Genomic DNA, 57535 nt, shown 5'->3' on the forward strand with positions numbered 1-57535 from the left:
CGCGATCAACAACCTGTTTGACTGCTTCGATTTTAAACTCTTCGGGATAACGCTTACCGCTCATGGGCACCTCTCTTTAAGCCATCTTAAATGACTCCGAGGTGTCTGTTAAAGCCGTGGCGATTCACTTTGGCTTTATAAGTATAAAATCAACAGGGTGTGATCGGTGAATATCAAACTTACTTTAGCAGTCTTGACCTCAACATTCTTGCTCTCAGGGTGTTCTGCATTGCTGCCGTTAAATTACAAATCGTATAACGGTAAAGATGCCGCAACTGTGGTGATACAACAGAGGGAAGAGCAAAGTGGGATGCTTTATATCTTGTTCTACGAGAAAAAAGGCGAATGCTATGATCGCATAGAGCGCTTCCAACTAAGCCCTAATATGTGGGATATGAGTAAGAAACTCATAGTGCAAAAAGTACCACCGGGCAAACTAATTGCTATACAGCAGATTTACAATGCCAAAGATCCTGTAGTGACTATGACCACGTCTACAACCTACACTGGTGTGCAGTGGATCCCTATCATTTCTCAGCCGGGTAAGCGTTACTACTTTGCGGTGAACTATGGTGTTCGTGAAGTTCCAGCAGTTTACCCCATTAGCGTGAATACCGCCCCAGCACAGGTGTTCAGCGAATTCAAACAAGTTCCCCAACCTAACTGGGATGCACACAAGATTTGTCAGCATCTTATTGGCGGAAGCTAATACCAGCCTGATGTCAGAAGCGGACATACAGAAATCCGTCGGATGATGCTTAACATAAGTCGTTAACGTTCGGATATGGCAATGTAAGAACTTTCGAGAAGATTTATCGACGTGAAAGCGGAGGGCGATAAGTTTTCCCGCTGGATGCGGTAACTTACCGTCCGGCCGTGGAAAACAGGTTTACTCCGCTTCAGGTCAGGCGCTTAATCGCCAGAGCTTAAAGGGTTTATTTCTTATCCAGCGACCAGGTCGCGCTGCGCACATCAACCTTCACCGGTAGCAGGCCGACGCGGGTGAAGGTGTCTGCCAGCGCCTGCTGTTCCGCAAACACCTGCGGTGACATGCGTGACGCGCCATAAGGCAAGCGTTGCAGCGTGGTCTGCCAGATGGATTTATCCAGACCGGTGGATTTCGCCAGAATCGCGGCGGCTTCATCCTTATGCTGATTGGCCCAGTCGCTCAGCTTGCTCAACTCGTCAACCACCTGCTTAGCCGTTTGCGGGTGGTTTTCGGCAAACGGGCGGCTGGCAAGATAGAAGGTGTAGTGCGGCACCAGACCTTCGGCGTTGCGCACTTCACGCGCGCCGGCGTTGGCTTCGACCTCAGCCAGGTAGGGATCCCAGATCACCCAGGCATCAATTGCGCCTTTCTGGAAGGCGGCGCGCGCATCGGCCGGCGGCAGGTAAACCGGCGTGACATCTTTATAGTTCAGCCCGGCATCTTCCAGCGCTTTCACCAAAAGATAATTGACGTCTGAACCCTTGTTCAGGCCAACGCGTTTGCCTTTGAGATCGGCCACGCTTTTGATGGGTGAGTCTTTCGGTACTACGATAGCTTCGGTTTTAGGGTTGGCGGGGGAATGTCCGAGATAAATCAGATCGGCTTTTGCCGCCTGCGCGAAGGCGGGTGGCGCATCGCCGGTGGCGGCCAGATCGATACTGCCCACGTTGAGCCCCTCCAGCATTTGCGGGCCGGCGGGGAATTCCACCCAGCGCACCGCAATACCCTCTTTTTTGAAGGTCTCATCCAGCGTGCCGCGATATTTCAGCAGCGCAAAAATGTTGGCTTTCTGATAGCCGATGGTGACGGTTTCCGGGTTGGCGGCGAAGGCGTGCGTGGCGAGCAGGCCGAAGCTGAGTGCCAGTGCGCTCAGGGCAAAACGTTGTGCTTTCATGGGACGTCTCTCGTGGTTTTTCCTCCATCCTGGCAAAGTTGCTATATAACCAATAAATAACTTTTTAATATCGCTTATAACTCTAATTCCAGCCTGCATCAGCATTCACTGTAATGGGCAAGTTGCATAGAGAACCGGATAATTAGCACGGTAATAATTTGTATAACAAATCAAAATGTCAACGCCGCAGGCTTCTGTCAGGATAAGCGATAACGTTGCCTGCTATAGGTTGCTCCCGTTCTATGAAGTGGTTTTCCCGAAGCGCCGTACTGTTCTCTGCCAAAACCTGTCTGGCCGCCTTTCTGGCTTTTTATCTTGCGCTGGAACTCAACCTCGACAAACCCGCCTGGTCACTGACCACCGTGTATGTTGCCTCGCAGCTTTATTCCGCTTCGACGGTGTCCAAATCGGTGTTTCGCTTTTTTGGCACCGTGCTGGGCGGGCTGTTTACTCTGTTGATCTATCCGGCTACGGTCCAGTCGCCGATGCTGTTCAGCCTGTGTATTTCACTCTGGGTTGCCGTCTGCCTGTATCTCTCGCTGCACGACCGCACGCCAAAAAGTTACGTCTTCATGCTGGCCGGCTACAGCGCCGCCATTATGGGCTTTCCCGATGTGACCTCGCCAGGCGCCATTACCTATACAGTGATTTCCCGCATTGAGGAAATCACCGTGGCGATTGTCTGCAGCAGCCTGGTGCATCGGCTGATCTTCCCGGTTTCGATGCGCCATCTGCTCGAACAGAGCGTCGGGCTGTGGTATCAGAACGCGCGTAAATTGTGTAGCGAGCTGATGACGGCGATGCCCGCGGCAAAATCGCTGGAGCGCGAGGATATTCTGGTGCAGATGGCCAACTATCCGCTTAACGTCGAAACGCTGATCACCCACTGCGTCTATGAAGGGGATGCCGCGCGGCGGCTGGTGCGGCTGGTCAGCGTGCAGTATCAGCATTTGTCGTACCTGATCCCGACGCTCACCGCCATTGAATCGCGTCTGAATCTGCTGGCACAGCAGCAGATCCGCTTTCCCGATTATGTCGCGACGGCCTTTCAGCAATTTTTACAATGGCTGAACGGTGATGTGCAGCAGCCGGTGCGCGATCGCCTCACCGACGCTCAGGAACAGCTGCAGCAGGCCTGGCGCGCAGGACGGCTTAACAGTGAAGAGAGCATTTTGCTCATCGGCCTGCTGGAACGGTTACTCAACTTTGTCCGTATTGCTGATGCTTACCACAGCGTTAGCGAGCGCGTCAGTGACTGGACGCCAGCGGTGAAACCGGGCAAGGCGTCACGCGCGCACAAGCATGTCGATAAAGGTCTGCTGCTGCTGTCGTGCTTTACTGCCTTTATCGCCACCTTTGCCAACTGCCTGTTCTGGATTGGCAGCGGCTGGCGTGATGGTTCAACCGCGCCGATGATGGCGGCGGTGCTATGTTCGTTCTTCGCCGGGCTGGATAGCCCCATCGCGCCAATGAAGCTGTTTCTGAAGGGCGTACTGATCTCCATGGCGATCAGCCTGATTTACGTCACGCTGCTGATCCCGCAGGCGGTGACGTTTGAAGCGCTGGTGATTTGCCTTGCGCCGGGATTGTTTGCTTTAGGGCTGGTGATCGCCAATCCGTCAACCAACCTGATCGGTCTCATCGTCGCCACGCAGATCCCCGGTTTGATCGGCATGAGCCACCATTTCAAACCCGATTTGCAGCTTATAGTGAATGCCATGATCTCCACGCTGGTGGGCATTGCCGTTGCACTGGTGCTGACGCTGCTGATTCGCAACAAACGCCCGGCGTGGACGGCCACGCGTGCGCTGCGTAAAGGCATTCGCGATCTGCTGCAGTTTATTACCGCGCTGCGCATGAACACCGCCACGCTGACGGCGCGGCAGCAATTTGTCGCACGCACGCTGGACAGGGTAAACGTGATTCTGCCGCGTAAACGTGTCGATCCGGCACCGGAACTGGTGGCGGGCGGTAACCTGATTGCGGAAGCCTGGCTCGGGGCTAACTGCTATGACTATTACACCCGTCATCGGCACCTGCTGCTGGCGAACCAGATAGAAAGCGCGGCCATGTTTCACGAGCTGAGCCAGTTTCTTAAGCAGCGGCTAAAAACTCTGGACAGCACGCCATCGCCGGCGCTGCTGCATGAGCTTGATGTGTTACTGCTACGGCTGGAGGCGGCGGCGCAGCAGGAAAATGCGCTGTTTGCGCCGCTGTTTCATCTGTTCAATATCCGTCTGTCGCTCTTTCCTGGCGCGCGCTGGCCGCAGCCGCTGGCAGAGCAAAACCTCACATAGTGTGATTAAGATCGCACTTTTTGTTAGGTCGGTAATAATAACAATGGTTACTATAACTCCCATGCAGAGCATTCAGCTCTGACCCAAACATTGAAGGAATATGACCATGAAAAACGTAAAAACTCTGACCATCGCTGCTGTTGCTGCTCTTTCTATGATCTCTTTCGGTAGCTTCGCCGCTGAAAGCATCTCCGTTCACGGCAGCACGCTGGATAGCGCTGAAGCCCAGGTTGCCGCTCAGGCTAAAGCGAGTGGTGCGGACAGCTACAAAATCACCAGCGCCCGCGCAGACAACGGCGTGGACATGACTGCTGAGCTGTACAAATAATAACAATCCTTTTCTCCGTTAACGTGCTTAGCCCGGGTTATCCCGGGCTTTTTTGTGCCTGCGATGCGGTTCAGCGCCGCGATGCTTTCAAGCCTTCATTGAATACCGTACAGTGCCAGACGAGCTAATTTCCGTGGGGAACGGTAACTAATGAAAATGATTGGCCTGATTGGCGGCATGAGCTGGGAATCCACCGCGCTCTATTACCGCATCATCAATGAACAGGTAAAGCAACAGCTGGGCGGACTACACTCGGCGCGCAGCCTGATGTACAGCGTCGATTTTCAGCAGATTGAGAAATTGCAGGTCGCCGGTGAATGGCAGCAGGCCGGTGAAATCCTGGCCGAAGCCGCCCGTAGCCTGGAGAAGGGCGGCGCGGATTTCATTGTGCTGTGCACCAACACCATGCACAAAGTCGCCGATCAGATCACCACGGCCACCCGCATTCCGCTGCTGCATATCGCTGACGCCACGGCACAACGCATTCGTCAGGCCGGCGTGAAACGCGTCGGTCTGCTGGCGACCGCGTTTACCATGGAGCAGGAGTTCTATAAAGGCCGCCTTGAGCAGCAATATGACATCGAGGTGCTGGTACCGGACGCTACCGGACGTAAAACGGTGCACGACATTATTTATCAGGAGCTGTGCCTCGGCGTGATCCGTGAAGAATCACGCGCGCGGTACCGTGACATCATCGCTCAGCTGGTGGCACAAGGGGCTGAAGCCATTATCCTTGGCTGTACCGAAATCACGCTGCTGGTTAAAGCGGAGGATGCGGCGGTGCCGCTGTACGATACCACATTAATCCATGCGCAGGACGCGGTGAAGCTGGCGCTGGCAACAAATAACTAGCCTGCTAATTATAATCTGTGTTATTATGTGTTCATTGAAGGCACAACGCCGACCCGCATGGTCGCACAGGGATGTGCCAGAACTGGCTGCCAGCACTGGCAGCCTTTTTTGTGGCTGAAAAAGCGTCAGAACGCTGTTTCCAGTGAATCGGTGACGCAATAGTCATCATCCACCAACGGTAGATAACGCCACTTGTCAAATGCGGTACAGGGATGGGAAATGCCGCAGCCAATCCAGTCGCCCGGTTGCAGCGGATCGTCCGCCGGTAACTGCAAATAAGCGTGCTGATCGTTGACGTCGGTGATGCGCAAATGCGTAGCCGCGCGCGGTGCGCTGCCGTCCGCCTGACGAATCCACAGCGGATTGGGCAGATCCTGATCGAACGGCACATCGCGCCGGCCGAAATCGACAAAGGCCAGCCCCGGCTCCGGACGCGATAACACGCGGCCCCAGATCTCCAGTGCGGCGCTGAAATGGTGCGTTGCACCCGGCTGCGCAAAGGGGGCAATGCGTGCATACAAGCCGCTGTCATGTGCCATGTACGCACCGGATCGAATCAGCGGCGTGACCGGCAGCGGCAACTGTGCCGCGCTGAAGCAGGCCGCGACCACATCAAACCACGCGCCACCGCCGGCGCTGAGAATAATCTCCCCGCTGGCAAACAGCTGGTGTTCAGCCAGCAGCGCGGCGGTCGCGATCATCATCTCGCAGTAATCTTTCACGCGCTGCACGCCTGCGGCATCGCGTCCGGCACCCAGCGCACCTTCATAACCGGCCACACCCACCAGCTGCAGTGAGCGGCTATCATGGATTGCCTGGGCGATTTCCAGCGCAGCCTGCGGCGAGCGACAGCCGGTGCGGCCGCCGCTGACCGACATCTCCAGCAGTACGGCGATCTGCGCGCCACCGAGATGCTGCTCAAGCAGTTTTACGCCCTGCAGCGAATCCACATAACAGAGAAAGCCGTGGTCGGGATGCTGCTGTTGCCACTGGCCAATCCAGCGGATCCCGGCGGGATCGACCAGTTCATTGGCGAGAAACACGTTGCGGATGCCAAACTGGCGCAGCGCGCGCACCTGGGCCGGCGTCGCTGCGCTCAGGCCCCAGGCGCCGCCTTCACTGACGGCACGGCGCAGAATCGCCGGCGACATCGAGGTTTTGCCGTGCGCAGCCAGCATCACGCCGTTTTCCTGGCAGAACGCCGCCAGTTGCCGCAGGTTATTCTCCAGCGCCGATTGTTTCATCAGCATCAGCGGTGAGAAAACGTCAGGGCTGTTAAACACAGGCGTACCGTTAGCCAGCGGCTGATTGCCCGTTCCGGCCACCGATTTAAACCGCGGCGCAGGCTGCAGCGCATCCAGCGCGCCGTCGGCCTGCAAAGGGAAGTGAATCGACATCCTGCCTCCTGTTAGTGCTCAAGCACGCGCGACAAAAACTGCTGGGTGCGCGGATTCTGCGGATTGACAAAAATCTGCTCCGGCGAACCCTGTTCGGCGATCACCCCCTGGTCCATAAACACCACGCGATCGGCGGTTTTACGCGCAAAGCCCATCTCATGCGTCACCACCACCATGGTCATGCCTTCCCGTGCCAGACTGCGCATCACTTCCATCACTTCACCGACCAGTTCGGGATCGAGCGCGGAGGTGGCTTCATCGAAGAACATGATTTTCGGCTCGACCGCCAGCGCGCGGGCAATCGCCACACGCTGTTGCTGCCCGCCGGACAGCTGAGCCGGATAGTGATGCGCGCGCTCCGCCAGGCCAACGCGCGTCAGCGCCGCCATGCCGCGTTTGTTCGCTTCCGCTTCGGACAGCTTCTGCGCTTTGATCAGCGCCAGCGTCACGTTGCCGAGTGCGGTTTTATGCGGGAACAGGTTGAACTGCTGAAACACCATGCCGACGTGGCCGCAAATTTCACTGCTGCGTTTACGGTCATGCAGCGGTACTTCATTGACCCAGATTTCACCGCCGTCGGCGGTTTCCAGACCACTCATAATGCGCAGCACGGTACTTTTTCCCGAGCCGGAGGCGCCAATCAGCACCAGCACTTCGCCCGGCGACACGTCCAGGCTGATCTCTTTCAGTACCTGGGTTGCGCCAAAGGATTTGGTAATACGGCTCAGCGTAATGGCGGATTTGCTCATGATAACTGGCTCCTGGTTTGATGATGTTGAACCCAACGGGAAAGCGGAAAGCAGACAGCGAAGTAGAGCAGGGCGACCAGGCCGTAAACCACCACCGGCTGGCCAATGCGATCGACAATCGCCTGTCCCTGGTGCATCAGCTCCGACATGCCGATCATGCTGACAATCGACGTATCTTTGATCAGCGAAAGATACTGGCCCACCAGCGGCGGCAGCACGATGCCGCGCGTTTGCGGCAGCACTACGCTGAGAAACGTCTGGCGTTTTGATAATCCGAGGATCCACGACACTTCCCACTGCCCTTTCGGCACGGCTTCAATGCCGGCCCGGAACACTTCAGCAATGTAAGCGCCCTGATAAATGCTCAGGCCCAGAATGCCGGCGGCGAACAAATTGATTTCATAGCCAAAATAGGCCACGCCGAAGTAAATGAACATCAGGGTGATCAGTACCGGCGTGCCGCGAAACAGCTCGGTGTACAGCACGGCAATCTCTCTGGCGATCGGCAGACGGCTGGTGCGAAGCACCGCGGCCAGTAAACCGAGCAGGGTGCTGCCGGCGATAGCGGCGATGGACAGCAGTAAGGTGATGACCAGCCCTTTCAGCAGGATTGGCAGCGAGCTGATGATAAGTTCGCTCATAACGCATTCTCCCGTTTCACTGGATTAATCAGCCATTTTTTTGCCCACCGCCAGCCGGACTTTTTTACCGGCGTCACCAGCGGCGGGTGGAACAGCCGGCGTCCGGCCACGGTGCCAAGCCATGAAAACAGGTTGCTCAGCACCAGATACACCAGGGCAACCACGCTGAAGGTCTGGATATAAAGCAGGGTGCGCGCGTTGATCACTGTGGCGGTGCCGGTCAGCTCCGGCAGGGCGATCGCCGAGAGTAGCGACGTACCGAGCAGCAGCTGAATCAGGTTATTGATGATCGCCGGCCAGACGGCGCGAGCCGCCTGCGGCATCACCACGCTGAGGAAAATCTGGTGGCGCGGAATGCCGAGGATATACGCCGCTTCCAGCTGGCCCTTCGCCACGGACTGAATACCGGCGCGGAAGGTTTCCGACAAATAGGCACCGACGTTAATCCCCAGTGCCAGCACGCCGGCGGTAAAGGCGCTCATGGTGATACCGAGCGACGGCAGGCCAAAAAAGATGATAAAAATTTGCAGCAGCACCGGCGTATTGCGGATGAACTCAACATAACAGTGGCTGATCCAGCGCAGCGGCGCCAGCGGTGAAGATTTCGCCAGTGCGGCCAGCAGACCGAGCGCCACCGCCAGCGCGAACGCCAGCAGGGTAACCTGCAGCGTGAGCCACGCGGCCTCCAGAAAGGTGTCGGCGTAACGCCACAGGGTTAGCCATTGATAACTCATGGTATGACTCCTTCAGGCGGCGCAGCCTGTGCGACTGCGCCGTGGGCGGACAATCAGTATTGCGGATTCAGCGGATAACGCGGTTTGCTGCCGAACCATTTCTCATACAGCTGGGCGTTCTCACCGGATGCGTTGATTTCAAACAGGAATTCGTTGAGGTAATTGGTCCATACCTGGTCGCCCTGTTTCACCCCAAAGGCGTTGTACTCCAGTGGTACCAGCGCTTCGTTGGTCACGGCCAGTGACGGATCGAGCTTCGCCTGGTAAGCGAGGAAGTTGTTATCCTCGATCATCGCATCGGCCTGGCCCTGTTTGACGGCCAGAATCGCCGCCTGGGATGAGTCGTACTCCTGAATTTTCACGTCGATGCCGAGGTTGCGCACTTCGTCGCCATTGGTCGAGCCTTTCACCGTGGCAATGGTTTTGCCGGCCATGTCATGCGCAGACTGAATGCCGCTGTTTTTGCGCACCAGCATTGCCTCACTGGCTACTACGTACGGATGGGTGAAGCCAATCTCTTTGGCACGTTCCAGATTGCGGGTGAAGTTACAAAACACCACATCGACTTTGTTGGTTTGCAGATTAGGGATGCGGTTGGCGCTGGTGGTGTTGACCATTTCCAGCTTCACGCCCATCTCTTTGGCCAGCGCTTTCGCCAGGTCAACGTCGTAACCATCCGGGTTGCCGTCTTTGTCATAAAAACCGAACGGTGCGAAGCTCAGGCAGTCACCGACGCGCAATGTGCCGCGCTGCAGCACGGTTTGCAGCGCCGACTGTGGCGCTGCGCCAGTCTCTTTTTTCTCTTCGGTGGGCGTACAGCCTGCTATCGCCAGCAAGACCAGCGCACCGGCCACGGTTTTGGCACTTAATTTCAGCGATGTTGCATTCATCTTTATGCTCTCTTTAAATGTTTGACGAGACGGCGTTATTCCGCATCACCCGTTTAATAGACGATAGCCAGCGCAGCGGCGCACCGCGTATTTCGGGTTATTTTTTTGAAAAAGCAAATGCACTAATTAATATCAGGCTGGCCTGGTGTTGGCGAAGAAAATGAACATCGCAGCCTGGTTGAACGGTATTACTTATTTACGATCGGCGCGGAAACATTTCATGTCCACTTCGACTTTGCAGTCGACCACTAAATCCTGCACGCTACAAATACGCGCCGGTGGATGACCACTGAATATCTCACTGAATACTTTGTTGAAAGAACTGAAATAACGCGCGTCGGTCAACACCGCCGTCACATGGACCACATCCTCCACGCGATAACCCGCTTCGCGCATGATGGTGAGGCAGTTGTCAAACGCTAACTGTGTCTGTTCGATGATGCCGCCCTCTACCACTTCGCCGTCGCGCATCGGCGTCTGGCCTGAGATATACAGCCAGCCATCGGCCTCAACGGCGCGGGCGAACGGCAATTTTTGCCCGCCGGTACCGGTACCGCCCTCAATGCCATAACGTTTGATCGTCATGTCTTTCTGCTCCTTTGCACACTTCTGTTTCTGTCTGATATACCAGACTGCTATCTGCAATACCGGATAGGACGAGATTTGCACAGCTGTTGCTTTTTTGCAATATGGCAATCGGCAATTAATTTTTTGCCGTGCTGGTGCGATCGCAAAATAAAATCCAGTGCCTGATTTTTTTGAATGAAAATGTGACCGCTATCGAATTTGACGGCGAAGCTCATCCTTTTTATGCGCCATAATGGGGCCCGAAAATAGCGCATGATAAATAAAGTCGCCGGAAAGATTTTTATTATGGCGGGGATGGGTAATTTCTTTTTCCGGGTGTATCATGCAGCTCTTTTTAAACGCAGATGAGTAGCACCATAACGACAGGGGAGTGAGCGTATGCCGGATGAAAAAACGTCCCGGGCACGCGGTGTTGACCGGGTTATTGATATTTTTCGTCAGCTGCATATCGCGCGTCAGCCTATGGCGATGCGGGATTTAATCGAAGCGACCGGTGCACCGCGCTCCAGTATTTATGAGCTGGTCAGTTTGCTGAGTGAAGCGGGTCTGGTTGAGCTTGATGCGGAAGGTGCCGTGTTTTTCGGTCGTGAAATGCACTATTACGGTGCGGATTACATGGCCCACAACGATCTAATCCGTCGTGCACATCAGCTTATGGTTGAGATCGTGGCGCGTCATGGCGAAACCGTCCAGCTGTGTATGCTGGAAGGTAACAAATACACCGTGGTGCTGTCGGAGAGCAACGCCCATCCGTTTAAAATCACCTCTGATATCGGTGTGCGCGTGCCGATCACCTGGACGGCGACCGGTCGTTTGCTGCTGAGTAACTGGTCGGACAGCGCCATCCTTGACCTGATTCCGGAGGAGGATTATCGGCTGGCCAGCGGTCAGATTCTCGACAAGCAGACCTTCCTCGAAGAGATTCACCGTGCCGGCCAGCTGGGCTACTGCATGACCGAAGGTCTGTCCGAAAGCTTTACCTGCTGTATGGCTGCACCGATTCGCTCGCGCAGCGGCCAGGCGGTCGCGGCGATCTGCTTTATGGTCAGCCGTGATACCCCGGCGGAACGCCGACAGATGCTGTTGCAGGAGCTGATCGCGTCCGGGCAAAAATTGTCTGATTTCACCTGAGCCGTTGCTTCGCTACAGCTTAATGCGGCGGGCTCCCGGCGCCGTATTATTCGCTTACAACCGCGTGCCGTCGGGTTTATTTTGCCGTGATTAAGGTTGTGTTAAGGTAATTGATAATAATAACTATTTCTTTTACCACGGAGTTTTGGCATGAAAACGCGCCTGTTACTGGCAATGGGGATTCTGGTCTCAACCGCAGCCTGCGCGACTGACTATCCGCTCACCGTCACCGACATGGATGGTCACACGCAAACCATCAGCAAAGAACCGCAGCACATCATTCTGCAGGATGGGCGCGATGTGTTGACGCTGGCGCTGCTCGATCGCGACAATCCGTTTAAACGTGTCGTGGCCTGGAACAATCTGCCGAAAAAGCAGGATACGCAAACCTGGGATATGCTGAAGCGCCGCTGGCCTGAAGCGACAAAAATTGTCGATATGGGCTTCAGCGATCAGGGCCAGGTTAATCTGGAAAGCGTGCTGGCGCAGAAACCGGATCTGATGATTGCACAGCTGCGCGCTAAGCCGGCGCTGGAACAATCCGGCGTGCTGAGCACGCTGAACAACCTGCACATCCCGGTGCTGTTCGTCGATTATGAACTGCATCCGGCACAAAACACCGCCCCGAGCGTCACGCTGCTGGGCAAAGTGCTGAACCGCGAAAGCGAAGCCAAAGCCTACACCGATTTTTACCAGCAGCGCTTCGACCGCATCACCCAAGCCGTTGCGAAGGTCAAAAACAAACCCACGGTATTTATCGAACCCATTGCCGGTAACAGCGATAACTGCTGCTTTACCCACAGCCATAATGGCTGGGGTGGGCTGGTAGAAGCGGTCGGCGGCAAAAATATTGGTTCGGCACTGCTGCCAGGCAATGCCGGCTTTGTCGCGCTGGAAAAAATCATCGCCATGAAACCGGACGTTTACATCATGACCGGTTCAAAGCGGCCAAACAGCAACGTGCTGCCGTTTGGTTACGGCGTGCAGCCGCAGGAAGTACGTGCCACGTTCCAGACGTTATTGCAGCGTACCGGCCTGGCGCAAATCGCGCCGGTGAAGCAGGGGCGCGTATACGGGGTGTATCATCACTTCTACAATCACCCGTACAACATTATCGGCATGGAAATCCTCGCGAAGGATCTCTATCCACAGCAGTTTGCCGATCTCAAACCGGTGGCGGATTTCCATACCCTCGTGAAAACCTTCACTCAACTGCCGGACGATGCCATCGAACTGAGCTATCCGGACAACCAGTAATTGCCCGCAGCGGGCGCCCGGCCCGCTGTTCGCTTTCCCTGAAAGACAAAATCCCCACAAAAAGTGCACGACGATCATGACACTGCATATTGTTATGTTATAACATATCAATATCAGCACCCCTTCAGGTGCGCGTGATGTCATTATTCAGGAGTGATTATGTCAGCTTTATCCACAAACGGCGGCTTCAGGCGGCTGCCGGTCACCGTACTCTCTGGCTTTCTCGGCGCCGGAAAAACTACTTTGCTTAACCATATTCTCAACAACCGCGAAGGCCGCCGCGTGGCGGTGATCGTCAACGATATGTCGGAAGTGAATATTGATGCCGCGCTGGTGCGCGAGGGCGGGGCGGCGTTGTCACGTACCGACGAGAAGCTGGTGGAAATGAGCAACGGCTGCATCTGCTGCACGCTGCGCGAAGATTTACTGCTGGAGGTCAACCGGCTGGCAAAAGAGGGGCGTTTTGATCATCTGGTGATTGAATCTACCGGCATCTCTGAGCCGTTGCCGGTGGCGGAAACCTTTACGTTTGCCGATGAAGAGGGGCAAAGCCTGTCCGCCGTGGCGGCGCTGGATACCATGGTGACCGTGGTGGATGGCTACAATTTCCTGCGTGACTATGATTCCAGCGAAAGCGTCCGCTCGCGCGGCGAATCGCTTGGCGAGGAGGATGAGCGCACGGTAGTCGATTTGCTGATCGATCAGATTGAATTCTGCGATGTGCTGATTCTCAACAAAACCGACCTGATTGATGCGGCGGAGCAGGCACGGTTGACCGCGATTCTGCACTCGCTCAATCCCCGTGCGCGGATTATTCGCGCGCAGTTTGGTCAGGTGGCGCTTGATCAGGTACTGAATACCGGCCTGTTTGACTTCGATGCTGCGGCACAGGCCCCCGGCTGGCTGAAAGAGTTGCGCGGTGAGCACACGCCTGAAACTGAAGAGTACGGCATCCGCAGCTTTGTTTTCCGCGCGCGTCGTCCCTTCCATCCGCAGCGTTTTTACCAGGTGATTACGCAGCACATGCAGGGCGTGGTGCGGTCGAAAGGGTATTTCTGGCTGGCAACCCGCCCGCGTCACGCCGGAACCTGGTCGCAGGCCGGCGGCGTCACACGGCAGGGGCTGGCCGGGATGTGGTGGGCCTGCGTGCCTGAAGATCGCTGGCCGCAGGACGCAGACACGCTGTATTACATCCGCGAAAACTGGCATGAAGGCACGGGGGATGCGCGGCAGGAGATGGTGATCATCGGTATCGATATGGATGAAACCGTGCTGCGTCAGCAGCTGCACCATGCGTTACTGACCGATGAGGAAATGGCGCTGGGGCCAGACGGCTGGGCACAGTTGCCTGATCCGTTTCAGCCATGGTTTGACTGATGCGTCGCCGCGCAGCGGGCTGTGCGGCGACGAACCTATCATCATAATCCGGTATTCATCAGCCGCATCTGGGTGCAGAACGGACACTGACAGCCGCTCACCGCCGTCGCCAGGCGCGCATGCGCTTCGGCAATCGCCAGCGGCTGCGCCTGATCGGTGCTGGCGAGCGCGTTAGCCGGATTCAGCGCCAGCTTTAACGGATCGATTTTCGCCTGAAATGCCCCCGCTTTCGCCGAAGCAAAAGCAATCACTAACAGTGGAACGGTAACCTTCATCGCAGCAACCTCAATCAGAGCACGGGATTGTAACGATATAACATAAACGTGACGCTGTTAAGCGCCTTTATGTGGCGATCCCAGCCACATTGAAACTTCGACGCCATCAGCAAACGGCAGCGAGGTATAGAGGCGGCTGCCGTGGACCATTTCCAGATATTCCGGGCTGAAATCGGCATCATCGGCCACAATCAGGGCACCCGGATGCAACCAGGGCTGCACCAGCTGCAAAATCTCCGGATAGATGGCCTTCGCGCCATCCAGCACCAGCATATCAACGCTGGCTGGCAGGTCCTGACTGAGCGTGTCCAGCGCATCGCCCACGCGAATTTCAATCAGGTCACTGACGCCAGCATCGGCAAAATGATTGCGCGCCAGCGCCACTTTGCCCGGTTCAAACTCGCTGGTGATGATGCGGCCGCCGCCGTTATCGCGCACCGCCGCCGCCAGGTGCAGGGTGGAGAGACCAAACGAAGTGCCAAACTCAACGATATGCTGCGCCCGGCTGCTGCGCGCCAGCATATACAGCAGTTTGCCGGTTTCCCGCGAGACCGCCAGCGGCACATCTTTTAAATGACCGTAGAGTTCGCGGTAATCGGTTTTGCTCTGTAGCAGACGCGTTTGCTCCTCATCGGACATCACGCGAAACGCTTCATTGGTGGGATGCGCCATGTTATCCGCCAGCTCAAACAGATAGTTAAGCAGCGGTGCCAGCGGCGCGGAAGTCAGGGTGTTCATCATCGGAGTTCCTGCATCAGAAGGTGGATTTTGCGTCAGGAACAGAATACGATGAATTACTCGCATTTCACTATTCGCGTTCAGGAGCAGACGATGGCCGCACAACGTAACGCTAAGATTTCTGAAAGAAAAAAGCCGCAGCAGGCGCGATCCAGTGAGCTGGTAGCAGCCATTTTGCAGGCGGCGACTCAGGTTCTGGAGCAGGAAGGTGCCACGCGCTTTACCACTGCCCGCGTGGCCGAACGGGCGGGCGTCAGTATTGGATCGCTGTACCAGTATTTTCCCAACAAGGCCGCTATCCTTTTCCGTCTGCAGCGCGAAGAATGGCAGCGAACCGGCAATCTGCTGGGTTCGATTCTGCGCGACAGCGAATCTACGCCGCGTCAGCGCTTGCATCAGCTGACCTGGGCGTTCCTGCACTCGGAGTGTGAAGAGGCGGCGATGCGCACCGCACTGAATGATGCCGCGCCACTTTACCGGGATGCGCCGGAAGTGCAGGCTGCGCGCGCCAATGGCGAGAATGTGATGTGCGAATTTCTGCAACAGCTGCTGCCGCAGCGGGACGCGGCTGAGGTGGCGCGGGCGGCGGATTTAATCAACAGTACGCTGGGTGACGTCGGCAAGCATTTTTCCGAATCGCCGCGCAGCGCAGCAGAAATTCAGGCTTACGCACGCGATATGGCAGACATGTTCTGTGCCTGGATCAGAGAAAAAGGGGCCGAATTGCAGTAAAAAATGGGCTGGAAATCTCTGAAAGCGGTTAACAAACTCATTATTCACATTCTCATTAATCCACACCGCGAGTAAGCTTGATAAAACCTTGGTAAAGCCGGATGGATTGACGGCACACACAGAGACGGGAGAGCATGATGGCAGTAAAAATGATTGCGGTGGATATGGATGGGACATTTCTCGATGACAATAAGCAGTACAACGCGCAGCGTTTTGCGCGCCAGTACGCGCTGCTGAAGGAGAAAGGCATCCGTTTCGTGGTCGCCAGCGGCAATCAGTATTATCAGTTGCAGCACTATTTTCCCGCTATCAAAGATGAGATCGCCTTCGTGGCTGAAAACGGTGCCTGGGTGTCCGACAGCAACGAAGAAATTTTCTGCGGCGAACTGGCGCCGGAACGTGTTCATCAGGTGCTGGATATTCTCGCCAAAGAGCCGGAGATCAGCACCGTGGTGTGCGGTCGCAACGGGGCTTATGTGCACAAGTCAATGCCGGATGAGGTGGTCGCTATGCTGGCCAATCACTATCGCCGGCTGGAGAAGCGCGACAGCCTGTACGATATCGACGATACCATTTTCAAGTTTTCGCTGAATCTGGCACACGAAGGTGTCGAGGCGCTGCTGGCGCGTCTGCATAGCGAACTGAACGCGATTGAAAACATCATGCATCCGGTCTCCAGCGGGTTTGGCTTTGTCGATTTAATCATTCCCGGCTGTCATAAGGCGCACGGCATCGCGCTGCTGCAGGAGAAGTGGGGCATTGATGATTGTGAAGTGCTGGCGATTGGCGACAGCGCCAACGACATCGAAATGCTACGTCAGGCCTGTTACAGCTTTGCCATGGCCAACGCCGCTGCACCAGTGGCAGCCGTGGCGCGTTATCGGACGGAAAGTAATAACGACGAAGGCGCTCTCAACGTCATCGCTCGCCTGCTGGCACGCGAAACGCCGTTTGGTTAACGGGCACCGGATCGATCCACGAACCGCGGCGCTATTTTGTGTGTGATAAATCGCGCCGCGACGGACAGTATGCGACCCGCGCGTGGTTATTCACGGGCGGATGACGCTGCAGGGCGGGCGTTTTCCGCCGGCGTGCCGCCTGCCACGCGAAGGTTAGCTTCCATTTCATCCAGTGCCGCCTGGTTTTCTAATCCCCACTGATACATCTGCTCAATCGGCCGGGCGAAGGTCATGCCCAGCGCGGTCAGCCGGTAATCCACTTTCGGTGGAATGACTTCGTAAACCTGACGCGCAATTAAGCCGCGCTGCTCCAGCTCTTTGAGTGTCTGAAACAGCATTTTTTTCGAAATCCCCTGCAGGCTACGCTGCAGTTCACCGGTACGGGCGCGCTGTCCCGGCCAGTGATACAACGCGTGCAGCACCATTGTGCTCCACTTCACCGAAAACAGATCCATCAGACGGCGCGGTGGCGAATCCGCATAGAAAAACAGTTTGCCATCAACCCAGGCTGGCATCGCACTCTCCTTTATGGTCACCAAATGGTGACTACTATCAATTCTGCACCACGTTGATTATAGTCTGCCGCCTTCATTCAGCCCACATCAGAATTTGAGGAAGGCACCATGAAAATTAACGCACTGGTGGCACAGGATGCAGCGCAACCGCTCGCTGCCGGCCAGATTACCTTGCGTCCGCTGCAGCAGCAGGACGTAAAAATTGAAATTCTTTACTGCGGCGTATGCCATTCCGATTTGCACATGGCACGCAATGAGTGGGCGGTCAGTCGTTATCCGCTGGTGCCGGGCCACGAGATCGTTGGACGCGTGCTGGAGACCGGAACTCAGGTTACGCGCTTCAAAGCCGGTGATATGGTCGGTGTGGGCGTGATGGTGGATTCCTGCCGTGCCTGCCACTTCTGCCAGCAGCAGGAAGAGCAGTACTGCGAAGCGGGCTTCACCGCCACTTACAACGGCATCGATAAATACACCGGCGACAGCACCTGGGGTGGCTACGCGCAGCATGTGGTGGTCGATCAGCATTTTGTCGTGTCGATCCCGCAAAATCTGGCGCTGGCGGGCGTGGCACCGCTGCTGTGTGCGGGCGTAACGGTGTGGTCACCGCTGCGCCATTTCGGCGTCAAAGCCGGTGATAACGTCGGGGTAGTGGGGCTGGGTGGTTTGGGCCACATGGCGGTAAAACTGGCCAGCGCGCTGGGCGCTGAGGTTACCCTGTTTACTACCTCGCCGGAAAAAGGCGCTGACGCACGTCGTCTTGGTGCGACGCGCGTAGTGGTGTCGCGTGATGCCGCGCAGATGGCGGCATGCCAGACCTCGCTTGATTTCATCATTAACTGCGTGGCGGCACCGCACGATCTCGATCCTTACCTCGCGACGCTGAAAACCAATGGCCGTCTGGTGCTGGTCGGCATTCCTGACCAACCGCATCAGTCGCCGAACGTCACGCCGCTGGTGTTTCGCCGTCTGAGCATCAGCGGTTCATCCATCGGTAGCATCAAAGAGACCCAGGAGATGCTGGATTTCTGCGGCGAGCATAACATTACGGCAGATATTGAGCTGATCGCCGGTGAAGAGATCGAAACGGCCTTCGCGCGTATGCTGAAGGGCGAGGTGAAGTACCGTTTCGTCATTGATATGCTGGCAACTCGCTGGTAATTGCCCGGACATGGCTGGCGATTTCAGGCTGAAATCGCCGGCTTTTCTATCAACAGATTACTCAGGCAATCTGTATTCCGTATCCGCATAGACCTGACTGCCTTCGCGTTTACCCACACCTAATACCATGACAGTGATGGTTTCATCCTGCACCAGGTACACCAGGCGATAGCCTGAAGCACGTAGTTTTATTTTGTACTGATCTTTTCGTCCGTGAAGTTGTGCTGAGGGGACACGGGGATTTTCCAGCCGTTGTACCAGCTTTTTCTTAAACTGCTCACGCACCGGATGACCCAGTTTCTTCCACTCCTTTTCAGCGGAAGGAACGAACTTTAATTTATAAGTCATCCAGCGAAATCTCTTTCGCATCCGCTAATTCAGAAATGCGTTCATCAGCGATACGACCCAGTTCTGCATCTTCTGCTAATTCCATCAGATATTGGTAAACAGCCGGTGGAACGCAGTAAAAAGCGGGCTCGTTGCGGTTTAAGATAGCAATGGTTTCCCCTTCCGCTGAACGCACTGTTCCCATGGGATCACGCTTTAAATCGGTGATGCTGGCAGCGGTGTTTGACAGGATCTGAAATGGCATGGTGAGGTATCCGGACTTAGATAATGAAAACAGGTGAAGTATATTAACACTTTATGGTGCTGATATTAGCGCTTTAAGAAGTGCTTTAAAAGAGTATTTTGGCTAAATACTATACCGCTTTTATGACACAGCACATTTTCGCCCCGCAACAGTAAATAATTCCCGGTACGGTCCGATAACTCCTTCTGCAGACTCAACAAAAACAACAATGACAGGAGCGAGACATGGGACTGGTCTCCCGATTACGGAATGTGCGCATTACGCGCAAGCTGGCGGCGGGCTTCGGCATCGTCCTGCTGCTGGTGGCACTGGCCACAGCGCTCAGCGTGCAACGATTCAATCAGATTCACGACATCTATCAGAAAACCAATCTGATTTATGACATCAACATTGAAGTCTTTCAGGCCAAAATCAATCGTCTTAAATATCTATACGGCGAGGACAAAGCGGGCGGCACCATGACGGATTACGTCACGCACGCTCAGCAACTGACGCAGCAGGCCCAGCAGCTGCCGTGGACGGCGGACGCCAGAGGGTTGCTCAACGATGTCGCCAGCCATCTTGCCCGTTTCCAGCACAGCATCACCGCCATGACCCAGGCAACCCAACAGCTCAACGAGCTGCGCAGCCAGCTGGACGCGCTGAGCCAGCAGGACATGACGTCGCGCTATACCGGGCTAATCCGGACCCCCGTCAGCACACCCGAAGTCACCAACCAGATTTATCAGCTGCTGTTTGCCATCAGTAATGTGCGCGAAGAGGCCTGGGCGCTGCGCTTCAACGTCAGCGAGGCACTGCGCAATAAACTGGAACATGATTTTCAGCGCGCCGGACAGGACATGAACACGCTATTGACTCAGCTGCCAGCGGAGCAGCAGGGTGGATTTAACGCGCTATGGCAGGATACCGAACGTTTTAAAGATTTGAGCCTGCAGGCGGCAGCGATTTACGGCCAGCTGCGTGTCGCGGAAAACACCGTCAAAGTGGCGGGCGATAACAGCAGCGCGGCGATCAAACAGATCATCGCCCTGGTTAAGGCGCGTAACGATGAACTGGCTAATGGGTCAGCGGCGCTCTCGCTGCTGATGGGCAGCCTGGCGATAGCGCTGGGTGTGCTGGTGGCCTGGACTATCATCCGGCAGATTACGCGCCCGGTGTTTCACAACCTCGCGCTGGCCGAACGCATTGCCAGCGGCGACCTCAGCTCGCAGTTTGTCACTCATCGCCAGGACGAGCTCGGCCAGCTCACCTCTGCCATGGGACGCATGAATGCGCGGCTGCGCGGCATGATTGGCGAGGTGCTGCACAGCGTCAGCAATGTGTCGCAGGCTGCCAGCACCATACACCAGGGTAACCTGGAGTTGTCGTCGCGCACCGCCCAGCAATCGGCTGCGGTGGTGGAAACCGCCGCCAGCATGGAGCAGCTCACCGCCACGGTAAAAAATAATGCCAGCAATGCGCGTCTCGCCAGCCAGATCGCGGCGGAAGCGACGCATAACGCCAGTCAGGGCGGTATCGCGGTGCACAATGTCGTCAGCACCATGGGCGAGATCTCTGATAGTTCTAAGAAAATTGCCGAGATTACTGCGGTGATCAACAGCAGCGCCTTCCAGACCAACATCCTGGCGCTCAACGCGGCGGTTGAAGCCGCCCGCGCCGGCGAGCAGGGGCGCGGCTTTGCCGTGGTCGCCAGCGAAGTGCGTAATCTGGCCCAGCGCAGTGCCGGAGCGGCGAAAGATATTGAACGGCTGATTGGCGAATCGGTAGGGCGTATCAGCAACGGCCATCAGCAGGTGGCGCGCGCGGGTGAAACGATGGAGCAGATTGTCAGTAGCATCGCACGCGTGAATGAAATCATGGCGGAGATCTCGGCTGCTTCTGATGAGCAGAGCCGCGGCATCGAGCAAATCGCGCGCGCAGTAGGTGAGCTGGACGGTACTACCCAGCAAAATGCGTCGCTGGTCAGCGCGTCATCCCGTTCCGCACAGGCGCTGGAAGAGCAGGCATTCATGCTGCAGCGGCTGGTCAGCCAGTTCCGTTTGCAAGGCGCTGTAAACTAAAAACACGCGCAGCGGCAGCGAACTTTACCCGCTGGCCGCTGCTGCTATTGGCGGCAAAGCGCTGTTATTTAAGTGTCCGCCAATGTGCAAGGCGAAAATTCTTAAAAAAAGTCGCCGCAGGGCGACTTTTTCCCGATACACTGCCATTTTTGTCGAACTGAATTTTCCCGTGAATGAATTACTACTCGCCTGATGAAAACCATTTGAAGCGCCGGTCAAAACGCTTCGTCCGTCGTATGTTCATCATGCGTCAGCTCGGCACGATCCTCTGTTTCTTTCCGATTCTTTCAGTGTTACTGGAAATGCAGCGCGGACTGGCATTCAGCGCACTGCTGTTTGTGAACGCCTTTTTCTGGCCATGGCTGGCGTATCAACGTGCGCTTCGTGCCGAAGACTCAACCGGAACCGAACGCCAGAATCTGACGCTGGATGCCGCCTTCGGTGGAATCTGGGTGGCGCTGATGGCGTTAAGCCCGATGCCCTCTTTTATCATCATGGCGGTGCTGGCATCGGATCGCTATGCCGCTGGCGGCGGCGCGCAGCTGATTGCCGCCATACAGGCATTTTTGTGCGGGTTTATTATGGTGTGGCTGCTGGATGGCACCAGCGTACATCTGGCGTTCAGCATGCAAACCGTCTGGCTGACGCTGCCGCTGGCCACCTGTTACATGCTGGTACTCAGCGTGGCTTCCTACAATCTCACCTGGCATTTACGCACCCGCAACCGTGAACTGGAGCGCATCGCGCTGATGGATCCCGGCCTGAAAATCCCTAACCGCCGTCTGTTTGAGCGGCGGCTGGAGAGTGAGTTTCACAGCACGCGGCGCGGCGATAGCAGCGGCTATCTGCTGTTGCTGGATGTCGATCACTTCAAAGTGGTCAATGATAGCTGGGGTCATGAGGCGGGCGATTTTCTGCTGGCCGAGATCTCGACGCTGCTGCGCAACTATGTCGGGCAGCAGGACATTCCGGCGCGCTTTGGCGGCGATGAGCTGGGCGTCATCGTGCATCAGGCCAGCGATGAATCGGTGGTGGAACTGGCCGAAAGGCTAAAAGAGAAGATTGCCCAGCTGCGCTTACCAGCCTCGGCAGAGTTCCGCTGCTCGGTCAGTATCGGTATTGCGCCTGCGGTCAGCGCCGAATCGATAAGCGACTGGCTGCGCCATGCGGATGAAGCGCTGTATGAAGTGAAGCGCGCCGGGCGCAACGGCGTGCGACTGTGGCAAACGCCGCTGGCCCGCGCATCATAATCAGAAAAATTCAGGATCGCAGTTTACCGGAAAATTCAGCGAGTTGGCGATGAAGCAGGCTTCGTGTGCCTGATGATGCAATGCCCGCGCGCGATCGGCATCCGCTGGGTCGCGCAGTTTGATGCGCGGCTTCAGCGTGATAGCGGTAAAGCGTCCACGCGCCCCCTCGACCATGTTCCCTTCGGCAGCATCTTCATACTCCTCCACCACAATGCCGGCATCGGCGCACAGGTGTAAATACCACAGCTTATGGCAGGCCGCCGCAGACGCCAGCAGCAATTCCTCAGGATTCCAGCGCGTTTTATCCCCACGAAATGCCGGATCGGCACTCAGCAAAATGGGCGGTTTACCGGGTGCCTGAAATTCGCTGTCACGATCGTAAGCGGTATAAGAAGCTGTGCCATCGCCGCGATTGCCGCTCCAGCGAAGGTAAATCTGGTAATGGTGCTGCCGTGCTGCCATGGGAAATGTCCTGTTCAGTGAGGTCATCTCAGCGGTTGTTATTCACAACGCTCGCTGCGTTTTGGTGCAAATTAATCAGGTGCGCGTCGATGCGCATCTGAAACAACTTACAGTAAAACATCTACGTAATCAGCGTATCTCATTGACATACATAAAGTGTTCAGTGCTGAAACGGTGATGCGCAAGAATCACCGGCGTGGCGCTTTGATCAAAAGAGACCTCATCGATCACCATCACAGCGTGTGGCAGAGCAAGTTCCAGCAGGCTGGCATCTTCTTCTGTAGCGAGCGTGGCGCTGATCTGCTCGCGCACTGCCGCAACACGCACATCGTACTGCTCAAACAGGTAACGATACAGCAACTGCGGTAGCTGTTCCGCCGGCGGAAAGTCGGGCAGACGCGCGGCGGGGAGCACCAGCGTTTCATGCATGGCCGCAATGCCCTTCACCCGGCGCAGGCGTTTCAGGCGAATCACTGCGTCACCCGCTGCGATCTGCAGCTTATCGGCTTCGTCGGCGCTGGCGCGACTGTGCTGATACTCCAGCAGTCGCGTTTCCGACTGCAGCAAACCGCCCGATTTGTCATGCAGACGAAAATAGTGAAAGAAATGGCTGAGGTTATGCAGCGGCGCCCAGCCGGTCACCACCGTGCCGGTTTTGCGCCGGCGCATCAGCATCCCTTCCGTCGTGAGCGCCGCCAGCGCCTTGCGCACCGTACCGACCGAGACACCGAACTTCGCCGCCAGACTGTTTTCGCTGGGCAAAATGGTGCCCGCCGGCAGTTCGCCCTGCAGGATGGATTCACTGATATAGCGCTTCACTACTTCGTACAGCGGAGCGCCTTCGCCTTCGTTCAGGCGACTGAATTGAGGAACGTCGTGCGCGTCATAGTTTTTTTGCATGTTTCCGATTACCGATTGACCCCAGCTGTTCATTTGCATTATCTATAAACTATATAGAAATACAATAAGTGAACAGTTTATGCAGGAAAATTCATCACTACAGCGCGCTCTGACCCATATCGCCGACGATCAGGCGCAGATTCTTGACGATCTGCAACGCATGCTGGCGGTGGATACCTGCTTCCCGCCCGGACTGGGTTACGCAGCATTCGCCGACCTGCTGAGCACGATGCTGCAGCCGCTGCATTTTGATCTGCAGCGCGTTTCGGTGCCCGACGCGCTGTGGCAGACGCCGGACGGCAGCGCGCAGGGCGAGCGGGTGAATCTGCTGGCCGCGCTGGATGCCGGCGCGGCTGAAAACTGCAATCTCTACTTTCACACCGATACGGTTCCGGCCGGCGATGGCTGGCGCTTTCCGCCGCTGGCGCTCAGCGTGGCGGAAAACAAGCTGTTTGGACGCGGCGCCGCGGATATGAAAGGCACCATCGTGGCCGCGCTGGCTGCGGTGCGGGCCGCGCAGCGCTATCAGCTCCACCTGCGCTATAACCCGGTGTTTTTACTCTGTACCGATGAAGAGGGTGGCCTTTATCCCGGTATTCGTTATCTGGCGGAGCAGCAGTTATTCCACGGTCACCTGCTCAGCTTCAACGGCGGCGCGGTGCCGCGTATCTGGGCCGGTTGCTTTGGCAGTATCGATATCAAAATTATCGTCAGCGGCCGCTCGGCGCACTCCGGCGATCCGCTGCAGGGTATCAATGCTATTGAGGCTGCGCTTCCGCTGATGAATGCGCTGTATCAGCTGAAAGGCGAGGTGGAACAGCGGGTTTCGGCAATGCCCGCACCGCCGCATTATCAGGGCCGGCCGCTCACCGCCTTACTGACGCTGGCCGCCGCGCACGGCGGCAGTAAAGGCTCCACCATTCCGGAACGCTTCGAGCTGCTGGTTAATCGCCGTTATGCGCCGGAAGAGCCGTTTGCCGACGTGTGGCAGGAGCTGACGCAGTGCGTGGATAAGGCGATGCAGGGCAGCGCCGCCAGCGACGTCACGCTGCAGCTGATTGGCCATCTGGCGCCAGTCGCCGATCCCACCGGTCCGCACTGGCCGCGCTGGCAGGCGGCGCTCAGCCAGGGCTTCGGCTTCCCGCCAGCAGAATTCAAAGCCTGGGGATCCGCCACCAGCTCGGATATGGGCTGGGTACAGCAGGCCGGCATTCAGGAAATTCTGCTGGGCGGACTTGCCCGTCCCGATAACCGCATTCATGCCGCCGATGAATACACCACGATGGCAGATGTTATTGCACTTTCGCAGTCGATTCTGGCGTATCTCGCCAATGATTTTCAGCCAACCCAGGGTAATTAATAAACCAACGAGGAACAGAAGATGTGCGCCATGAAAGGGTTAAACCGCAGACAGTTTATCGCCAGTTCAACCGCCCTGACCGGAGCGGCGCTGCTGCCCTGGTCATTCAGTGCCTCGGCTGCCGCCGTTGCCAGCGCGACCCCGGGCGGCACGCCGCGTAAAGGTGGCGTATTGCGCATCAGCGTTGACCAGGCGGTCAGCGTGCTCAATCCCCATCAGGTGCGGGTTAATCCGGAATATCTGGTGGCAGAGCTGCTGTACAGCGGCTTAACCCGCCTGACGCAGGCGATGAAAGCGGAAGGCGATCTGGCGCAGTCCTGGCAGCCGAACGACGACTTAACCCAGTGGACCTTCACGCTGCGGCCCGATCTGCGCTTCAGCGACGGTTCGCCGCTCACCGCAGCGGACGTGGTCGCCAGCCTGCAGGCACTGCTGGACCCGAAAAACGCCTCACCGGCGCTGCACAACATCGGCCCGATTAAAACGGTAAGCGCCAAAGACAACAACACCATCCTGATTGAGACCGAGGCGCCTTATGCCGATCTGCCGGTGATGCTGGCCTATCCGGATGCCAAAATCATCCCGGCGCATATCGCGCAGGGGCAGTACGACAAGCTGAGTAGCGCCTCGCTGGGGGCCGGGCCGTTCCAGCTGGTGTCTTACGATCCGGAACGCAAAATCGTGATGAAACGCAACCCGCACTATTACGACGCCACGCGGCCATATCTGGATGGCGTGGAAGTGGTGGTGTATCCCGACGCTATCGCTGAAAGCTCCGCGCTGATTGCCGGCGATACCGATCTGATGCTGAGTGCGCAGTCGAGCGAGTTCGCCCGCTTAGCCAAATCGGCGGGCGTGCTGCCGCTGCGCGTGGCATCCGGTCAGTTTCTTAACGTCAACATGGGCTGCGATCAAAAGCCGTTTAGTGATGTGCGCGTCCGCCAGGCGCTGGCGCTGTGCGTGGATCGTCAGGCATCGGTGGATTTTGTCGCAGACGGTCTGGGATCGCCGGGTAACGACACGCCAATCAACGCCGCTTATCCGTATTACGCGCAGCTGACGCAAAAAGCGCTGGACTACAGCAAAGCCAAAGCGCTGCTGGCGGAGGCCGGTTATCCGAATGGGCTGGATTTAACGCTTATCGCCTCAGACAAGCCGTCAACCCGCACCCAGCTAGGGATTGCCCTGCGGGAGATGGCGAAACCGGGCGGTTTCCGTATCAATGTGCAGACCATGGCGCACAGCACCTATCTCGATCAGGTGTGGAAGAAGGGCAATTTCTACGTCGGCTTTTACAACATGCAGCCGACGCCGGATGCGGTGTTTTCTCTGCTCTATACCTCAACAGCGGCGTGGAACGAAACGCGCTGGAACAATGCGGCTTTCGACGGTGCGGTGATGGCGGCGCGCGAAACCAATGACGAAACGCTGCGCACCCAGCTGTACGGCAAAGCCCAGCAGCTGATGCACGACGAGGTGCCCTCGTTAATCCCGACCTTCTTTGATTTGCTGGCTGCCAGTCGTGAGCACGTGGCGGGCTATCATCTGCATCCGCGCGGGGCGGTATTCCGCCTCGATCATGTTTGGCTGACCGCTAACGCGCCAAAGCGCAGCCTGTAAGGAGCGACCGTGACAGCAAGTTACCTGCTTAAACGCCTGCTGCTGATGATTTACACGCTGCTGGTGGTGTCGCTGCTGGTGTTTGGCATCACTCAGCTGCTGCCCGCCGATGCCGCAGTCACGCTGCTGGGACAAAACGCCACGCCGGAAGCGCTGGCGGCGGTGCGGGCGCGGCTTGGGCTGGATGCGCCCGCCTGGCTGCAATACTGGCACTGGCTGACGCAGGCGTTGCAGGGCAACTTTGGCGTGTCGATGCGCAATGGCCTGGCGGTCGGACCAACGTTGCTGACGGCGCTGTCGCGCTCGCTGCTGCTGGCGCTGTGCGCCCTGTTACTGATGCTGGTGATCGCCATTCCGCTCGGCATCTGGGCGGCCGTGCGGCGCGGTAAGACCGCCGATGTGCTGGTCAGCGTGATCTCGTACATGGGCATCTCGTTTCCGGAATTCGTCACCGCCACGCTGGTGCTGCTGCTGTTTGCCGATGTCTGGCAGATTCTGCCCGCCACCGGCTACGTGCCGCTCAGCGAAAATTTTATCAGCGGTATTCAGCACCTGATTCTGCCGTCGATCACCGTTGCGCTGATTCTGGTGGCACACGTTTCGCGCATGGTGCGCTCGGAAATGGTTGACGTGCTGCACACCGACTACGTTCGCGCCGCGTGGCTGAAAGGCCTGTCGCGCCGGCGCATCCTGTGGCGCCATGCGCTGCGCAATGGCCTGTTGCCCACCATCACCATTGTGGCGCTCGACGTCGGCTATCTGCTGGGCGGGATTGTGGTGGTGGAGGAGATTTTTGCCATTCCCGGTATTGGCCGGGAGCTGATTGTCGCGGTACAGGCGCGCGATCTGCCCACTATTCAGGCCGGCGTGATGATCCTCGCGGCAACCTATGCCGTGGTGAATTTCCTCGCGGATTTGGCCTACGTGATGCTCGATAAGCGGATTTCCTATGCCTGAAATACTGAAACGATTACTGCGCTCGCCGCAGGGTGCGGCGGGTGTGCTGATTCTGCTGCTGGCGCTGCTGATGGTGGCGGGCGGCGCGCACGTGGCGCCGTTTGATCCGGAAGCGATCTCCATCCTGACGCGTTACCGCCCGCCCAGCGCAGAACACTGGTTCGGCACCGATCAGCTGGGGCGTGACATTTTCAGCCGGGTGCTGGTCGGCGCGCGATCCACCATTTTGCTGTCGCTGCTGGCGACCGCGCTGGCGATGGTTATTGGCTCGGTGCTGGGCACCGCCAGCGCCTACCTTGGCGGCAAAGTGGATGAATTCCTGATGCGCACCATGGATGCGGTGATGGCGATTCCCAGCCTGCTGTTTGCGCTGCTGATTGTCAGCACGCTGGGGCAGAGCAGCATGAACGCCGTGCTGGCCATCACCATCGCTTTCGTGCCGGGCATGGTGCGCATTGCGCGCAGCGTGGCGCTGGCGGCGCGTCAGCAGGACTACATCAGCGCCGCCATCGCGCGCGGCGAAGCGGGTTACTACATCATTCTGCGCGAAATGCTGCCGAACATTCTCGCGCCGATCATCGTGGAAGCCACCATTCGCGTGGCATTCGCCATCATGCTGTTTGCCACGCTGAGCTTTCTCGGCCTCGGCGCGCAGCCGCCCGAGCCGGAGTGGGGGCTGATGGTGTCCGAAGCGCGCAGCTATTTCTTTAAAGCACCGTGGATGATGATGATCCCCGGTCTGGCTATCGCGCTGGTGGCGATTGGCTTCAACCTGCTGGGCGATGGCCTGCGTGATGTGCTAAATCCAGGGAGCCACAAATGAAGAGTCCGCACAACCCGGTGCTGTCGGTGGACAATTACAGCCTCGATTATGCGTTAGCGCGCGGCCATTCGCTGCCGGTACTGCGCGATATCACCCTGCAGGTGATGCCGGGCGAAGTGCTGGGGCTGGTAGGAGAATCTGGCTCCGGCAAGACCACCCTTGGCTGGGCGATCATGCGCTGGCTGACCAGTAACGCACGCGAGCAGGCGGGTGATATCCGGCTGAACGGCGAAAGCCTGCTGCAGTTGCCAGCGCACCAACTGATGGCGCTGCGCGGTAAAAAGCTTGGCATGATTTTTCAGGATCCCAGCGCATCGCTGAACCCGACGCTGACGCTGGGTGAACAGGTCACCGAAGTGCTGCGCCGTCATCGTGGGCTGTCAGCGCGCGAAGCGCAGCAGCTGGGGGAATCGCTGCTGCGCGATGTCGAGCTGAAGCACCCGGCACGCATGATGCAGCGCTATCCGCATCAGGTTTCCGGCGGTGAGAAGCAGCGCATCCTGATCGCTACCGCCTTCGCCTGCCAGCCGGACTGCCTGATTTTTGATGAGCCGACCACGGCGCTGGACGTCATCAGCTCGGCGCAAATCCTCGATCTTTACGAGCGACTGCGCGCCGAGACCGGCGTCGCATCGCTGTATATCTCACACGATCTGGCGCTGGTGGCGAAAGTGGCCGACCGCGTATGCGTGCTGGAGCAGGGCCGCATCGTGGAGCAGGCCGCGACGCGCACGCTGTTCAGCGCGCCCGCGCATCCGTATACGCGCAAACTGATTGCCGCGGTGCCGGATCCGCAGCATCGGCTGGTCGCGGATGCGGCCGGCAGTCAGCCGCTGCTCAGCCTGCAGGCGATGACGATTAATTATGGCCAGCACGGCGTGCTCGATCGGCTGTTGAAACGCGAAGCGAACACGACGCGGGCCGCCAATGCGGTTTCGCTGACGGTGCATCAGGGCGAAATTCTCGGCGTGGTCGGCGAGTCCGGTTCGGGTAAATCTTCACTCGGCAAGGCGATAACCGGCCTGGTGCCGTTCACTGGCAGCATCGACTTCTGCGGCGCGACGTTATATGGCCGCGCGCAGATGGACCCGGCGTATCGCCGCCGCGTGCAGATGATTTTTCAGCATCCGGATGCGTCACTCAATCCGCGCATGACCGTCGGCGAAATTATCGCCCGTCCGCTGCGGCTGTATGGACTGCCACCGGGAGAAAGCGAGGCGCAGGCGGTGGCGCGTCTGCTGCAGGAAGTGCGGCTGCCCGCGGAATTTGCCAGCCGCTATCCGCACGCGCTGTCGGGTGGGCAAAAGCAGCGCGTGGCGATTGCACGCGCCTTCGCAAACCCGCCGGACCTGGTGATTTGCGATGAAATCACGGCGGCGCTGGATGTGTCGGTGCAGGCCACCATTATCGAGCTGCTGCTGGAGCTGCGCCGTCGCTACGGCACGGCGTATCTGTTCATCACCCACGATCTCAATCTCATCCGCCAGATCGCGCATCGTGTGGCGGTGATGTATCGCGGCGATGTGGTGGAAGTGCTGCCCGGCGAGAATATGCGGGCGCAGGCACAGCATCCTTACACCCGTGCACTGCTTGATGCCGTGCACATCCCTGATCTAACCCAATCCGTGGCATAACGAGAAGCGCATGAACCCTGAACAGTTAATTCATCACATCGATCGTGAATACTGCCTCGCTTTCCTGGCAAAAATGGTGCAGCACAAAAGTTACAGTGCCACCGAGGGCGAGCGCGAATTAGCCCGCTATATGGCACAACAGATGGCGCAGCTGGGGCTGGAGACTGAACTGCAGCCGGTGGCCGGCGATCGGCTGAACGCCATTGGGCGGCTGGCCGGCAGCGGAGGCGGCCACAGCCTGCTGTTCAACGGTCATCTTGATACTAACCCGGTCACCGAAGGCTGGACCGTCGATCCCTGGGCGGGAAAAATCGACGATCAGTTTATTTACGGTATCGGCGTTTCTAACATGAAAGCGGGCGATGCCGCCTATTTCTGCGCGCTGAAGACATTGATTAATGCCGGCGTGAAGCTCAGGGGCGACGTGATCCTTACTTACGTGGTCGGCGAGTTACAGGGCGGCATCGGTACGCTGGCGGCGATTGAGCAGGGCGTACGCGCCGACTATTTCATCAATGCCGAACCCACGGATTTACAGGCGCTGACCATGCATGCCGGCTCGCTGATGTTCACCATTGAACTGACCGGCGATACGCGCCATCTGTCAAAGCGTGAGGAGGCGGTCGACGCGATTGCAGCGGCGGTCGAACTGATTCCGCAGATCAATAACATCACCTTCAGCGGAGCGAAAAGCGCAGAACACCGCAAAATTAACCGTGGCCATATTGGCACCGTACACGGTGCGCTGGGGCGTGATTTGCAGGAGTGGCGGCCGCCGCAGGTCGCGGATTTTGTCCGCCTGAAAGGCTCCGCCCGCTTTGCGCCGGGACAAACGGTGGACGGCGTGCTGGCCGACCTGCAGGCCCTGCTGGATGCACTGTGCCAGCGTTATCCGGGTCTGCAGGCGCAGCTGTTCGATGACGGCCTGCGCGATAAACCCACCATGCTGCCGTTTGAGGTGTCGCCGGAATCGCCAATCGTTAAAGCGGTTAATCGCGGCTGGCAGACTGTGCGCGGCACGCCGCAGCCTACCGGGGTGATCACGCCGCCCGCCTTCTACGGTACCGATGCGGCGCACCTGTATCAGCATGCGGGCATGGAGGGCATCGTGTGCGGGCCCGGCGGCAAGTACAACACCATGCCGGACGAGCGCGTCGAGATCAGTGAGTTTCTCGATATGGTGCGCATCTATTTGCTGGCAATCCTCGACATCTGCCAGCCGGTTGAACCGGCGTCATGATCGCCGACGCGCTGTCACGGCTGCGCAGCGCCATGCGCGCCGCCGACATTGAGGTGATGCTGATCGATCATGGCGAACTGCTGGCATGGTTAACCGGTTATACCGTGTCGGAAACGCGTTATCGTGCCTGTCTGGTGCCGTTGCAGGACGAACCGTGGATGGTGTTGCGCCAGCTGGATGCCGCGCCGTGCCGCGCGCAGTCACCGCAGCTGGCGATTGACGCGTACCGTGATGAAGACGATCCGTGGCTGGCGGTGGCGCAAAGCCTGACGCGGCGCGGCTATCAGCGGGCGCGGCTGGGCGCGGATTATGCATCCTACGGCATGACGGTGCATAGCTGGCAGCAGCTGGCGCGCCATCTGCCCGGGGTGCGCTGGTGTGATGTCAGCGGCATCAGCGACCGGTTGCGCAGCGTTAAATTTCAGGCTGAAATCGCCAGCTTACACCAGGCCGCCAGCATTGCCGATGCCACGCTGGCCCAGCTGAGTGCGCAGGTGCAGGGCGGCTGGCGTGTGCGTGATGTCGCCGCGCTGGCGGCGGCACAATTTCTGCGGCTCGGTGCTGACAGCGGTGAAACCGGACCGATTGTTATCGCCAGCGGCGACAGCGGATTTTTGCATGCCAGCGGCCATGAGCAGCGTCTGCAAGCGGGCGATGTGCTGCACGTTGAGCTGATCCCTAAAGTGCGGCACTACAGCGCGCGCCTGATGCGTCCGCTGATTGTCGGTGAAATCTCTGCGGCGCGCGCGGCGCTGGCACAACAGCTGATCGCCATTCAGGATCGCCAGCTACGGGCGATGAAGCCGGGCATTGCGGCTTGTACGGTGGATGCCGTCGCGCGTGAGGCGGTGCTCAGCGCCGGGCTGCGTGAGGATTACAGCAACATCACCGGTTATGCGCTGGGTCTGTATACGCGCACTCCGCGTCCGAGCGATTTCAGCTGCTGTTTTCATCCTCAGGCGCCGTGGTTACTGGAGGAAAACATGGTGTTTCACATGTATATTTCAGCGCAGGGCCTCGCCTTCAGTGAAACCGTGCGCGTCACGGCACAGGGCGCAGAGCGACTCACCACGCTGCCGCGCCAGCCGTTTACGCTGCCGGCTAACAATTAACAGGATGATGTACAGTGCAGGACGTTGAATTAATCGATTTGGCTGCCACCTTGCCGGGCCTGATGTTTGATCTGAAATACGCCACCGCCGATAACATCGCCGGGTATGCCATTTATCGCGACGCGCAGGCGCTGCTGCATCCGGATGCCGCCGCCGCGCTGCGCCGCAGCAGTGACATCGCCCGGCTGGCGGGGTTCCGCCTGCTGGTGCTGGACGCGTATCGTCCGCAGCAGGCGCAGTGGCACTTGTGGGATGCCTGTCCCGACGCGGATTATGTGGTGCCACCGGCGCGGGGCTCGAATCACAGCCGTGGCGTGGCGATCGATGTGACGCTGGTGGATGAGGCGGACAACATTCTGGAAATGGGGACCGGGTTTGACGACATGTCTGCTGAGTCGCACCCGTTCCATCCCAACGTGCCGCAGCAGGCGCAGCGCCATCGCCTGTTGCTGAACGCCATCATGCTCGGCGGCGGTTTTGTCGGCATGCCCACCGAATGGTGGCACTTTGAACTGCCGGATGCGCAAAACTATCCGCTGCTCAGCGATCGCTTTGCCTGCGTCAGCCGGGCTGATCGCGCTCCTGTGAGTGATATTGCGCGTTAATAATCGCGTTGCTGAAGCGAGGGGGTTCTGCGCCTTCCCGCCTTGACACGCCCTCCGTTCCGACCCCAGAATGCAGCTTGTTCCAAGGGGTGCCCTGTTAGAGGGCTGAGATTCTACCCGCGCGGCTGTCACGGCCGGCAACGTAGTGACCCTCTGAACCTGATCCGGCTAATACCGGCGTAGGGATGTGGAACCGGGGTCACTGCACGCCCTCATTCCCTCTTTGCGCCTTTCTGCGAATCCTGCGCATTTCTCAGGCCCTGGCTGGCCGTTATGCCGCAGTCCAAAGAGGGCACCTTCATGACCGAAGCGTCAATCATTGCCGCGCTGCTGGCGTTTATGCAGCGCGAAGAAACCACGGAAGCGGATTTCAACCAGCTGGCGCTGCAGCTGTTCGCGTGGCAATTCGAACACAATCTCCCTTACGCCCGTTTCGCCCGCCAGCGCGGCCGCACGCCGCTAACGGTAAAACAGTGGCGGCAGATTCCGGCGGTGCCGATTACGGCGTTTAAAGATCTGACGCTGAGCTGCCGTCCGGTGGCGGAGATTCCCCACATCTTTATGACCAGCGGCACCACGGGGACCGGCCGGGGGCGCAGCTATCACCCGACGCTGGCGGTTTACGATCGCTCGATGCTGATCAATTTCCGCCAGCGCTTTATGGCCGGACATCCGCGCCTGCCGATGGCGATCCTGTTTCCGCACAGCAGCGAGCTGCCGCACTCTTCGCTGGCCCATTATCTGACGCTGGCGATGCAAGAATGTGGCACGCCAGACAGCGAAGTGATGGTGGATGCGCAGGGGCTGAAACTGCCGCGTCTGATCGCCGCGCTGGAGCAGGCGCAGGCCAGCGGCCAACCCTATGCCCTGCTGGGTGCCAGCTACAGTTTTGTCCATCTGCTGGACGAACTGGCGCGTCAGCAGCGGCGTTTCAGGCTGCCGCCGGGCAGCCGCATCCTCGACACCGGGGGCTTTAAGGGCCAGTCGCGTGAAGTTGCGGCGGAGGCGTTTTATAACGCGCTGCAGCAGACGTTCGGCGTGCCGCGTTCGCACTGCATCAATATGTACGGCATGACTGAACTCAGCACCCAGTTTTACGATTTCGGCAATGAAATCTGCCCGCCGGTGAAATCCGGACCGCACTGGATCCGCACGCGCGTGGTCAATCCGCTGACCGGTGCGGACGTGCCGGAAGGGGAGACAGGCGTACTGGTGCATCACGATCTCGCCCATTTCAATTCTGTTTCCGCCATTCTGACCGAAGATGCCGGCGTGATGGTGCCCGGCGGGTTTCAGCTGCTGGGCCGCGTCGCGGGCGCCGATGCCAAAGGCTGCTCGCTGGCGATGGAATCGTTTCTCGCTGCTGCGCAGGCACGGGCATGAAAGTGTATGCCGGCCATCTGCCGGGCATCCGCCACAGCGAGGTGGCGTGGCACAGCCTGCACTTTGGCCAGCAAGGCAGCACGCTGGAAGTGTGCGTGCCGGTGCTGTCCGAGGCGCAGATTGCCACGCTGGCGGCCAGCGTACGCGATAACGCGCGCCGCTACCTGCACACCCTGAGCGTAGCGCGCATCACCGCGTTGATTGATGAAGCCATCGCGCGCCTGCTTGACCGTTCGCACCCGTTGCGCCAGCAGGCGGAGCGGTTGCTGCCGCTGGTTACCGGCTATGACGCCGGGATGCTGCGGCTCGGTTTAACCGGCTATCTCAAAACCTTCCGTGAACCGCAGCTGCGGCGTTTTCTGGCGGAGGATTTCGGCAACGTGCAGATGCTGGACGATTTTCAGCCGCGGCCAAAAGGCGGCTTTGCCCGCGCGTTTGGTCCACAGCTGTTGCTGCAGGTCTGGGCCGGCAATGTGCCGGGTTTGCCGCTGTGGAGCCTGATTGCCGGCCTGCTGGTGAAGGCGGGAAGCGTGGGCAAAGTGGCGAGCGCTGAGCCGCTGATGGCGGGATGGTTCGCCCAGTTGCTGGCGGAGATCGATCCGCAGCTGGGCGACTGTCTGGCCGTCGTATGGTGGCAGGGCGGTGATGAACGCACTGAGCAGCAGTGGTTCCGCCAGGCAGACGTGGTGATGGCTTATGGCGGAGAGGCCGCGCTGACGGCGATGCAGCGACGTCTGCCGCCGGCCACGCGCTTTCTGCCGCACGGCCACAAAATCAGTTTTGGCATGGTGGCGCGGTCGGCGCTGGACGTGCGGCGCGGTACGGCGCTGGCGCGTCAGGTGGCTTACGATGTGATGCGCTATGACCAGGCCGGCTGTTACTCGCCGCAGGCGCTGTTTATTGAGCGCGGCGGCCGGGTGTCGCCGCAGGAGTTTGCTGCTTACCTCGCCCATGAACTTGCCGCGCTGGCACAGCGCTATCCGCGCGCGACGCTGACGCTGGGTGAAAGTCAGGCTGTGGCCGCGTGGCGCAACGCGGAGGAAATGCGTGCGCTGAGCGGTGACCGCACGCTGTACGGCGATGAGAACGATGCCTGGGCGGTGGTGTACGTCGACAAGCCGGAGCCGTTACAACCGGGCGCGCTCGGACGTACGCTGAAGGTGATTGCCGTGGATACGCTGGAGGAGACGGTAAACTGGGTGGCCGCGCAGCGCGCGTATCTGCAAAGCGTTGGCCTCGCGGCCGCGCCCGAGGTGCTGTTTCGGCTGGCGGCGCAGCTCGGTGCGGCGGGCGTCACGCGCATCACGGCGCTGGGTAACATGACTTCACCGGAGGCGGGCTGGCATCACGATGGCCGTTTTAGCCTGCTGGATCTGGTCACCCTGTGCGAAATCGAACAGGCGGCGGAAACCGCCGCTGAACACTATGCGCCCTATCTTGACTGAGCGGGCGTGGAGAAACGCAATGAAATTCAGCAATCACACCGTGCTGGTGACCGGCGCCAGTCGCGGTATTGGCGCCGCCATTGCCCAGGCCTTTGCCGCCGAAGGCGCGTTTGTCGTGGTCAACTATTTACGTAATCACGACGCCGCTGCGCAGGTGGTGGCGGCCTGTGAAGCACAGGGCGGGGGGGCACTGGCGATTGCCGCTGATGTGACCTGTGCCGCACAGGTAGCCGATATGATGCAGCAGATCGAGGCCGCTACCGGGCGACTGGATGTGGTGGTGAACAATGCCTTCGCACCTTATCGCTTCGATCCCGACCAGCGCCAGCGCTTCTGGGAAACGTCCTGGTCTGCTTACCAGATGCAGTTTGATGGCGCAGTGAACGCCTGCTACAACGTGTGTCAGGCGGCCTTGCCGCTGATGCGCCGCCGCGCGCGCGGCAGTATCATCAATCTGGTGAGTGATTTGATCGCCCGGCCAGCGGTGGCTTATCACGACTATATTACCGCAAAAGCCGCGCTGACGGGCTTTAGCCGGACGCTGGCGGCCGAACTGGGGGCGCTGGGCATTCGGGTGAACTGCGTGGCGCCGGGACTGGTGTATCCCACCGATGCCAGTCAGCATACGCCAGAAGCGGTCCGCCACGCGCTGACAGCGCAAACGCCGCTTGGGCGACTGGCGCGCGCCGCGGATGTCGCCGGGCCAGTGCTGTTTCTGGCATCAGCGTGGAGCGAATTTGTCACCGGCCAGACGCTGTATGTCGATGGCGGGTTGGTGATGCAGGACCATTAAGCCAGGTCGCCAGTCGCCGCACTGGCGACCTGCCACCGCCCTCCAGGTACCTCTATCCGTTATTCCGCCATGCCCACCGTCATGCAGCTATCTGCGCACTGCAGGCAAATTTCAGCACAGGTCTGACAGTGCGGATGCTGGTACTTCTGGCACTCCCAACCGGCCAGCTGACAGGCCATCGACGTGATGGTACAGAGCTGCTCGCTCAGTTCACTCTGGGCAGCCAGCAGCTGGGCGGTTACGCGACACAGCGCCGCGCACTGCTGATTCAGGCTAATGCAGACGCTCATCTCACTGGCGTCAGCGTCCAGCAGACAAGCCGCTGCACAGTGGTCGCAGGCGGTCGCGCAGCGATAGCACAGCGCGATACAGTCATTGAGTTCAGCGTTCATGGGTTTCCTTAGCGTCAGGGTAAAACGACGCATATGTGAGCCTGAAGAGAGAATTTAGCTAAAACAGAGGTGATATCAAGTGGATAGCGGCGGATTAACCCCGGTAAGGTGCATCGCAGATGCAATTATCCCTTTAATAATGCGGAGTTAGCTAATTGTAAGCTTGTGTATATATCAGCGCCGATAATAAAAACCGCTTAAATAAAAGTGTACAAGTCTGTGTGGCTTGTACAAATATAGCCGCTGCGGATTTGTTAGTTAAATAAGCAATGGTTTAAATTCGTGGTAAATAAACGATGCAATTGAGACATTATAAGCGAAGCGGTAAATGCTGCCGGATCGCTGAAGATTTGATCGATTAATTGTTTTCCAGCGAGAAAATTACTCTCCTGACAAGGTTTATCACGCATTTAAGCGAAGCGTAAACTCAATGTCAGGAGAGTGTGGTGCCAAAGGTTATCGAGGTTAAATCAGTATTAAGAGGGGAAAGTCTTATTTACGACGACTGATCTTTCCTCCCTTCCTGCCGGCTTCAATGGCACGCTGTGGATCGTTCTTAAAGTTACCGCCACTGACCTGACCACCCTTGCGGCCTGCTTCAGCCGCGCGCTCCTTATCGGCTGCGAAGTTGCCTGAACCCCCACGACGTTGCGTCACTTTTTCTTCCTCTTCAGGTTTCTTCTTTGGATCCTTCATTTTTTTCCTCTCAGTTCATACCCGCATGAAGCAAAAATAAATGTAGCGATGTTTTTACCATAATCAAGCCAGGAATAATCTTAACTTTTAATTTACAGCACGTTGGTTGTTTAACTATGAGTCAATTCCAGCTGATTTATTCCGGCAAAACATCTGGGGTGGAATTGTTAACATTTTACTTTCATAAAGGGAAGCATTCTTTTAGCGCCGCTAATGTGATTCGATGAGGTTATGACAATTATCCGCTGTCGCAATTCTTAAAAACCTTTCTTGCACAGCTGCGCTTACTTGCTACGTTTAATTAAGTTGTTCGCCTGGACTTAATTAGCGCTTCGCTTATTTTCAGATAAACAGCCTGAAAGCGATGAGGTAAGAGCGTGCTGCCGGCTCAGTGACGAGCATCCAACGCGGCTGATGTGCCTGGCCGGTGTCACTTTACTTTGGAGCGAAACATGACGAAGGAATCTGTGTATCTGGACTGGCTGCGCGATGCGCATGCTATGGAAAAACACGCGGAAAGCTTGTTGAAAGCGGCGGTGTTACGCCTGACGGAGCATCCCGCGTTGCAGACGCGCCTTGAGCAGTATCTTGAGCAAAGTCGTGAACAGCAGCAGCAGGTGAAAACGCTGCTGCGCCAGTATGACAGCAGCTGGTCGGTGCTGAAGGAGTCGTTAGGCCGGATGTCGGCGGTCGGTCAGGCCGCCAGCGACATGCTGCAGGATGAAGAGGGCATCCGTGTGGCCGTCAGCAGCTACGTGTTCTGTAACTATAAAATCGCCACCTACTCGACGTTGCTGGTGGCCGCAGAGCAGGCGGAAGAGGGGGAGGATGTCAGGATCGTGCGGCGCATCCTGCAGCAGGAAAGCCAGATGGCCAGCAGGCTGCTGCAGCTGTTGCCACAGGCGGCAGAAGAAGCCATTGTGCTGCGCACAGAACCTGAGCTTTCCGGCACGGATTAAGTCATTTTGCCGCGCGCCCTAGAGATCAATCACCAGTTCCGCCGATTTGCTGCGCGAGCAGCACAAGGCGATGTACTGCTCCGGGGCGCTTTTTTCGTTGTCAGACTGCACGGTATCGCGATGATCGATCTCTCCGGCGGTGACCCGCGTCAGGCAGGCGCCGCACATGCCCATCTCGCAGGAGAGCGGAACGTCGACGCCATGCTCCAGCAGCACCGTGGCAATGGTTTTGTCAGGTGGAATGGTGCATTGCTGCCCACTGCGTGCCAGCGTCACGGTAAAGCCCTCTTCCGCGCCAGCCGTGCGGACGGCAGGTTTGAACGCTTCAGCGTGAATATTGGCGCTGTCCCAGCCGCGCGCCAGCGCCTGCTGCTGCATGTGCGTCATAAACCCTTCCGGCCCGCACAGGTACAGATGCGTGTCGGCGGCAGCATCAAGCAGTTCCGCCGGTGGATAATCACGGGCGCTGCGGCCTTCGCTGCTGTACCAGATTTCACAAAATCCATGCTGAAAACGCTGCGCCAGTTCGGCGGCAAAAGCTTCATCACCGCGCTGGCGCACAAAATAATGCAGCACAAAAGGCACGGCAGCGGCCTCCAGCGCCAGCGCCATGGCGTACAGCGGCGTAATGCCAATTCCGGCCGCCAGCAAAATGACTTTAGCGGCCGGTTGCAGAGGAAACAGGTTGCGCGGTGGCGAAATCGCAATCGTCTGGCCGGGGCGCAGCGTGTCGTGCACGTAGCGTGATCCCCCGCGTGATTGCCCGTCGCGGGCAATACAGATTTGATAGCCGCGCGCGTCATCGCAGCGTCCGGTCAGTGAGTACTGACGTATCAGACCATCACGCAGATGGACATCAATGTGCGCACCCGGTTGCCAGTCCGGCAGCGGCTGGCCATTTTCCGCCACCAGCGTGACGCTGAGATTGTGACGTCCCTGACGGTACAGGCCATCCACCACCACATTCAGCAGATCACTCATCGTTGCCTCCTTACACCAGGAAAAATTCGCCGAAGCCCATGCGCTTCAGGCCGCGGCGATAAGCAATGGAGCTGCGATCGGCCGGAATATGCGCTTCCAGAGCCAGGTCGAGCGGCAAACGCTCCGGCTGCTGGGTTTCCACCATCAGGCGATCTTCTTCGAACACGCGCTGATTGAAGGCGTGCACCTCTTCGACCGGGATGTGCAGGTCAAAATTACGCGCGATGGGCGCAAACATCCGCGTTTTGCGCGCCGATACTGGCGACGCGGCATTCATGATCACCAGGCGCGATTCGCCGGGGAAATGAATGGTCAGCGTGGCGGTAAACGGCAGATGCATCTCGAAATGACGCAGCCAGCTAAATCCTTCCGGCGCCTGCTGCGGACTGTCAGCGGCAAAGTTACTCACTGAGCTCCAGTAATCCACGGCAAAACCGGTCTCGGTTTCGACCGGGTTATAGGCAGGTACTACCTGGTTGTTGGGATCGGCGAAGGTTTCCGTGTGCACCCAGGCGAAGTGCGCCACATCCAGAAAACCTTCCACCTGGCGTCCGGCAAAGCCGTTGACGTCAAAACCGGGGCAGTTGATCTGTTGAAAACCGGCATCATCCCAGTGCGGCATGGAGGGCAGCGGCGCGGGCTGGTCAGCGTCCGGCGCGAGGCACACCCAAATCAGACCAAAGCGCTCTTCCACCGCGTAACTGATCAGATTGAGCTTGGCCGGAATCGGCTGATCGGGGCTGGACGGGATGCGATTGCAGCGTCCACCGGCACCGAAGCGCAAGCCGTGATAAGGGCAGACGATACCCTCTTCATCATGAAAACCGAGCGTCAGCGGGACGCCACGATGCGGGCAAACGTCGCGTGCCGCTACCACCTGACCCTGCAGACGATACAGCACCAGCTGCTCGTCAAGCAGCACCGCTTTGGTCGGTGCGCCGGCGATATCACAGGAACGGGCAACCGGATGCCACTGTCGCGCCAGACGCAGCCAGTCATCAGGTTCAAACGTGCAGTGTGCGGGAGGCGTAATGTTATTCATGCTGTTGTCCTGTCAGGTGCTCACATAAGGTGAAATAGAAGGCTTCATTTTTGTCAGGACATTGTTAATATGCTTGCCTGTACAAATCCATCAGCAAGAATGCAGCCAGGTGTTGCAAAAAACCGTACAGGTGAGCAATGAGCCCGTTTTCCCGCTTTGCCGTCTATTTTGCCGAAGTGGCGCGCAGCGGCAGTTTGCGCAAAGCCGCTGAGCAGCTGCACGTTTCCGCTTCTGCCATTAACCGGCAGATTCTGCAGGCGGAAGAGAGTTTTGGTACGCCGCTGTTTGAGCGTTTGCCGGAAGGGCTGCGCATGACCACCGCCGGAGAATTGCTGTATGACGATGTGATGCGCTGGCAGCGTGAGTTTCGCGTCACGCGGCAGCGTTTCGATGATATTCAGGGACTCAAGCGCGGTAACGTCACGGCCGGGCTGGTGCAGTCGCTGACCAAAGGCAGCGTGGCAGACGCCATCGCCGATATCGCACGCCAGCATCAGTGGCTGCGGCTGGAGCTGACGGTGGACAACAGCCACCGCATCAGCCAGATGATTCGCCAGTCGGAAATCGATTTTGGCCTGATTCTCGATCCCGCCGGGCAGAGCGGACTGGAAGTGCTGGCGTTTGCCGAACTGGAGATGGGCGTGGTGATGGCCGCTGACCATCCGCTTAGCACGAGGCCGCTGCTGTCGCTCAGCGAACTCAGTCATGAGCGACACATTGTGCCTGGCGCCGCGCTGGTGGTCCACGAACGTGTCGATGCGCTGTACCGCAAGCAGGGCCTGGCGCCGGAAAACATTATCGCCTGTAACGACATCCGCCTGATTCGCAGCCTGATCGCGCAGGGCACCGGCATCAGCGTGCTGAGCCTGCTGGACGTGATGACCGAGGTGCAGGAGAACCAGCTCTGCTTTGTACCGCTCAGGCATAGCGTGATGCGACCGCTGACCCTGGCGCTGTGTACTGCGCCGTCGCGCCAGCTGTCGCGGGCGGCGCAGATGGTGATTCAGCGTATGACTGAGGTGATAGAGGCGATGGCCAGTGTCAGGCCCGCAGGCGGGCCGTAATCACGTTCAGTGCCCGGTTTCGGCATGCGGCGCGCGGGTTTTGCTGGCACCGGCACCGCCCGATGGACGGGCGATAATAATACCGAGAATACCGCCGGCAATCAGCGCTATCGCCACAATCAGCAATCCTGAGTGATAACTTTGCGTCGCATCTTTCATTTTTCCCAGCAGCGGCGGTAAACCCAGTCCGACAAAGTTTGCCACCGTATTGATAAAGGCAATCGATGCCGCAGCGGCTACGCCAGCTAATTTTTCTGTGGTCACGGCCCAGAATATTGGCGTCAGGGCAAAGTTAAGCCCGACGGTGAAGACCAGCAAAATATAGGCGAGCAGCAGGCTGCCCGAATAAATCGCGCCGGTTAATGCCAGGCCCGATAAAATTAATGGCAAGCCCATATGCCAGGCGCGTTCACCGCTGCGATCGGAATGGCGTCCGTTTAAATACATAAATACGCAGGCCATCACAAAGGGCAGGGCGGATAACAGGCTGATAATAAAATTACTCTGCTCTGCGGCCATGCTTTTAATAATCAACGGCATGAACAACGTAATGCCGATGGAGCCGAACGCCTGTAAAAACCACACCAGACTAAGCAATAACACCGTACGATCTTTTAATGCCTGCAGCCAGGAGTGGTTCTTATTCAGGGTAACACCCAGATTGTCCTGTTCGAGGCGCTGACGCAGCCAGTGTTTTTGCGGTGTAGTTAACCAGACAGCATCGTCGGGCTTATCGGGTAAGCGCCACAGCACCAGACAACCAAGCACCACTGCGGGAATGCCTTCCAGCGCGAAAAGCCAGCGCCAGCCTGCGATATCGGCAATGCCATGCATATTGAGAATGGCACCGGAAATGGGCAGACCAATAATTGACGCGCCCACCGATCCCATGTAAAAGAAAGACATTGCCCGTGCGCGGTTACTTTTAGGGAACCAGCAGGAAATATAATAGATAATACCCGGCGCAAAACCGGCTTCGGCCATACCGAGTAAAAAACGCATCACATATAACTGATTGGCGCTATGAACCAGCGCCATGCCGGTACTGACAATGCCCCAGGTAATCATAATGCGCGCTATCCAGCGCCGGGCACCGACTTTGGTCATAATGACATTGCTGGGAATCTCAAACAGAATGTAGGAAATATAGAACATGCCGACACCGAGGCCGTACATGCTGGTGGTAAGCCCGAGATCGGCATTCATTTGCAGCGCAGCGATAGAGATATTGGTTTTATCGAGATTAGCGACAAAATAACAGATCACGATAAACGGGATGATGCGCTTATTTAATTGACTCAACGTAGAACCAGAAACATCGGAACTTATCATATCCACCTCGTCACGCAGCATTACGCCACTCCGCGCCGGCAGACAGGCGCAAGGGTAGCGATGTCATGAATGATCTGTTTCGCTTGCTAAGCAATAAATGAAGTGCAGCCGAAAATAAAAATCATTTTATTTCGGCCACGCGGCAGCATTAACTATGCCGATAGTGATATTGCACATGAGCGATATAAATCGTCATGAGTTAGCAGTGTAGTACAATCTATTTTGATTGTACTACAATAGAGATCACAGATTGGACGATTGGCAGGCGTTAAACGATCGCGGCGTAATCACCGGTCCCCTCCGGCCAGGGTGTGAGCAGGTCGAAGCCGGTATCCGTGACGGCGACAGTGTGCTCCCACTGCGCGGACAGGGAGCGATCTTTGGTCACCACCGTCCAGCCATCGGACAGCACGCTGGTGCCCGCTTTGCCGGCGTTAATCATGGGCTCAATGGTAAAAATCATGCCAGCCTGCAGCGCCAGTCCCTGGCCCGGCGTACCGTAATGCAGAATTTGAGGATCGCCGTGGTAGATCTCGCCGACGCCGTGACCGCAATACTCGCGTACCACGGAAAACCCGGCCTTTTCGGCGACCTGCTGAATAGCCGCACCGATATCGCCCAGCGTTGCACCGGGTTTCACCACCCGAATGCCTGCCACCATTGATTCATACGTCACGTCAACCAGGCGCTTAGCGCGTACCGAAGGCTGACCAACAAAATACATGCGGCTGGTGTCGCCGTACCAGCCGTCTTTGATGACCGCCACGTCGATATTGACGATGTCACCGTCTTTGAGCTTTTTCTCGCCCGGAATACCGTGGCACACCACGTGATTGACCGAGGTGCAAACGGTACGGGTGTAACCCTGATAGCCAATGTTAGCCGGAATGACCTTTAGCTCATTGACAATATAGTCATGACAGCGGCGATCCAGTTCATCGGTGGTAACGCCGGGTTTCACCCAGGGCGCGATCATCTCCAGGACTTTGGCGGCGGCGTGACCGGCGGCGCGCGCCCGTTCAATCTCTTCAGCGGTATGCAGTTTAATACTCATTGCGCGATTCCCTGCGGAATAAAGGAAGGTTGGTCAAGCAGCTGCGCCAGTTCAGCGCCGCCATCACGTTCGACCCGCATCAGCAGACGCGTCAGTTCCTGATGGCTGAGCTGCGGATAAAGTTCGGCTAGCATGCCGATTTTCATCCAGTGCTCCGCCTGCGCGTTGATCGAACGACTGAGCGCCGTGCTGGCAATGCGCAGGTTCTCATGCATTAAATCCGAAATTTTGACGATACCCATGGCTGGCCTTTATATGAAACGTATATGATATGTATATAGCATATCCACAACGGCATGATTTGCAAGGTCAGATTTTCAGCTGTGCGTAAATTTGCGAAATTTGTCAGAAAATCAAATACATTGTTTAGACCACTACGTTCTCGTCTCCACGCGGACCGGGATACTTTTTGGTCATAGAAAGATTTTTATGACCGGGCAGCCGCTGCGATTCTCGTGAAGAGAAATGAGGTGATACGAAAACGGCACGGCTTTTGCTTGACTCACTTTTTGGCATCAAAGGGTGGGGGAGCAATGGATGACGCACTGAGTTGGTTACAGGCCTCAAGGCAAAGCGATATTGCCAGCCTGCAACGCCTTCGCCAGACCGGCAAACTCATTACCACCGTCAGCGAGCTGGTGCATCAGCTTCAGCGCGAGCGGGGGGCGAGCAATCTGTGGATATGTTCAGAAGGCAGGCTTTACGGCGAGCAGCGGCTCGCCAGTGAGCAGGATGTGACGCGCTGCCAACGGGATTTTTGCCAGGCCTTACCCAGGGTTGAAGCCCAGCCGGGATACAGCCGCTTCTGCAACCTGATCGCCGCCGCGCTGCAGGCCCTGGCCGGATTACCGGCGTTGCGCCAGCAGATTACGCAACAGCAGATCGCGCACGCGCAGGCCGTTGCGGCGTTCAGTACCATTATCCGTAGCTTACTGAACCTGGTTTTTGAGGCCGCCGACACCGCCAGCCATCCTGACATTACCCGCGCGCTCATTGCGCTGTTCAGCTTTATGCAGGGCAAAGAGCTGACGGGACAGGAACGCGCCCTGGGAGCGGCCGGCTTTGCTGCCGGACAATTCAGCGCGGAGCAGCGCAGCGCCATGGTGGCCTTAATTGAAGCACAGGAACAAAGCTTTTCGACCTTCCAGCAGTTTGCCGATGAGGCGGTTTTACACCACTGGCAGCCGCTGGCGCAGGCCAGTCGTGAAATTGAACGACTGCGACGCATTGCCTGTACCGACGGTCGGCGGGACGACAGTGGCGCGCTGCACTGGTTTTCGCTGCTGTCACAGCGCATCGACCAAATGAAATTGCTGGAGGATCGGCTGTCAGCCACGCTGATGTTGCGCTGCCGCGAGGCGATCGCACTGGCACAGCATCAGGCAGCTGAACCTCTGCATGTGGCGCAGTCGGGCTGCGATTTTACATTATATGTCTCCGGGGTGGACTGGCTGCCCACCGAGTCCGGTGCGCTGAACAGCGACGGGCTGGCACCCCAGCTGGGTCGTTCACTGCTGTCGTTGATCACGGAGCAGTCTCAGCGTTTACAGCATCAGGCCAATGAGCTGGCCACCCTGCGCGCCACGCTGGAAGAGCGCAAACTGCTCGACCAGGCCAAAACCTGGCTGATGCAGCAGCATGGGCTGAGTGAAGAGCACGCCTGGCAACGGCTGCGTAAAAGCGCGATGGATCAGAATAAACGGCTACCGGAAATCGCCCAGGCGATCGTCACGGTGGCAGCCACAATGAAGAGATAACTCTAAAGCGTTAGCTGCACAATGCTTGTGCGTGGTCTGCGTCACAAACGTGCAAAATCGGTTAAAAAACCAGCCCGGCGAAAGCCCTGATCGCCACGCGCAGGGCCGTTTCAAAGCTGGCATGCAGTTTGCTTTACCCTATTAAGTGTATGCATTTGCTTTGCCAACGGCGGTAAAGCGAGTGCTTTTGGATAAAGGCGTCCATCTCCCTGTTAAAGCAGTGGAGAGGACGCCTTTTTTTATTTCCTGAGGGTGGCAAAAAATGAGCAAATCGCCAGTTTCACTGTCTCGACGTCAACTGCTGTTATCCAGCGCCGCCGCTGGCGGGCTGTGGCTGTTGCCGGGATTGCGCAACGCCGTATGGGCGGCGGGTTCCGATGCGCCAGAAAAAGCCACCGTGCGGGTGGGATTTATTCCACTGACCGACTGTGCGCCGGTCGTCATGGCCTCGGTGAAAGGCTTCGACAAAAAATATGGTCTGACGCTACAGCCCAGTAAAGAAGCCAGTTGGGCAGCCGTCCGCGACAAACTGATCTCCGGTGAGCTCGATGCGGCACACGTCCTGTACAGCATGATCTATGGCCTGCAACTGGGCGTTGCCGGCCCTCAGCATGCGATGGCGAACCTGATGACGCTCAATAACAATGGCCAGGCAATCTCCCTGTCGAACCAGCTTAAAGCGCAAAAGGTCACCGATGCCGCCAGCCTGAAAAAGACCATCGACAGCAAGGCCAAAGGCAGTCTCACCTTTGCGCATACCTTTCCGACCAGTACCCACGCGATGTGGCTCTACTACTGGCTGGCGAATGCCGGTATCAATCCATTTGATGACGTGCGCACTGTCGTCGTGCCGCCGCCGCAGATGGTGATGAATATGAAGATTGGCAATATGAGCGGCTTCTGTGTGGGCGAGCCGTGGAATCAGCGCGCCATCAGTGATGATATTGGTTTTACCGTCGCTACCAGTCAGCAGATTTGGCCCGATCACCCCGAAAAAATTCTTGGCACCCGCGCCGCGTGGGTGAAAGAAAACCCCAATACGGCGCGCGCGCTGACGGCGGCTGTCCTGGAGGCGGCACGCTGGATCGATGCCTCCGATGATAACCGCCGCGAAACGGCGCAGGTGCTGGCCGGACGCGCCTGGATCAACACCAAACCTGAGATTCTGCAGGGTCGCATGCTCGGCCAGTACGAAAACGGGCTGGGACACAAATGGCAAGACCCGCATGCGATGCGCTTCTTCCATGACGGCAGCGTCAGTTTCCCGTATCTGTCCGATGGCATGTGGTTCCTCACCCAGCTTAAGCGCTGGGGAATGCTGACCGAGGATCCGGACTATCTGGGCGTCGCAAAGCAGATCAACCGAATTGATATCTACAAACAGGCAGCGAGCGCCGTCGGCAACATCACGTTGCCCGGCAGTGAGATGCGCAGCAGCACCCTGATCGACGGCAAGGTGTGGGATGGCACGAATCCTGCCGTTTACGCCGCCAGCTTTGCCATTAACCACAAAGAGAGGTCGTGATGAAAAGCCAGACTCGCTCCCTGACGCAGCCTGAGACGCTGCCCACCCGGGCCACGGTGGTGCCCCTTCAGGTCACGCCAAAAAAGATGCGCTCGCCTGCGCGCCTGCGTCCGTTTTTGCAGCGTGCCATTCCCGCGCTGTGCGGTGTGATGCTTCTGCTTCTGATCTGGCAGATCGCGGCCCTTTCCAGCAAAGGCTTTCCCGGCCCGTACGCCACCTGGGAAGCGGCGAAAATCCTGTTCGCCGATCCGTTCTATAACAACGGCCCTAACGATCAGGGCATCGGCTGGAATGTGCTGGCCTCGCTGCAGCGCGTCGCTATCGGCTTTGGCCTGGCCGCGCTGGTGGGGATTCCCGCAGGCTTTCTGCTGGGGCGTTTTGCCTTTGTGGCACGCATGTTCAATCCGGTTATCGCGCTACTGCGTCCGGTCAGCCCGCTGGCCTGGCTGCCTATCGGCCTGCTGCTGTTCCAGCGCGCCGAACCGGCCTCCAGCTGGACCATTTTTATCTGTTCTATCTGGCCGATGATTATTAATACCGCCGAAGGTGTACAGCGCATTCCACAGGATTACCTCAATGTGGCGCGCGTGCTGCAACTGTCGGAATGGACCATCCTGCGCCGCATCCTGTTTCCCGCCGTTCTGCCTGCGGTGCTGACCGGGGTCCGCCTGTCGATTGGTATCGCCTGGCTGGTGATCGTGGCTGCCGAAATGCTGACGGGAGGCCTGGGGATCGGCTTCTGGATCTGGAACGAGTGGAACAACCTCAATGTTGAAAACATCCTGATTGCCATTTTGCTGATTGGCGTCGTCGGCCTGCTACTGGAGCAGGGACTGATGCTGCTGGCGCGTCGCTTTAGCTGGGATAAATAAGGGGAACACTATGCAACCTATCATTCGTGTACAGCAGGTCAGCCAGCGTTTTACCACTTCCGGCGGCGATTTTCTGGCGCTCGATAATGTCAGCTTTGATATTCATCAGGGGGAAACCCTGAGCCTGATCGGCCACTCCGGCTGTGGTAAATCCACGCTGCTCAACCTGATCGCCGGTTTAACCCGACCTACCAGCGGCGTCCTGTTATGCGATAACCGCGAAGTCACCGGCCCCGGCCCTGAGCGCGCCGTTGTGTTTCAAAACCACTCGCTGTTGCCCTGGCTGACGGCGTATCAGAACGTTGAGCTGGCGGTAGAGCAGGTGTTTAAAGGCAAGATGAACAAGGCGGAAATGCGTGACTGGATCGAGCACAACCTGAACCAGGTGCAAATGAGTCATGCCATGCATAAACGCCCCGGCGAGATCTCCGGCGGCATGAAGCAGCGTGTCGGTATCGCCCGCGCGCTGGCAATGAAACCTCGCGTGCTGCTGCTCGACGAACCCTTCGGTGCGCTGGATGCCTTAACGCGCGCGCATCTGCAGGACAGCGTCATGCGCATCCAGCAGGCGCTGAACACCACCATCGTCCTGATTACCCATGATGTGGATGAAGCCGTGTTGCTGTCCGATCGGGTACTGATGATGACCAACGGTCCGGCGGCGCAGGTGGGCGATATCCTGACGATCGACCTGGTCCGGCCGCGTTCACGCGTGGCGCTGGCGGATGACGTGCGTTATCACCAGCTGCGCCAGAAAGTGCTGCATTTTCTCTACGAAAAACAGACTTCGGCGGCATAAGGACGACACCATGAGACAACGGCTGCTGGTTGCGGGTAACGGGATGGCGGGCATGCACATGGTAGAAACTCTGTTGCAGCTGGCGCCGATGCGTTACGACATCACTGTGATTGGCCGTGAGCCGCACGGCAACTATAACCGTGTGCTGTTGTCGCCGCTGCTGGCCGGAGAAACCACCGTTGAGCAAACGCTGATCCACGACCCTGACTGGTATCACCGTCACGGCATAACATTGCGGGTGGGAGAGACGGTGGAACAGGTGAATATTGCTGAGCGGACCTTACGCACCGACCAGCGCCTGCTGCACTGGGACCGCCTGGTACTGGCAACCGGATCGCAGCCCTGCAGGCCGTCTGTTCCAGGCAGCGACCTGCCGCATGTCAGCACGTTTCGCACGCTGCAGGATGTGAACACTTTGCTGGCCGGGCACGGTCCGGTAGTGGTGGTCGGTGGGGGCTATCTGGGTATTGAAGCCGCCGCCGGACTTCAGGCGCAGGGACGTCAGGTCACGCTGATTCATCGTCAGTCACGTTTGCTGGACAGACAGCTGGATATCAGGGCAGGGGAATTACTGCTGGCTCAGCTCCGGGCGCGCGGCATTCGCTGTGAACTGAATGCCAGCCTTGCGGCGATCCGCACGGATAGCGTGATCCTCCACGATGGCCGTGTGCTGGCGGCGCAGCAGGTGGTGATGGCCATTGGTGTCCAGCCGGCGATCGCCCTGGCGCAGGCCGCCGGTATTCCCTGTCAGCGCGGCATTCTGGTGGATCGCCAGTTGCGCACTGCGCACGCCGGAATTTATGCCGTAGGCGAATGTTGTGAAATCAGCGGCGAGACCTTCGGTCTGGTCGCGCCCTGTCTGGCCCAGGCAAAGATTCTGGCGGCGCAACTGGCCGATCGGCCTCAGGGAGATTTCTACAGTGCGGCCACGGGCACCCGTCTCAAAGTCAGCGGCATTTCCCTGTTTAGCGCTGGTGACGTTCGCGAAGCCCCGTCTGTCACCAGTTTTGACCCGATCGCCGGGCACTATCGCCGCCTGTTCCTCAAAGACGGCCGACTGAACGGCGTGCTGCTGTATGGCGACTGCCAGCAAAGTGGCGCGCTGCTGAACCAACTCCATAATGCCGGACCGGTTTCTGTGAATACGCTGTTCGGCCTTGATGAACCTGAAACGCAGCCGCTGGCTGGAGGAAACCCTGTGATGAGCCAAACGAAACCTGTATTAGCCGTGGTGGGTCACGGCATGGTCAGCCACCATTTTCTGGAGCAGCTGGTCGCCCGTAACCTGCATCAGCATTATCACATTGTGGTCTACGGCGAAGAGCGCTATCAGGCTTACGATCGGGTTCACCTTTCTGAGTATTTCACCGGTAAAACGGCAACAGAGTTGTCGCTGGTGAGCGAGGATTTTTTTGCCCGGAACGCAATTGAACTGCGCAGCGGTTGCCGGGTAGAGGCGATCGATCGCCAGCAGCGCAGCCTGCGTGACAGCGCGGGACGTGAGCTGGCCTGGGATAAGCTGGTGTTGGCCACCGGCTCCCGCGCCTTTGTACCACCGGTACCCGGCCATGACGCCGGGCGCTGCTTTGTCTACCGCACGCTGGACGATCTGGATGCCATCGCAGCTTGTGCCCGCCAGAGTCAGCGCGGCGTGGTGATCGGCGGCGGGCTGCTGGGGCTGGAAGCCGCCAATGCGCTGAAGCAGCTGGGGCTGGAGACGCACGTGGTTGAGTTTGCGCCGCGCCTGATGGCCGTGCAACTGGATGACGGCGGGGCGCTGATGCTGCGGCAAAAGATCGACTCGCTGGGCGTGACGGTGCATACCTCGAAGCAGACCGAACAGATTGCCACCCAGCCTGACGGCAGCCTGGTGCTGCACTTTGCCGATGGCGGCGAGCTGGCCACCGATCTGGTGCTGTTCTCTGCCGGTATCCGCCCGCGTGATGAGCTGGCCCGGAGCGCCGACATCAGCGTGGGGCCGCGCGGCGGCATTACCATCAATGATCAATGCCAGACGAGTGACAGCGACATTTATGCTATCGGCGAATGCGCGTTGTGGAACGGGCAGATTTTTGGCCTGGTAGCGCCTGGCTACCAGATGGCGCGTGTGCTGGCCGGGCATCTGGCGGCCGAACCGGCGCAGTTCACCGGTGCCGACATGAGCACTAAACTGAAGCTGCTGGGCGTAGAAGTCGCCTCCTTTGGCGATGCGCACGGCAAAACGCCGGGCAGCCTGAGCTACCACTGGGCCAACGGGCCAAAAGGCATTTACAAGAAGATCGTGGTTAGCGCCGACAATGCACGACTGCTGGGCGGCGTGCTGGTGGGAGACAGCAGCGACTATGCCACGCTCCTGCAAATGATGTTAAACGCCATGCCGCTGCCGACGGCAGCGGAAGCGCTGATTTTGCCTGCGTTGAATGGCGCGCCGGCCAAAGGGTTGGGCGTCGCTGCGCTGCCGGACAGTGCCCAGGTGTGTTCCTGCCATAACGTCAGTAAAGGCGATATCTGCCATGCGGTGCAGAGTGGCTGTGGCGATATGGCCAGTATAAAAAGCTGCACTAAAGCCGCAACAGGCTGTGGCGGCTGCGCCGCGCTGGTAAAACAGGTGATGGAGCTTCAGCTGGAAAACCTGGGCGTCGCTGTTAAAAAAGACATCTGTGAGCACTTCGCCTATTCCCGTCAGGAGCTGTATCACCTGATCCGTATTAATGGCATCAAAACCTTTGACGATCTGCTGGCCAGCCACGGACGGGGTTGTGGTTGCGAGGTATGCAAACCGCTGGTGGGGTCGCTACTGGCCTCGTGCTGGAACGATTACCTGCTGAAACCGGCACATTTACCGTTACAGGACACGAATGACCGTTACTTTGCCAATATCCAGAAAGATGGCACCTATTCGGTCGTACCGCGCGTGCCGGGGGGCGAGATCACGCCACAGGGCCTGATTGCCATCGGCGAAGTGGCCGTGCGTTACGATCTCTATACCAAAATTACCGGCGGCCAGCGTATCGATCTGTTTGGTGCGCGGCTGGACCAGCTGCCTGCTATCTGGGAAACCCTGCTGGAAGCCGGTTTTGAAACCGGTCATGCCTACGGAAAATCCCTGCGTACGGTGAAATCCTGCGTCGGCTCGACCTGGTGCCGTTATGGCGTGCAGGATTCTACCGCCTTCGCCATCGCGCTGGAGAACCGGTATAAGGGCCTGCGCGCACCGCATAAGATCAAGATGGCGGTGTCCGGCTGCACCCGCGAATGTGCGGAAGCACAAAGTAAAGATATCGGGGTCATCGCCACGGAAAACGGCTGGAACCTGTACGTCTGCGGCAATGGCGGCATGAAGCCGCGCCATGCGGAACTGTTTGCCAGCGATCTGGACGATGACACGCTAATCCAGTACGTCGACCGGATTCTGATGTTCTACGTGCGCACGGCGGATCGCCTGCAGCGTACCAGCGTCTGGATGGATAACATGGAGGGCGGGCTGGACTACCTGCGTGAGGTGGTGATTCATGACAGCCTGGGGATCGCCGCCACGCTGGAACAGGAAATGCAACAGGTGGTGGACACCTGGCAATGCGAATGGCAGACCACGCTGGCCGATCCCTCGCGACGTGCGCTGTTTACCGCCACAGTGAACAGCGACCAGCCGGATGAAACGCTGCACTATGCACGCGTGCGCGGACAGCGCCAGCCACACAAGGCCAGTGGTATTCCTCTGATGCATCTGCCCGCCGAACGCTGGAGCGAAATCTGCCCACTGGAGGCCATTCCGCCAGAGGCCGGCATCGGAGCCCGTCTTGGCAGCGTCCGTATTGCCTTATTCCGCATGGGTGATGACTGTTATGCGCTGGAGGATCGTGAGCCGGGCAGCGAAGCCAGCGTACTGTCACGCGGTATCCTTGGTGATGTTGCGGGGGAGCCGGTGGTGATCTCGCCGCTTTACAAACAGCGTGTACGCCTGCGTGACGGACAGAGCCTTGATAATCCCCAGCATCAGCTGCGTTGCTGGCCGGTTAAACTGGAGGACGGCCAGGTCTGGGTCGCAAACCGTCCGCTTAACCTGATGGCGCAGGCATCATGAAAACTACCTGCGCTTATTGCGGGGTGGGCTGCGGCGTCGAGGTCACGCAGCCGCAGAGCGCGTCGCCTCAGGTCAGTGGCGATACCCGTCATCCGGCGAATGCCGGGCGGCTATGCGTAAAGGGCGCGGCACTGGGCGAAACCCTGACACAGGCCGGACGGTTGCTGCATCCTCAGCTTCATCACCAGCGGGTCAGCATGGAGACGGCACTGGATGCCGCGGCTGATGGTTTGCGCAGGATTATCGATGCGCATGGCCCGGAGGCGGTGGCTTTCTACGGTTCCGGCCAGTTGCTCACGGAAGATTACTATGTGGCGAACAAGCTGATGAAAGGCTTTCTCGGCGTCGCCAACATCGATACCAATTCACGCCTGTGTATGGCCTCCGCGGTGACAGGCTATAAACGGGCATTTGGGGCGGATGCCGTACCGTGCTGTTACGAGGATCTGGATGAGGCCGAGGTAGTCATTCTTGTCGGCTCGAACGCCGCCTGGGCCCATCCGGTGCTGTTTCAGCGCCTGAAACAGGCAAAAGTGCAGCGCCCTGAGATGCAGGTTGTGGTTATCGATCCGCGCCGCACGGCCAGTTGTGAATTCGCCGATCTGCATTTACCGCTCCGGCCGGGCAGCGATCCGGCCCTGTTCTCGGGCCTGCTGCACTGGCTGGAACAGCATGACGGCATTGACGTCACGATGCTGCCGCATCTGGACGGTGTAGACACAACCTTACGGGCCGCGCGGCAGTGGGATGGTGCGGCGGTGGCAGCCCATTGTGATATCAGCAATGAAGTGATCGCCGCGTTCTACGGGTTGTTTACCCGGCATGAGCGCGTACTGACCTTATGGTGCATGGGCATTAACCAGTCACAAAGCGGCAGTGACAACAACAATGCTATTCTCAATGCGCACCTGCTGAGCGGCAAGATTGGCCGACCCGGCTGCGGCCCGTTTTCGCTGACCGGACAGCCGAATGCGATGGGCGGGCGGGAAGTAGGGGGGCTGGCCAACCAACTGGCGGCGCATATGAGTTTCACCGCAGAAGATTGCGACCGTTTACAGCGTTTCTGGCGCAGTCCGCGTATGGCGCGTGAGCCCGGCCTGACGGCGGTTGATCTGTTTGACGCCATTGACCGTGGAGCAATCAAAGCTGTGTGGATTATGGGCACCAATCCGGCGGTTTCGATGCCAGAAGGCAATCGCATTGCCCGGGCGCTGGCTGCCTGTCCGCTGGTAATTGTGTCAGACGTGCTGGCGCAAACGGATACCACCGCCTTTGCGCATATTTTGCTACCCGCGCAGGGCTGGGGGGAAAAGAACGGCACCGTGACCAATTCTGAACGCCGGATTTCCCGTCAGCGCGCGTTTATGCCTCCGGCCGGAGAAGCTAAACCGGACTGGTGGTTACTCGCGCAGGTCGCCCAGCGTCTGGGCTTTCATGAAGGCTTTACCTGGACGCATCCGGCAGCCATCTTCCGCGAGCATGCGGCGTTGTCGGGGTTTGAGAACAACGGCCAGCGCGCCTTTGATATCAGCGGTCTGGCCGGTATGAGCGACGCACAGTGGGATGCGATGAAGCCGGTACAGTGGCCAATCAACGCTCGTTATCCCGAGGGCTGCGCCCGGCTGTTTAGCGACCGGCACTTTTACCATCCTGATGGTAAAGCCCGCCTGTTGCCACCGGCCACGCCGCAGCCAGTGGTGTGCGAAACGGCTTACCCGTTATTAATGAACAGCGGACGGATCCGCGATCAGTGGCACACCATGACGCGTACCGGCCTGGTTCCCCGGCTCATGCAGCATTGTGATGAGCCATTTGCAGCCCTGCATCCGCAGGACGCACAACGCTATGGCCTGTGCGCGGGCGCACTGGCACGGGTGCAGTCCGACGCGGGCTGGGTGACGGTGCGTGTGACGCTGGACAGCGGTCTGCGGCGCGGTGAGATCTTTGTCCCTATGCACTGGAACCGACAGTTCAGCCTGCAGGGCACGGTTGGCGGACTGGTGGCTTCAACCCGCTGTCCAGTCTCGGCACAGCCTGCATTTAAACAAACCGCTGTGCGTATCCACCCGCTCAACGCCAGCTGGCAGGGCTGGCTCTGGCAGCGCGACGCAAGCCCGCCTGATGCGCTGCGCTACTGGGCGCGAACACCCTATGAGGGCGTGCAACGCTTTAGCGTGGCTGGAGACGGTTCACCAGAACAGTGGCTCATGGCAACGATCCCGCTGGCCGGGCTGCAACTGCAAACCGCTCATGCGGCGGAACCGCATTACCGCCTGCTGGCCTGGCGTAACGGTGAGCTGCACCTGGTCTTTTATGCAGGCGCGTCTTTACCCGAGATCAATCATGACTGGGTTGCGCAGGCTTTTCGCCAGGCACCTGTGAATGCGGCGGACCGGCATGCTCTGCTGGCGGGACAATCGGCACAACGTGCCGTGGCTGGCCGGACGATCTGTAGCTGCTTTGGCGTTGGGGAAAACACCATCTTACAGGCGATTAAACAGGGCTGTCACAGCACTCAGGCACTGGGTAACGCACTCAACTGTGGTACCAACTGCGGCTCCTGCCTGCCGGAGCTAAAACACCTTTTGCTTTCCGTTGCTGTACCGGAGGAAGAATGATGATTGCGATCAACCCTTTAGATAAACTGCTGGCGCCGGACAACGCGTCCAGCCCTGGCATAGTCTGGCTGGTAGGGGCCGGACCGGGGGATGTGGATCTACTGACAGTCAAGGCGCTGCGCCTGCTGCAACGTGCGGATGTCGTGGTCTATGATCGCCTGGTCAGCGAAGCGGTGATGGCGGAAGTCGCCAGCAGTGCACTCTGTATCGACGTGGGTAAACAGCCGGGTCATCACGGCCTGAAGCAGACTCAGATTAATCAACTGCTGGTGGACCTGGCTGCCAGCGGGCGCAATGTCGTGCGTTTAAAAGGCGGCGATCCCTTTATCTTTGGCCGTGGCGGTGAAGAGATGGTCAGCCTGCAGCAGGCGAATATTGTCTGCGAAGTGGTGCCAGGTATTACCGCCGCAGTGGGCTGTGCGGCTGCCAGCGGCATTCCGCTGACGCACCGTGACTGTGCCCAGTCATTGCGCTTTATCACCGGACACGGGCGCAGCGGCGAACCGCAGCTGGATGCGGCGGCGCTGACCGCGACCAATCAGACGCTGGTGTTTTACATGGGATTAAGCTGGAGCAGCGTGATTAGCGCCCGGTTACGGGAATATGGCCGCAGCGAGGCGACGCCGGTGGCGATCATTGAAAACGGTACGCGTCAGAACCAGCGGGTGCTGATCACCACGCTGGCCGGGTTGCCTGAAACTGTTGAACAGCAAAAACCGGTGTCGCCGTCGTTACTGATTGTGGGCGATGTGGTGCGCTATTACCGTGCCGATCGAGTTGCAACGCATGGGTGTGAATTGGAGTTAAGTGATATTGCAGCGCACTGATGCTCACCGTGCCGAAGGAAGGGACACGGTTTCTGCGGCTGGGGGTGAGACGGTCGTAAGAAGCATTATCGGCGAATATGTTAGTGAGAGCCCCTATCTTAAGCGCCTTTCACATGAAACTGATGCCTGACAGTTACCTCACTCAGACATTTTTCTTAAGATTTTACCCTGAATAAACGCTATCGCTGCATTACACAATCGGCAATCTGTCGGACACTGAGATACGTTTGCATGGTATCCAGAACGCTTCATCACAACCTGACATTGACCACTGCCAGTCGCGCCATACTTTTTTCTTCTCAGTCCAGGTAAACTTTATTCTGGCTGGTATAGGCTGGCCGAAATCTGTCCGAATAGAGGCCGAAAAAATTCTAACTGTCTGATTATAAAGAGATGCTTTGATTAGTATTGCTACCATTCATAAGCCGGTGGTTAGCGCATATCTCTTTGAATTTACTAGATTAAATGTGCGTTTTTTAACAAGTATGATATGTATATAGCATATCCACAACGACATGATTTGCAAGGTCAGATTTTCAGCTGTGCGTAAATTTGCGGAGTTTGTCCGTAATTGCCTATGCCTCATACCAGTACGTACTCATCGCCACGGGGGTCAGGATACTTCGGTGTCATGGAGAGATTAACCGCTGTGTAAACACCTCATCCTAATGCGCTTCATATAACCTTCCCGATAAACTGCGGATCTCATGGAAAGTGGGCGGGTTGTCCGCCTCATCCAGACCGCAGCGGGTTCGCGCGCGTAAATGCCTGCGTCAGATTTTCCGGGCGTACCGGA

General features: G+C 58.0%; 53 protein-coding genes and 1 riboswitch. Of the genes, 32 read left to right on the plus strand and 21 right to left on the minus strand.

The window, feature by feature from the left end; genetic code table 11:
* Positions 1-166 precede the first annotated feature (166 nt).
* On the plus strand, positions 167-709 hold the full coding sequence (locus F3I21_RS21665) for a hypothetical protein (RefSeq protein WP_150059716.1): 543 nt from the start codon (positions 167-169) through the stop codon (positions 707-709).
* A 226-nt stretch (positions 710-935) separates the two neighbouring features.
* Here F3I21_RS21665 and F3I21_RS21670 read toward each other — a convergent pair whose 3' ends face one another.
* Complete coding sequence (locus F3I21_RS21670; RefSeq protein ID WP_150059717.1) at positions 936-1883, minus strand: sulfonate ABC transporter substrate-binding protein; 948 nt, start codon at positions 1881-1883, stop codon at positions 936-938.
* 242 nt (positions 1884-2125) lie between these two features.
* Here F3I21_RS21670 and F3I21_RS21675 point away from each other — a divergent pair, with 242 nt between their 5' ends.
* The 3 genes from F3I21_RS21675 (at position 2126) to F3I21_RS21685 (ending at position 5360) form a co-directional block, all read left to right on the plus strand.
* Complete coding sequence (locus F3I21_RS21675; RefSeq protein WP_150059718.1) at positions 2126-4180, plus strand: FUSC family protein; 2055 nt, start codon at positions 2126-2128, stop codon at positions 4178-4180.
* Between the two features lie 106 nt (positions 4181-4286).
* Positions 4287-4508 carry a YdgH/BhsA/McbA-like domain containing protein gene (locus tag F3I21_RS21680; RefSeq protein ID WP_010615756.1) on the plus strand — a complete coding sequence of 74 codons (222 nt, stop codon included), beginning with the start codon at positions 4287-4289 and terminating at the stop codon, positions 4506-4508.
* 150 nt (positions 4509-4658) lie between these two features.
* On the plus strand, positions 4659-5360 hold the full coding sequence (locus F3I21_RS21685) for an aspartate/glutamate racemase family protein (RefSeq protein WP_150059719.1): 702 nt from the start codon (positions 4659-4661) through the stop codon (positions 5358-5360).
* Positions 5361-5485: 125 nt separating this feature from the next.
* Here F3I21_RS21685 and F3I21_RS21690 read toward each other — a convergent pair whose 3' ends face one another.
* The 6 genes from F3I21_RS21690 to F3I21_RS21715 form a co-directional block, all read right to left on the minus strand.
* Entirely contained in the window at positions 5486-6757 is a 1272-nt protein-coding gene (locus F3I21_RS21690) for an alanine racemase (RefSeq protein ID WP_150059720.1), read from the minus strand.
* Between the two features lie 11 nt (positions 6758-6768).
* Positions 6769-7506 carry an amino acid ABC transporter ATP-binding protein gene (locus F3I21_RS21695; protein ID WP_021508752.1) on the minus strand — a complete coding sequence of 246 codons (738 nt, stop codon included), beginning with the start codon at positions 7504-7506 and terminating at the stop codon, positions 6769-6771.
* Positions 7503-8147 carry an amino acid ABC transporter permease gene (locus F3I21_RS21700; protein WP_021508751.1) on the minus strand — a complete coding sequence of 215 codons (645 nt, stop codon included), beginning with the start codon at positions 8145-8147 and terminating at the stop codon, positions 7503-7505. Before F3I21_RS21700 ends, F3I21_RS21695 begins: the two co-directional genes overlap by 4 nt.
* The gene (locus F3I21_RS21705) at positions 8144-8881 is read right to left on the minus strand and encodes an amino acid ABC transporter permease (protein WP_150059721.1); all 738 of its coding nucleotides are present in this window, start codon (positions 8879-8881) and stop codon (positions 8144-8146) included. The genes F3I21_RS21700 and F3I21_RS21705 overlap by 4 nt, the downstream gene beginning before the upstream one ends.
* A gap of 53 nt (positions 8882-8934) precedes the next feature.
* Entirely contained in the window at positions 8935-9771 is an 837-nt protein-coding gene (locus F3I21_RS21710) for a transporter substrate-binding domain-containing protein (RefSeq protein ID WP_141495762.1), read from the minus strand.
* Positions 9772-9963: 192 nt separating this feature from the next.
* A complete protein-coding gene (locus F3I21_RS21715; protein ID WP_021508748.1) occupies positions 9964-10356 on the minus strand; it encodes a RidA family protein in 393 nt (130 codons plus the stop codon).
* 381 nt (positions 10357-10737) lie between these two features.
* On the opposite strand from F3I21_RS21715, the gene F3I21_RS21720 reads away from it, so the two are divergent.
* From F3I21_RS21720 to zigA, 3 genes are all read left to right on the plus strand, one after another.
* On the plus strand, positions 10738-11490 hold the full coding sequence (locus F3I21_RS21720) for an IclR family transcriptional regulator (protein ID WP_010615761.1): 753 nt from the start codon (positions 10738-10740) through the stop codon (positions 11488-11490).
* Positions 11491-11640: 150 nt separating this feature from the next.
* A complete protein-coding gene (locus tag F3I21_RS21725; protein ID WP_021508746.1) occupies positions 11641-12747 on the plus strand; it encodes an ABC transporter substrate-binding protein in 1107 nt (368 codons plus the stop codon).
* Between the two features lie 159 nt (positions 12748-12906).
* Positions 12907-14124, plus strand: a complete 1218-nt coding sequence (zigA, locus tag F3I21_RS21730; protein ID WP_150059722.1) for a zinc metallochaperone GTPase ZigA — start codon at positions 12907-12909, stop codon at positions 14122-14124.
* A gap of 41 nt (positions 14125-14165) precedes the next feature.
* On the opposite strand, the gene F3I21_RS21735 is transcribed toward zigA, so the two are convergent.
* On the minus strand, positions 14166-14399 hold the full coding sequence (locus F3I21_RS21735) for a hypothetical protein (RefSeq protein WP_150059723.1): 234 nt from the start codon (positions 14397-14399) through the stop codon (positions 14166-14168).
* A gap of 57 nt (positions 14400-14456) precedes the next feature.
* Positions 14457-15137, minus strand: coding sequence for an O-methyltransferase (locus F3I21_RS21740; RefSeq protein ID WP_150059743.1), 681 nt, complete (start codon positions 15135-15137; stop codon positions 14457-14459).
* A 93-nt stretch (positions 15138-15230) separates the two neighbouring features.
* Here F3I21_RS21740 and F3I21_RS21745 point away from each other — a divergent pair, with 93 nt between their 5' ends.
* On the plus strand, positions 15231-15869 hold the full coding sequence (locus F3I21_RS21745; protein ID WP_150059744.1) for a TetR family transcriptional regulator: 639 nt from the start codon (positions 15231-15233) through the stop codon (positions 15867-15869).
* 137 nt (positions 15870-16006) lie between these two features.
* Entirely contained in the window at positions 16007-16828 is an 822-nt protein-coding gene (locus F3I21_RS21750; RefSeq protein ID WP_021508741.1) for a Cof-type HAD-IIB family hydrolase, read from the plus strand.
* Positions 16829-16914: 86 nt separating this feature from the next.
* Here F3I21_RS21750 and F3I21_RS21755 read toward each other — a convergent pair whose 3' ends face one another.
* The gene (locus F3I21_RS21755; RefSeq protein ID WP_058758678.1) at positions 16915-17343 is read right to left on the minus strand and encodes a helix-turn-helix domain-containing protein; all 429 of its coding nucleotides are present in this window, start codon (positions 17341-17343) and stop codon (positions 16915-16917) included.
* A gap of 108 nt (positions 17344-17451) precedes the next feature.
* Here F3I21_RS21755 and F3I21_RS21760 point away from each other — a divergent pair, with 108 nt between their 5' ends.
* Positions 17452-18501, plus strand: a complete 1050-nt coding sequence (locus F3I21_RS21760) for an NAD(P)-dependent alcohol dehydrogenase (protein WP_150059724.1) — start codon at positions 17452-17454, stop codon at positions 18499-18501.
* Between the two features lie 57 nt (positions 18502-18558).
* On the opposite strand, the gene F3I21_RS21765 is transcribed toward F3I21_RS21760, so the two are convergent.
* Together F3I21_RS21765 and F3I21_RS21770 are read right to left on the minus strand one after the other, a co-directional pair.
* The gene (locus F3I21_RS21765; RefSeq protein ID WP_058758676.1) at positions 18559-18849 is read right to left on the minus strand and encodes a type II toxin-antitoxin system RelE/ParE family toxin; all 291 of its coding nucleotides are present in this window, start codon (positions 18847-18849) and stop codon (positions 18559-18561) included.
* Positions 18839-19093: a type II toxin-antitoxin system Phd/YefM family antitoxin gene (locus tag F3I21_RS21770; RefSeq protein WP_058758675.1), complete on the minus strand. Its 255-nt coding sequence runs from the start codon at positions 19091-19093 to the stop codon at positions 18839-18841. Before F3I21_RS21770 ends, F3I21_RS21765 begins: the two co-directional genes overlap by 11 nt.
* 224 nt (positions 19094-19317) lie before the next feature.
* Between F3I21_RS21770 and F3I21_RS21775 the strand changes: the two genes are divergently transcribed.
* Both F3I21_RS21775 and F3I21_RS21780 read left to right on the plus strand, forming a co-directional pair.
* The gene (locus tag F3I21_RS21775) at positions 19318-21153 is read left to right on the plus strand and encodes a methyl-accepting chemotaxis protein (protein ID WP_150059725.1); all 1836 of its coding nucleotides are present in this window, start codon (positions 19318-19320) and stop codon (positions 21151-21153) included.
* 173 nt (positions 21154-21326) lie between these two features.
* The gene (locus tag F3I21_RS21780; RefSeq protein WP_150059726.1) at positions 21327-22403 is read left to right on the plus strand and encodes a diguanylate cyclase; all 1077 of its coding nucleotides are present in this window, start codon (positions 21327-21329) and stop codon (positions 22401-22403) included.
* Here F3I21_RS21780 and F3I21_RS21785 read toward each other — a convergent pair whose 3' ends face one another.
* Together F3I21_RS21785 and F3I21_RS21790 are read right to left on the minus strand one after the other, a co-directional pair.
* The gene (locus F3I21_RS21785; RefSeq protein ID WP_150059727.1) at positions 22404-22865 is read right to left on the minus strand and encodes an OsmC family protein; all 462 of its coding nucleotides are present in this window, start codon (positions 22863-22865) and stop codon (positions 22404-22406) included. It lies immediately after the preceding gene.
* Positions 22866-22994: 129 nt separating this feature from the next.
* A complete protein-coding gene (locus tag F3I21_RS21790; protein WP_058758671.1) occupies positions 22995-23765 on the minus strand; it encodes a GntR family transcriptional regulator in 771 nt (256 codons plus the stop codon).
* A 79-nt stretch (positions 23766-23844) separates the two neighbouring features.
* Between F3I21_RS21790 and F3I21_RS21795 the strand changes: the two genes are divergently transcribed.
* From F3I21_RS21795 to F3I21_RS21845, 11 genes are all read left to right on the plus strand, one after another.
* Entirely contained in the window at positions 23845-25125 is a 1281-nt protein-coding gene (locus tag F3I21_RS21795; protein WP_150059728.1) for a M20 family metallopeptidase, read from the plus strand.
* A 21-nt stretch (positions 25126-25146) separates the two neighbouring features.
* Positions 25147-26745 (plus strand): ABC transporter substrate-binding protein, encoded by a 1599-nt coding sequence (locus F3I21_RS21800; protein ID WP_150059729.1) that lies wholly within the window; start codon positions 25147-25149, stop codon positions 26743-26745.
* A 9-nt stretch (positions 26746-26754) separates the two neighbouring features.
* A complete protein-coding gene (locus F3I21_RS21805; protein ID WP_021508731.1) occupies positions 26755-27702 on the plus strand; it encodes an ABC transporter permease in 948 nt (315 codons plus the stop codon).
* Entirely contained in the window at positions 27695-28525 is an 831-nt protein-coding gene (locus F3I21_RS21810; RefSeq protein ID WP_058781361.1) for an ABC transporter permease, read from the plus strand. Before F3I21_RS21805 ends, F3I21_RS21810 begins: the two co-directional genes overlap by 8 nt.
* A complete protein-coding gene (locus F3I21_RS21815; RefSeq protein WP_150059730.1) occupies positions 28522-30159 on the plus strand; it encodes an ABC transporter ATP-binding protein in 1638 nt (545 codons plus the stop codon). The genes F3I21_RS21810 and F3I21_RS21815 overlap by 4 nt, the downstream gene beginning before the upstream one ends.
* Positions 30160-30169: 10 nt before the next feature.
* A complete protein-coding gene (locus F3I21_RS21820; RefSeq protein ID WP_150059731.1) occupies positions 30170-31399 on the plus strand; it encodes a M20 family metallopeptidase in 1230 nt (409 codons plus the stop codon).
* Complete coding sequence (locus tag F3I21_RS21825; protein WP_141495643.1) at positions 31396-32511, plus strand: Xaa-Pro peptidase family protein; 1116 nt, start codon at positions 31396-31398, stop codon at positions 32509-32511. The genes F3I21_RS21820 and F3I21_RS21825 overlap by 4 nt, the downstream gene beginning before the upstream one ends.
* 14 nt (positions 32512-32525) lie before the next feature.
* Positions 32526-33116 carry a D-alanyl-D-alanine dipeptidase gene (gene ddpX, locus F3I21_RS21830; RefSeq protein ID WP_150059732.1) on the plus strand — a complete coding sequence of 197 codons (591 nt, stop codon included), beginning with the start codon at positions 32526-32528 and terminating at the stop codon, positions 33114-33116.
* Positions 33117-33191: 75 nt separating this feature from the next.
* Positions 33192-33321: riboswitch (TPP riboswitch) on the plus strand.
* Between the two features lie 68 nt (positions 33322-33389).
* Positions 33390-34499, plus strand: coding sequence for a long-chain fatty acid--CoA ligase (locus F3I21_RS21835; protein ID WP_150059733.1), 1110 nt, complete (start codon positions 33390-33392; stop codon positions 34497-34499).
* Complete coding sequence (locus F3I21_RS21840; RefSeq protein ID WP_150059734.1) at positions 34496-35944, plus strand: acyl-CoA reductase; 1449 nt, start codon at positions 34496-34498, stop codon at positions 35942-35944. The genes F3I21_RS21835 and F3I21_RS21840 overlap by 4 nt, the downstream gene beginning before the upstream one ends.
* 19 nt (positions 35945-35963) lie before the next feature.
* On the plus strand, positions 35964-36737 hold the full coding sequence (locus F3I21_RS21845; protein ID WP_150059735.1) for an SDR family oxidoreductase: 774 nt from the start codon (positions 35964-35966) through the stop codon (positions 36735-36737).
* A gap of 59 nt (positions 36738-36796) precedes the next feature.
* On the opposite strand, the gene F3I21_RS21850 is transcribed toward F3I21_RS21845, so the two are convergent.
* Positions 36797-37129, minus strand: coding sequence for a four-helix bundle copper-binding protein (locus F3I21_RS21850; protein ID WP_150059736.1), 333 nt, complete (start codon positions 37127-37129; stop codon positions 36797-36799).
* A gap of 492 nt (positions 37130-37621) precedes the next feature.
* Positions 37622-37786, minus strand: a complete 165-nt coding sequence (locus F3I21_RS21855; protein ID WP_010615780.1) for a general stress protein — start codon at positions 37784-37786, stop codon at positions 37622-37624.
* 491 nt (positions 37787-38277) lie between these two features.
* On the opposite strand from F3I21_RS21855, the gene F3I21_RS21860 reads away from it, so the two are divergent.
* Positions 38278-38784 carry a ferritin-like domain-containing protein gene (locus F3I21_RS21860; RefSeq protein WP_041387188.1) on the plus strand — a complete coding sequence of 169 codons (507 nt, stop codon included), beginning with the start codon at positions 38278-38280 and terminating at the stop codon, positions 38782-38784.
* Between the two features lie 18 nt (positions 38785-38802).
* Here the strand turns inward: F3I21_RS21860 and F3I21_RS21865 are convergent, their stop codons facing one another.
* Together F3I21_RS21865 and hpxD are read right to left on the minus strand one after the other, a co-directional pair.
* Entirely contained in the window at positions 38803-39765 is a 963-nt protein-coding gene (locus F3I21_RS21865; protein ID WP_150059737.1) for a PDR/VanB family oxidoreductase, read from the minus strand.
* A 10-nt stretch (positions 39766-39775) separates the two neighbouring features.
* The gene (gene hpxD, locus F3I21_RS21870) at positions 39776-40807 is read right to left on the minus strand and encodes a molybdenum cofactor-independent xanthine hydroxylase subunit HpxD (protein ID WP_150059738.1); all 1032 of its coding nucleotides are present in this window, start codon (positions 40805-40807) and stop codon (positions 39776-39778) included.
* A 137-nt stretch (positions 40808-40944) separates the two neighbouring features.
* Here hpxD and F3I21_RS21875 point away from each other — a divergent pair, with 137 nt between their 5' ends.
* Positions 40945-41871: a LysR family transcriptional regulator gene (locus tag F3I21_RS21875; RefSeq protein WP_021508717.1), complete on the plus strand. Its 927-nt coding sequence runs from the start codon at positions 40945-40947 to the stop codon at positions 41869-41871.
* A 6-nt stretch (positions 41872-41877) separates the two neighbouring features.
* Here the strand turns inward: F3I21_RS21875 and F3I21_RS21880 are convergent, their stop codons facing one another.
* From F3I21_RS21880 to F3I21_RS21890, 3 genes are all read right to left on the minus strand, one after another.
* Positions 41878-43203, minus strand: a complete 1326-nt coding sequence (locus F3I21_RS21880; protein ID WP_249219514.1) for an MFS transporter — start codon at positions 43201-43203, stop codon at positions 41878-41880.
* Positions 43204-43471: 268 nt separating this feature from the next.
* On the minus strand, positions 43472-44257 hold the full coding sequence (map, locus tag F3I21_RS21885; RefSeq protein ID WP_150059739.1) for a type I methionyl aminopeptidase: 786 nt from the start codon (positions 44255-44257) through the stop codon (positions 43472-43474).
* Positions 44254-44499, minus strand: coding sequence for a ParD-like family protein (locus F3I21_RS21890; protein ID WP_010615787.1), 246 nt, complete (start codon positions 44497-44499; stop codon positions 44254-44256). The genes map and F3I21_RS21890 overlap by 4 nt, the downstream gene beginning before the upstream one ends.
* A gap of 291 nt (positions 44500-44790) precedes the next feature.
* Here F3I21_RS21890 and F3I21_RS21895 point away from each other — a divergent pair, with 291 nt between their 5' ends.
* The 7 genes from F3I21_RS21895 (at position 44791) to cobA (ending at position 56739) form a co-directional block, all read left to right on the plus strand.
* The gene (locus tag F3I21_RS21895) at positions 44791-46014 is read left to right on the plus strand and encodes a nitrate regulatory protein (protein WP_021508714.1); all 1224 of its coding nucleotides are present in this window, start codon (positions 44791-44793) and stop codon (positions 46012-46014) included.
* Between the two features lie 262 nt (positions 46015-46276).
* On the plus strand, positions 46277-47539 hold the full coding sequence (locus F3I21_RS21900; protein WP_104187745.1) for a CmpA/NrtA family ABC transporter substrate-binding protein: 1263 nt from the start codon (positions 46277-46279) through the stop codon (positions 47537-47539).
* Entirely contained in the window at positions 47539-48411 is an 873-nt protein-coding gene (gene ntrB / locus F3I21_RS21905) for a nitrate ABC transporter permease (protein WP_021508712.1), read from the plus strand. Before F3I21_RS21900 ends, ntrB begins: the two co-directional genes overlap by 1 nt.
* 10 nt (positions 48412-48421) lie before the next feature.
* Positions 48422-49210 (plus strand): ABC transporter ATP-binding protein, encoded by a 789-nt coding sequence (locus F3I21_RS21910; RefSeq protein WP_021508711.1) that lies wholly within the window; start codon positions 48422-48424, stop codon positions 49208-49210.
* 10 nt (positions 49211-49220) lie between these two features.
* A complete protein-coding gene (gene nirB / locus F3I21_RS21915; RefSeq protein WP_150059740.1) occupies positions 49221-53294 on the plus strand; it encodes a nitrite reductase large subunit NirB in 4074 nt (1357 codons plus the stop codon).
* Positions 53291-55912, plus strand: a complete 2622-nt coding sequence (locus F3I21_RS21920; RefSeq protein ID WP_150059741.1) for a nitrate reductase — start codon at positions 53291-53293, stop codon at positions 55910-55912. The genes nirB and F3I21_RS21920 overlap by 4 nt, the downstream gene beginning before the upstream one ends.
* Positions 55909-56739 carry a uroporphyrinogen-III C-methyltransferase gene (gene cobA, locus F3I21_RS21925; protein WP_150059742.1) on the plus strand — a complete coding sequence of 277 codons (831 nt, stop codon included), beginning with the start codon at positions 55909-55911 and terminating at the stop codon, positions 56737-56739. Before F3I21_RS21920 ends, cobA begins: the two co-directional genes overlap by 4 nt.
* Positions 56740-57535 lie beyond the last annotated feature (796 nt).

The sequence above is a fragment of the Pantoea sp. B_9 genome (assembly GCF_008632015.1).
Classification (GTDB): domain Bacteria; phylum Pseudomonadota; class Gammaproteobacteria; order Enterobacterales; family Enterobacteriaceae; genus Pantoea; species Pantoea dispersa.

Coding starts and splice junctions, on each gene's coding strand:
- F3I21_RS21670 (WP_150059717.1), bottom strand. CDS start 1,883: ATGAAAGCACAACGTTTTGCCCTGAGCGCACTGGCACTCAGCTTCGGC.
- F3I21_RS21675 (WP_150059718.1), top strand. CDS start 2,126: ATGAAGTGGTTTTCCCGAAGCGCCGTACTGTTCTCTGCCAAAACCTGT.
- F3I21_RS21680 (WP_010615756.1), top strand. CDS start 4,287: ATGAAAAACGTAAAAACTCTGACCATCGCTGCTGTTGCTGCTCTTTCT.
- F3I21_RS21685 (WP_150059719.1), top strand. CDS start 4,659: ATGAAAATGATTGGCCTGATTGGCGGCATGAGCTGGGAATCCACCGCG.
- F3I21_RS21690 (WP_150059720.1), bottom strand. CDS start 6,757: ATGTCGATTCACTTCCCTTTGCAGGCCGACGGCGCGCTGGATGCGCTG.
- F3I21_RS21695 (WP_021508752.1), bottom strand. CDS start 7,506: ATGAGCAAATCCGCCATTACGCTGAGCCGTATTACCAAATCCTTTGGC.
- F3I21_RS21700 (WP_021508751.1), bottom strand. CDS start 8,147: ATGAGCGAACTTATCATCAGCTCGCTGCCAATCCTGCTGAAAGGGCTG.
- F3I21_RS21705 (WP_150059721.1), bottom strand. CDS start 8,881: ATGAGTTATCAATGGCTAACCCTGTGGCGTTACGCCGACACCTTTCTG.
- F3I21_RS21710 (WP_141495762.1), bottom strand. CDS start 9,771: ATGAATGCAACATCGCTGAAATTAAGTGCCAAAACCGTGGCCGGTGCG.
- F3I21_RS21715 (WP_021508748.1), bottom strand. CDS start 10,356: ATGACGATCAAACGTTATGGCATTGAGGGCGGTACCGGTACCGGCGGG.
- F3I21_RS21720 (WP_010615761.1), top strand. CDS start 10,738: ATGCCGGATGAAAAAACGTCCCGGGCACGCGGTGTTGACCGGGTTATT.
- F3I21_RS21725 (WP_021508746.1), top strand. CDS start 11,641: ATGAAAACGCGCCTGTTACTGGCAATGGGGATTCTGGTCTCAACCGCA.
- zigA (WP_150059722.1), top strand. CDS start 12,907: ATGTCAGCTTTATCCACAAACGGCGGCTTCAGGCGGCTGCCGGTCACC.
- F3I21_RS21735 (WP_150059723.1), bottom strand. CDS start 14,399: ATGAAGGTTACCGTTCCACTGTTAGTGATTGCTTTTGCTTCGGCGAAA.
- F3I21_RS21740 (WP_150059743.1), bottom strand. CDS start 15,137: ATGAACACCCTGACTTCCGCGCCGCTGGCACCGCTGCTTAACTATCTG.
- F3I21_RS21745 (WP_150059744.1), top strand. CDS start 15,231: ATGGCCGCACAACGTAACGCTAAGATTTCTGAAAGAAAAAAGCCGCAG.
- F3I21_RS21750 (WP_021508741.1), top strand. CDS start 16,007: ATGGCAGTAAAAATGATTGCGGTGGATATGGATGGGACATTTCTCGAT.
- F3I21_RS21755 (WP_058758678.1), bottom strand. CDS start 17,343: ATGCCAGCCTGGGTTGATGGCAAACTGTTTTTCTATGCGGATTCGCCA.
- F3I21_RS21760 (WP_150059724.1), top strand. CDS start 17,452: ATGAAAATTAACGCACTGGTGGCACAGGATGCAGCGCAACCGCTCGCT.
- F3I21_RS21765 (WP_058758676.1), bottom strand. CDS start 18,849: ATGACTTATAAATTAAAGTTCGTTCCTTCCGCTGAAAAGGAGTGGAAG.
- F3I21_RS21770 (WP_058758675.1), bottom strand. CDS start 19,093: ATGCCATTTCAGATCCTGTCAAACACCGCTGCCAGCATCACCGATTTA.
- F3I21_RS21775 (WP_150059725.1), top strand. CDS start 19,318: ATGGGACTGGTCTCCCGATTACGGAATGTGCGCATTACGCGCAAGCTG.
- F3I21_RS21780 (WP_150059726.1), top strand. CDS start 21,327: ATGAATTACTACTCGCCTGATGAAAACCATTTGAAGCGCCGGTCAAAA.
- F3I21_RS21785 (WP_150059727.1), bottom strand. CDS start 22,865: ATGGCAGCACGGCAGCACCATTACCAGATTTACCTTCGCTGGAGCGGC.
- F3I21_RS21790 (WP_058758671.1), bottom strand. CDS start 23,765: ATGCAAAAAAACTATGACGCGCACGACGTTCCTCAATTCAGTCGCCTG.
- F3I21_RS21795 (WP_150059728.1), top strand. CDS start 23,845: ATGCAGGAAAATTCATCACTACAGCGCGCTCTGACCCATATCGCCGAC.
- F3I21_RS21800 (WP_150059729.1), top strand. CDS start 25,147: ATGTGCGCCATGAAAGGGTTAAACCGCAGACAGTTTATCGCCAGTTCA.
- F3I21_RS21810 (WP_058781361.1), top strand. CDS start 27,695: ATGCCTGAAATACTGAAACGATTACTGCGCTCGCCGCAGGGTGCGGCG.
- F3I21_RS21815 (WP_150059730.1), top strand. CDS start 28,522: ATGAAGAGTCCGCACAACCCGGTGCTGTCGGTGGACAATTACAGCCTC.
- F3I21_RS21820 (WP_150059731.1), top strand. CDS start 30,170: ATGAACCCTGAACAGTTAATTCATCACATCGATCGTGAATACTGCCTC.
- F3I21_RS21825 (WP_141495643.1), top strand. CDS start 31,396: ATGATCGCCGACGCGCTGTCACGGCTGCGCAGCGCCATGCGCGCCGCC.
- F3I21_RS21835 (WP_150059733.1), top strand. CDS start 33,390: ATGCCGCAGTCCAAAGAGGGCACCTTCATGACCGAAGCGTCAATCATT.
- F3I21_RS21840 (WP_150059734.1), top strand. CDS start 34,496: ATGAAAGTGTATGCCGGCCATCTGCCGGGCATCCGCCACAGCGAGGTG.
- F3I21_RS21845 (WP_150059735.1), top strand. CDS start 35,964: ATGAAATTCAGCAATCACACCGTGCTGGTGACCGGCGCCAGTCGCGGT.
- F3I21_RS21850 (WP_150059736.1), bottom strand. CDS start 37,129: ATGAACGCTGAACTCAATGACTGTATCGCGCTGTGCTATCGCTGCGCG.
- F3I21_RS21860 (WP_041387188.1), top strand. CDS start 38,278: ATGACGAAGGAATCTGTGTATCTGGACTGGCTGCGCGATGCGCATGCT.
- F3I21_RS21865 (WP_150059737.1), bottom strand. CDS start 39,765: ATGAGTGATCTGCTGAATGTGGTGGTGGATGGCCTGTACCGTCAGGGA.
- hpxD (WP_150059738.1), bottom strand. CDS start 40,807: ATGAATAACATTACGCCTCCCGCACACTGCACGTTTGAACCTGATGAC.
- F3I21_RS21875 (WP_021508717.1), top strand. CDS start 40,945: ATGAGCCCGTTTTCCCGCTTTGCCGTCTATTTTGCCGAAGTGGCGCGC.
- F3I21_RS21880 (WP_249219514.1), bottom strand. CDS start 43,203: ATGATAAGTTCCGATGTTTCTGGTTCTACGTTGAGTCAATTAAATAAG.
- map (WP_150059739.1), bottom strand. CDS start 44,257: ATGAGTATTAAACTGCATACCGCTGAAGAGATTGAACGGGCGCGCGCC.
- F3I21_RS21890 (WP_010615787.1), bottom strand. CDS start 44,499: ATGGGTATCGTCAAAATTTCGGATTTAATGCATGAGAACCTGCGCATT.
- F3I21_RS21895 (WP_021508714.1), top strand. CDS start 44,791: ATGGATGACGCACTGAGTTGGTTACAGGCCTCAAGGCAAAGCGATATT.
- F3I21_RS21900 (WP_104187745.1), top strand. CDS start 46,277: ATGAGCAAATCGCCAGTTTCACTGTCTCGACGTCAACTGCTGTTATCC.
- ntrB (WP_021508712.1), top strand. CDS start 47,539: ATGAAAAGCCAGACTCGCTCCCTGACGCAGCCTGAGACGCTGCCCACC.
- F3I21_RS21910 (WP_021508711.1), top strand. CDS start 48,422: ATGCAACCTATCATTCGTGTACAGCAGGTCAGCCAGCGTTTTACCACT.
- nirB (WP_150059740.1), top strand. CDS start 49,221: ATGAGACAACGGCTGCTGGTTGCGGGTAACGGGATGGCGGGCATGCAC.
- F3I21_RS21920 (WP_150059741.1), top strand. CDS start 53,291: ATGAAAACTACCTGCGCTTATTGCGGGGTGGGCTGCGGCGTCGAGGTC.
- cobA (WP_150059742.1), top strand. CDS start 55,909: ATGATGATTGCGATCAACCCTTTAGATAAACTGCTGGCGCCGGACAAC.